The sequence below is a fragment of the Neorhizobium vignae genome, from assembly GCF_000732195.1.
In the GTDB taxonomy this organism is placed as follows: domain Bacteria; phylum Pseudomonadota; class Alphaproteobacteria; order Rhizobiales; family Rhizobiaceae; genus Neorhizobium; species Neorhizobium vignae.
Map to the genome: position 1 here is coordinate 57,672 of NZ_JNNU01000014.1, position 56,091 is coordinate 113,762.

Sequence of the window (56,091 nt, forward strand, 5' to 3'; positions counted from 1 at the left end):
TCTTCCTCGGAAATCTCTTCGGAAACGGGGGCGACAGGTTCCTCGTGCGCCGTCTCATGCTCGAGCTGAACCGGCTCTATCGCGTTCGGCTCGTTCTGTTCGATAACGGGTACCTCCGCTTCGGTCGGGGCCTCCGGCGTCTTTTCCTCGTTGCGACGACCGACGAAATTGTCGAGCTGGCGGGCGATTTCGCGGAAAGCCGCCTGTTCGACGGGGGTCAGCCCGTCGCGGCGATTGGATCGGCGCTCCTCGAGCTGGATGACCTTGTCGGAATGGCGGCGGCCGGCGTTTTCGACGATCCGCAGCGCCGGGCGTTCGCCGGCCGGCCAGTCGAGCAGCGAAGGGATCTGCCGCCCCGACTTTGATGGCTGCGGCGCATCCTCTGGCGCGGGCTCCGACAGCAGGTCTTCGGATGGCGCCGCATCGGCGGATATGTCTTCGGCGGCAGCCGGCTGCTCGGCGTCTTCAGCGACTTCCGGCTCTTCGGTCACTGAAGCCTCGGCAGCCGGTTCGTCATATGTGGAACTTCCGGCGATGGCATCCTCGGCCGAGCCGGTCTCGGCGGCGGGCTCTTCGCTCTCGACGATTGTGGTGGGCTCATCCTCGGCTTCGCCCTGCCCAACGGACAGACCGTCTTCTGCTGCCAATTCCGGTGCATCGGCGGGCATCTCGTAGGTTCCGGAAACAGTCTCAGCTTCCGGCTCGGCCACATCCTCCGGCACCGCCCGGGTCAGGGTCAGGCCGACGGCATTCGGATCCTCGGCTGCGTCGCCGATGCGCACGATGCCGAAGCCGCGAAAACCGTCGAACTCGCGGGTGCGGGTATAGGTCGGCAGCGCGGCGAGATCGACCGGCACCATCAGCGACGTGCCCTCGATCGGCCACCAGATCGTCTTGCCGGACCAGGTATCGCGCTTTTGGAGCAGTTCGGTGATCTTGCCCTCCGGGTCGAGATGGAAGAGGGCGGCGAGATCTGTAAAGGCCATGCCGTTGATATCGGCGGCGTGTGGGCCGACGGCATCGGCAAATTCGCTCGAAACTTCCCTGAACCGGCCTTCCGCATCGATCTTCCAGACAAAGCGGGTCGCGCGCCCGTCGCCGCGAAAGACGAAACCAGCCGGCTCCGGTGCGGCAGTTTCTGCGGCTGCGGGCTCGATCGAAGGCGCCGCCTCCAGGGTCTCCAGCTGGGCAGCCGATGGTTCTTCTATCGCGGTCTGGGAAACCAGCTCGTCGGTCGTCTCGATCGCGTCATCGGAGGAAAGGGTCTCGACGTCCGCGGCCGGCACGGCCTTTTCAGACGCGACCTCTTCCGCCGGTTCCTCGAGAGCAGCCGACTGAACCGGCGCGACATCCTCGCCGGCTTCAAGCGAAATTTCTTCTTCCGGTTCTTCCGTATCCTCGATTTCGGAGACGGCGGCGATCACCTCGGCAAAATCGTCGACCGGCTCGGCCATTACCGTGAAATCCCCCGTGTCGTCGCTCTCAGCGGATTCCGTAATTTCCTCGCCGATCTCGGCACTCGCCGGATCGTCTTCGGCGAGCGTCGGGGCCTCATAGTCGTTAGCTACGGTGGCGCGGCCCTGTTCCGTCTCGACCGTGAACAGGAGATGCAGGGACGGCTCATTGGAGAGCTTGCCGATCGCGGCCGGCAGGTAGCCCTTGGAGGTCGGGATCGGCCGTTTGACGAGGCGGCTCGGATCGGCGCCCGCCATGGTCGCCATCATCTTGGCCGTCTGCGCGGAAATGCCGAGCCCCGCGAACTCGGCCGAAGCGGCAAGCACCTCACCGTTTTCGTCGATCACCGCCATATGCGTATCGGGGTCGTCGAAGCCTTCGATCATCCGGGCTGCGGAGGCGGACGGCGAGAGCCTGCCCCGTTCCACCGGCGCACTGAACAGCACGGCCGCTGCGCCCTGAACCTGGACAAGCTCGCAGACTGCCTGCACGGGAACGCGCTGGAAACCGGAGGCGACGCGGATCGTCAGGTTTCGGATGTCGCCGACGGCGCCAAGCTGGCGCGCGGTCGCTTCGATCTGGCGGAAGACGATATCGACGCGATTGGGACCCTGGTCGAGGAAATCATAGATTGAGCCGAAACCGAAAAGATCGGCACCACGCCCGTTCGCCCAGAGCGGGTTTTTCATGTCCGGAGAAAACAGCACGATCGCTTCGCCCGCCGCAAAACGATCGCGGACGCGCTCGTGCACGGCAATGTCGATGAACGGGTATTGGACTGCGGACATAGGCAAAACCTACAGGGCGTTTGTGACCGGATTTCTACGTAGTTTAACGGATTGTTAATAACCTTCCCCTGGCTTCGGGTCGAGAGCGGCGCTGTCCAAACCTCCGATAGGGTTAATTCCAGAATTCATTTTTATTGTGCACCGCACAATGATGTTGCAATGCACAACGACATGGTCTATATAAGAGGCATGACATCTTCGGTTCTGCCGAAGAAATCGCCAACGAGGACCCAAAACGATGGCTTATAAGAACGACGATATCTTTTCCTTCTCCGCTTTCGATCCGTCCAAGATGACCGAAGGCTTCCGCGACTTCGCCGAAAAGGGTGCCACCCAGTCTCGCGAAGCCTATGCTAAGATGAAAGCTGCTACCGAGGAAGCCACCAAAACGGTGGAATCCACAATGCAATCGGCTCAGTCCGGCTCTGTCGAGCTCGGCCTCAAGGCGATCGACGCTCTGCGCACCAATGCAGAGATCTCGCTGGCCCACATGGAAAAGCTGCTCGGCGTGAAGTCCTTTGCCGAACTGATCGAACTGCAGACCGGCTTCATCCGTAAGCAGGCTGAAATCACGGTTGAGCAGGCCAAGTCCATGCAGGACACCGCCCGCAAGATCGTCGAAGACGTGACGAAGCCCGGCAAGGAAGCCGCTGAAAAGGCCATGACGACCTTCAAGGCTGCCTAATTCCTAAGCTTGATTTGAAGGAGAAGGCCGGAGCATGCTCCGGCCTCTTCTATTTGCGGGAAAGGACTTGCAAAAAAAGTCCGATCGCCGTATGTGACCCCCCAACGGCGCCCAAGGGCGCTTGTGCGGTTGTAGCTCAGTTGGTTAGAGCGCAGGTTTGTGGCACCTGAGGTCGGAGGTTCGAGACCCCCCAACCGTACCATTTCTTCTAAATCAAGAGTTTTGTCGGGACGAATGGCACTGCGAGTGTTTAGCCACTCGTGTCTCGTGGATCCGACCATCTCTGCCGCTGAATTCCGCACCTTGGAGTGCCGCGCACGGATCGGTTGCCCGATAAAATTATCGAGCTGAGGCATCGTCCCGCTGACTCACCAGCGCAGCAGCCGGGGTCCCAGAAGCGAGCCGAGAATACCTACCAGCAGGATGCCGAGCGAATACCAGATGAGCACGAAAGGCATGCCGTTTTCGGTGCAGAACCAGGAATAGACCCAGGCGCCGGCAGCACCTGCCGCGATGCCGGCGATGAAGCCGGTAAGCCTCAGCGCCGTCGGCGCCCCGCTGCGAAGCACCCAGACGTTTCCCGCAAATACCGGCAGTGCGAAGAGGAAGATCAAGAGCGGGCAATGCAGCGCCGACGATCCGATGATCAGCTTGCGATAGGTTTCAACCGGCGACACCATCAGCTGGATCATCGCGATCACAGCCATCGTCGCAACGATCGCCGCCGCGACCTGGAAGAACCGCCCTCTGGAACCGTCGGGGCGCGCCAGATGATAGGCGGTGAGGAGGGCGGCAATCGCCAGCAGGGCATTGTAGGCGGACTTGATCCAGAACACCGGCAGCATCAGCGCTTCGGCCATGTCGATGCGCGGGCCGAGGACGGCGAGCATCAGCACCAGCGACACGGCGAGCGCCGGCAGGATGCCGATCGCGAACCGCTTCCCCAGCGCATGCCGCGGTACCGGCTTCAGATCGCCCACCAGGCTGTCGATGATGTCGTCCGTCTTTCTCACTTTCCGCCTCGCAATTTCTCCGCCAGTGCTTTGAGCCCTCTATGAATGCCGACCTTGACGGCCGATTCCGATTGGCCGGTCCGGCTTGCCGTGTCCGCCACGGATTGGCCCTCGAGCTTTACCTGGCGGATCAATTCCCGCTGTTTCGCCGGCAGGCCTTCCAGAAGCCGCTCGACATCCATCCGCGCCGTCAGGCCTTCCTCATTGAAGTCGCTCTCGAAATCCTCGCCGAGCTCCGTTTCCGCCATCATCCTGCTGCCCCGGCCGCGATGGTGGTCGATCAGCTTGTAGCGGGCGATCGAGAAGAACCATGCCGTGAACGGCCGCTCGCGATCATAGGTTTCCCGGCGCGAATGCAGCGCCAGCAATGTCTCCTGGACGAGGTCCTCCATGTCCGCTTTCGTGGCAGCAGCCATTCGGCGGCTGTAATATCCGACAAGCAGGACGCGCACCGCATTGAGTAAACGCCGATAGGCTGCCTCGTCCCCATCAAGGGACAGAAGCATCAGGGCCTTCAAGGCTTCTTCCGAATGGGCGCTTGTCATGCTGTTTCAATGTTCATTCGGAAAAGCACGTAAACGGTTACAGGCGGAATGGAAAATATTCCGAACGCTTCGGGCCTATCACATAACCGTGAAGCTGTAACGACTTTCTGCGCGGGTCGAATTGATGGTTGTGAGCCCTCGGCAGGCAGCCGGCGGACACATCGATTGATCCCAGGAGGACAACCCATGACCAAGCTTCTTTCCAGCCTCGCAGCCTGCACCTTCGTTGTCGGCCTCTCGCTTGCCGGGGGGGCGAACGCCCAGAGCAGCATGAACTCTGACGCGATGAAGAAGGACTCCATGAAGACCGACGCCATGAAACCGGATGCTATGAAGAAGGACCAGATGGCGACCGGCAGCACCAAGACCGACTGCATGCACATGGCCGGCATGGAAAAGGACGCGATGAAGAAGTCCGACATGATGAAGGCCTGCGACGCGATGAAATGATCTGACCGCGACCGCTGAAACTTTCTGTCCGGCGGTCGCGTCTATCTGCTGGAGCCCGCTTCCCGCATTCGGAGGAAACACCATGGCCACGATCGATGCCGGTGCTGCGACCGGCCGGACGGTCATCTACCGCCACAGCTTGCTGGTGCGTCTGTCGCATTGGGTGAACGTGCTCTGCATGACCGTGCTGCTGTTCAGCGGCCTGCAGATATTCAATGCGCACCCGTCTCTCTATTGGGGCCAGTACGGTGCCGATAACGATCCCTCCTTCATTTCCATGGAGGCGGTTCAAGATGGCGATAAGGCCAAGGGCCTCACTCGTGTCGGTTCGCTGACCTTCAACACGACCGGGTTTCTCGGCCTCTCCGAAGTGGACGGCGAGGCGGCCGCACGAGGGTTCCCCGACTGGCTGACGATCCCGAGCTATCAGGACCTCGCAAGCGGCCGGCGATGGCATTTCTTCTTTGCGTGGCTGTTCGTCATCAACGGGTTCATCTATCTCGCCTATGGATTGTTGAGCCGCCATTTCCGCCGCGATCTTCTGCCGGCCCGGAATGAGCTGACGCCCGCCCATATCCGCCATGAGATCGTCAATCATGCCCGGCTGCGGTTTCCGAAAGGGCCGGAGGCGCGGCACTACAACACGCTGCAGAAGCTCACTTACGTCGCGGTCATCTTCCTGCTCCTGCCGCTGATGGTCCTGACGGGGCTCACCATGTCGCCTGGCTTCAATGCCGTGGCACCCTGGCTGCTCGATGTTTTCGGCGGCCGGCAATCCGCCCGCACCATCCATTTCCTGACGGCATTTTCCCTCACGGCCTTCGTCGTGGTCCACGTCGCGATGGTGATCCTGTCAGGCGTCTTCAACAATCTGCGTTCGATGATCACCGGCTACTACGCCATCGAACAGGAGGACAAAAAATGAGCCGCATCCTCACCCGCCGCCGCTTCCTGATCGGCGCGACCATGACGGCCTCGGCGCTCGGTTTGAGCGGTTGCGACGCACTCGTCGAAAGCGACCGCACGAAATCGGTCCTCAAGATCGCCGAGGGGCTTTCGATGAAAACCCAGCGCTTCCTGCTCGGCGACAACGCGCTGGCGCGCGAGTTCACCGAGGCGGATCTCTCCCCGGTCTTTCGCGCCAACGGCACCAGCATGCCGGACAATCCTCAATATCTCGACTGGATGAACCGGCAGTTCTCGACGTGGAAGCTCGAAATCGGCGGCCTGGTCGAAAGGCCGATGCAGCTGTCGCTCGCCGACCTGAAAGCGCTGCCGGCCCGTACACAGATCACCCGGCACGACTGCGTCGAAGGCTGGAGCGCCATCGGCAAATGGACCGGCGTGCCGCTCGGCGCTCTGCTCAAGACGGTCGGCCTGAAACCGGAAGCTCGCTACATCGTTTTCCATTGTGCCGACGAATACGAGAAGTCGCTCGACGGCAGCGGCTGGTATTACGAGAGTATCGACCTGGTGGATGCCTTCCATCCGCAGACCATTCTCGCCCACACGATGAACGGCCGGGACCTCGAAGTCGCGCATGGCGCTCCACTGCGGCTGCGTGTCGAGCGCCAGCTCGGCTACAAGCAGGCGAAATATCTGACCCGCATCGAGGCGGTGGCCGATCTCGGCCGCCTTTATGGCGGCAACGGCGGTTTCTGGGAGGATCGCGGTTACGAATGGTATGCCGGGATCTGAAGAGATTTAGGTTCCCGGCTGTGCCGGAGCAATTCTCGGAATCCGGATGATGAAGCGGGTCCCGCGGGCCTCGCCCACGGGCGGGCTCTCGACGGCGATCGATCCGCCGAGAACTTCGGTGACGATCTGGTGGACGATATGCAGCCCGAGGCCGGTGCCGCCACTGTGACGGGCCGTGGAAAAGAAGGGTTCGAATATCTTCTGGATGTCCGTCTCGTTTATCCCGCGACCATCGTCGGTGAATTCGATCACGACCTGATCTGCCAGTCTGCGGACATCGATGCCGATCATGCCGGGTTTGCCTGCATCGAAGGCATGCAGCAGCGAATTGTTGAGGAGGTTCGACAAGACCTGGGCAAACGGTCCCGGATAGGTGGTGATCACCAGATCATCAGGCACGTCCAGCGTCAGGCTGATGCCGGCGCTGGCGTCCCATTTGCGCAGGCGCGGATCGGCATCGGGAATGAATGCGGCGAGATCGATATCCCGTCGCTCCAGCGTCGCGCGGTCGACCGCAACCTGTTTGAAACGTTGAACCAGCGCAGTGCACCGGTGGATGGCGTCGCGCATCAGATCGAGGGCGGTATCGCTGTCTGCAATATAGAGGTCGAGATCCGAGCGGCGCAGCCCGGTTGCAATCCGTTCCTTGAAAAGCCTGAGGTCCTTGGCGGCCTTGCTGAGCACGAGTGCAGCACTTCCAAGCGGGGTATTCATCTCGTGGGCGACGCCGGCAACCATCAGGCCCAGCGACGACAACCGTTCGGCCCGCGCAAGTTCCCGCTGCGTCACGTTCAGTTTTTCATTGGTCTCGCGCAGCGTCTTGTTCGTGTCCCCCATCTGCCGCGCCCATTCCGCCTCGGCCTCCATGCCATTGGCCAAGCGGCCGGTTACCGCAAATGCCACCATGGCGAGGATTGCGGCGACCGCGCCGAGAATGAGTTTCCCCCTCGTTTCCTGGTCGTTGATCGCGCCCGCAGAGTCACGGGCCAGCAGATAGAGGTCGGCATCCGCGGCGCGTCTTTCCACCACTTCGCCCGTTGCAAGCAAGCCCGCACCGGGTTGGAAGCGGCGGTAGTTCCAATCTCCGTCCCTGCTGCTGAAAAGCCCTCGGTCTCCCTTGTTTATCGCCCGCAACATCTCCGCCTCAGCCGCGCCGGGCGTCGAGGTCCCGAGCTGCCAGCCCCAGTTCGCGGCCGCATTTGGACCTTGGACCCAGTATCCAGCCTGGTTCATCAGATGGAGATCCACACTCCTGTCGAGGCGCTTCAGGCGTTCGAGCAATCGCGTGGCGCGATAGTTGATGACGATGATGCCCTGCTTGATCCCGTTGCGGAAGACAGGGCTTGCAACGCGCAATGTCGGCAGATGGGGGACTTCGACCACGCCGTTTTCGATATTCAGATCGAGGGCAGAGAAATATAGGCCGTTCAGCGGCAGCTGAACCGTATCGCGAAAATAGGGCCGGTCCGCCTTGTTCTGCAACTGCTCCCTGCTGACGACCACCGGTTCTGCGCCGCCGCGGCGGTTGACGCGCAGCCGCTCATTGCCGTCATTATCCAGCCATCGGACCTGATCGTAGTCCGGCGAACTGGCGGCGAAACTCTGGAAGATTTCGGCGCTCAACGGAGCAAACCGAGTCGTCGTTTCGCCGAAGCGCGATTGCAGGTCGGCGAGAAACAGGGCATCGCGGCCAAGCCGGTCTAGAGACCGACTAAGAATGTCGTAGCCTTGCGACAGGGTCTCCTCCCTGTTGCGGATCTGCGGTTCCCGCGCGTTCGCGCCGATTTGATACCACAGCAATGGAACGCCGAGGCCAAGTCCCACGACCCAGGGTACCACGAAGATGGCAAGCCGCCTGCGATGGCGATAAATGGCCCGAAGAGACGGAAATATGCGGGTTGCAGACGCATGGATCATCGGCCGCTACACCGTCTTGACCGACGAGTTTCGCAACCGCGCCAGGAATTGTTCGAAGGGCTCCGGGCGAGCGTAGAGATAACCCTGAGCCAGGGTGCATTTCCTCGACCGCAGCCATTCCGCCTGCTGCTCGGTCTCGACACCCTCGGCGAGAACTCGCATGTTCATGCGCTCGCCAAGCTGAATGATCATCTCGACGATCATGTCACTCTGGCTGGACTCTCCGAGATCGGCGATGAACGACGGGTCGATCTTGAGTGTGGCGGCCTCGAACGACCGTAGCTTTGTCAGCGAAGAATAGCCTGTGCCGAAATCGTCGATGGCGATCGCGAAACCTTCGCTTCTGAGAATGGAGAGCATGTTATTGGCGTGTTGGTGCTCTTCCATCGCGACTGTCTCGGTAATTTCCAGTTCGAGCCGATCCGGCGACAGGCCATAACGGCGCGTGGTGGCGATCACTTCGTCTATGAATTCCTTTCGTCCAAGCTGTATCGGCGAGACGTTGACGGCGATGGTGACGCTTGCGAATCCCGCTTCGCTCAGGGACCGGAGTGCGCTGCATGCCTGTTCCAGGATCTGTTGACCCAGGGGCACGATCAGCCCGTTCGCCTCTGCGAGCGGAATGAAATCTGCCGGAAACACGACCGAGCCGTCCGTACGCGTCCAGCGCGCTAGGATTTCGGCGCCGACAATCCGATTGTCGGTCAGGTCGATCTGCGGCTGGAATACGACGCTGATTTCCCGGTTGAGCAGCGCCTTGTAAAGCTGCTGCGAAAGAGCGAACCGGCGGCGCGTCTCGTCTTCGACATTGGGGTCGTATTCGATCAGTTGCCCGCTCGTCCCCTTCAATCCCGCTTTCTTCAGGAGCAGAAGCCCGGTCGCGATGACGGTTTGAGCCGACGTGAAGTGGTTGAGATCGAGGGAGGCCGCCTCTGCGCCGAAGAACAGGGCTTCCGGCGAGTGCGCACCTGCTTCGAGACGGTTTACGTATTCGATCCGCACGAGATATTCGGGTCCGAGCACGGCAAATACGTCTTCGTGCAGACGCGCGATCATGCAGGGCGGTGGAAACGCCGCTGCCAGACGCTTCACGAAAGCGCGCAGCAGATGATCGCCCTGTGCGACGCCGAGCGAGATGCAGCTTCTCGCATACTGGTTCAGTTCGATGAACAGGACCTTCCGTCTGCGGGGCGGGGGAACCTCGAGCACCGCTTGGATGCCGCGCTTCAACGCGTTGCCGTTCGCGATCTCGAGCAGGCCGTCTTCATAGGCGATGCGGTCGAGCTGGCTGGTCAGCGCCACATTGATCAGGCCGGTGCCGATATTGGTCGCGAAGACCCGCAGCAATTCCCGCTCCGTGTCGTCGATTCGCCTGTTTGTCGCGATGTAGGCTGCCGCCGGCGGCGCGACCGCCTGGCCCTGGAAAAACAGGACCTGCGCTTTTGCGGTTTCGATACTCGCCTGCTCGTCCAACGAGCGCTGGATCAGGTCGCGAATGGATTCGTCATCGATGGTATCGAGGGTCTGGTTGAGGACCGAAGCGAACCGCCCCGCCGACCCGATGATCTTCGGCGGCTGTTCCTGGTCACGCCCGCGAACGCAAACGATGCCGTCCTCGCTGACGCCGAGAAGTGCCGCCAGTTCGTGGATCATCCGTCGGGAGAAGTCTTCAAATCCCGATGACCTCGCCAGGCTGTTGCTCGCCTCCACAATGCTCTGGAGACCCCGGCGCGCGCGGTTCAGCACATCGATCTGCTCGAAGGTCCTGAGATTTGCGGTGAGAATGCTGTGAAGCCGCTCATTGGTCAGGTCGGTCTTCAGCCAATAATCGGCGATATCATAGGTTTCTAGCGACGATTGCATCGGCGCGATGCCCGGTTGCCCCGTGAGGAGCACGATGCGCAGCTGCGAGTTGCCGAGGACCTCGCGGATCGTGCGAACCAGCCTGAGCCCCGCATCGTCGGTCTCCATCACGACGTCGAGCAGCAGGACCGCGATCGAAGGCGTTTCGAGCAGAAGCTTGGCCGCCTCGTTGGCAGAAGCGGCCATCAGTATCCGCGGCGCGACGCCGCGATAGGTGAAGCCAGAAAGCGAGAGTCTGAGGGAGCTCTGGAACATCTCGTCGTCATCGACGCTCAAGATGGTGAAATCCATCATCTCCGCTTGGAGTTGATCGGGCGACGCCCCTGTCTGGGCGGCAGGCTCCGGATGAAATTCGAAGAGATCCTGAGATTTCTTTTCCTGTTCGATATCGCCCACGAACACATCCCCCGATTGTCACGCAAGGGCTGCCCCTGCATTTCCGCGAATCCATTAATTCACTCAAAACCAAGCATGTCTCGCAAAAAGATGCAGCGAGGTCGAGATTTTGGTCTTAATTGCCGATCGTCGCCGGTCGCTGTGTGGGAATGCCACCGAAAGTCGCAACCTCTCAAGCCGCGCTTGAATTAGGACCGTGCGAAAGGCCGGGCGCCGAAAACTTTTCTCCTTTCGGGCCCGTCGCTGCTTGAGGAAGCCCGCCGCTTCGGCGAAAAGGTATTGCCGCGTCTCGATGTCTCACGCGAGATGTCGGCATCGAGGCATTCACCTGGTAGACGCTATTCGATCGTGATCCTTCCACGGTCAGGACCGCCTGATTTTTCGGCAAAGGTAACAGCCCGTGGCAGCCAGCCCATCCGAATTTCTAGAGCAGACAGCTGTTCGGGGCGATAGCCTTGTGGCGCGGGTGCTGAAGAGCGTCGAGACCGTGCTCGGCACCATCGCAGCGCTCATCCTCGCCGTTCTGCTGGTGGTCGTGCTGGTCAGCGTCTGCCTGCGCTATTTCTTCAATACCGGCTTCATCGGCGCCGAAGACGTCGGGATATGGCTGCATGTCGCCCTGATCTCGATCGGTGCCCCGCTCAGCCTCAACAGTGCGCTGGCCATGCGGCTCGATGTTTTCGTGCGTTTGGCTCCCGCCCGGCTGCTGCCGGCGACCCAGGTTCTGGCGGACGTGTTCACCGTACTGGCCGCCATGATCCTGCTCTTCGGCGGTTCCGAAATCATGTCCATGCTCGGCGGCATTTCTCCGACGCTCGGAGTTCCGGAATGGATCCGCTTCGGTTTCCTGGGCGCCGGCGGCGTGCTGATCCTCGTTGTGCTCCTTCTGCAAAGGCTTGCCGAGGGCAGGGCGCTACCGGTGCTGATATCCCTCGCCCTCGGCGCCGCGCTCTATTTCGGGGTTCCCGAAATCTTTATCGATAATGAACTGCCGCCGAGCCTGTTCCTGGCGCTGGTGGCCGCGCTCGGTGTCGTCCTGGCCGCCCCCCTGGCGCATGCTTTCCTCGCGGCAGCCTATGTGGCGATCGCCTTCGGCAGCAGCCTGCCGGAACCGGCGATCGTCTCTTCGACGGTGGCCGGCATGTCGAAATTCCTGCTGCTCGCCATTCCGTTCTTCCTGCTGGCCGGCGGGCTGCTGACCTCTTCCGGCGTCGCCAACCAGCTCGTCCGGTTCGCCGCATCCATGGTCGGCCATCGCCGGGCGGGACTGGCGCAGACGACGCTTCTGACCAGCGTGCTGTTTTCCGGCGCCTCGGGTTCGTCCGTCGCGAATGCCGCCTTCGGCGCCTCGACCTTCCAGCCGGAACTGGTCAGGCACGGTTATCCGCCTGCACAGGCAGGTGCGATCATCGCCGCCACCTCGGTGCTCGACAACGTCATCCCTCCGTCGATCGCTTTCCTGATCCTTGCGACGGCCACCAATCTGTCGGTCGGCTCGCTGCTGGTCGGCGGCTTTTTCGCCGGCGGCCTGATGGCGGTCTGCCTCGCCGTGGCCATCCATCTGTCTGTCAGGGAGCAGGTTGCCTTGCCGCGCGCGTCGGGGCGCGAGCGCCGGCGGGCGGCCATCTCCGCCATTCCCGCCTTCGGTCTCGGCGTCATCGTCGTGGTCGGCATCCGCATCGGCATCGTCACCACCACCGAGGCGGCGGCTCTCGCGGCGCTCTATACGATAATTCTCGCGGTCTGGGGCAAGGTCGGAGCAGGCTCGCTGCTTACCTCGTTCCGACAGGCGGCGACGGAGTCCGCTGCGATCGGTTTGCTGATCGGCACGGCCGGGCCATTTGCCTTCCTGCTCGCCGTCGACAACGTTTCCGGCCTCGTCTCGGAGTTCGTGACGATGCTCGGCGGCAGCCCGCTCGCAGTCCTCATCCTCTCCAACGTCATCCTTCTGGTCGTCGGACTGGTGCTCGATATCGGTGCTGCGATCCTGTTGTTCGGCCCGATCCTGCTGCCGGCCGCCGTCGCGGCGGGCATCGACCCGATCCATTTCGGCGTCATCATTGTCGTCAATCTGATGATCCACGGCCTGACCCCGCCGCTCGGCATGCTGATCTTCGTGGTCAGCGGCGTCACCCGCATTCCCGCGACCGCGCTGTTCAAGGCGGTCGTGCCCTATCTGCTTGCACTTCTGGTTTCCCTGGCGATCCTTTGTGCCTGGGCGATCATCTTCTGATTCTTCCATAATTTCCGGGGACCTTAGACATGGACAACATCAACCGCCGAACCCTTCTGAAGACTGCCGCCGCAACCGGCGCGGCGCTCGCCGCTCCGGTTTTCGTGCGCAGCGCCGCCGCCCGCACGACGACGATCACCACCGCCTCGCTGCTCGGCGACGACAAGCCGGAATCGAAGATCTGGGTGAAGATCGGCGAGGTGGTGGAAGCCAAGCTGCCGGGCCAGTTCAAGTTCAACGTCGTCAAGAACGGCGCGCTCGGCGGTGAGAAGGAAGTGGCGGAAGGCGCCCGCCTCGGTTCCGTGCAGGCAAGCCTTTCGACCGTCTCGTCCCTGTCGGGCTGGGTGCCGGAACTGCAGGTCCTGGATCTGCCCTTCCTCTTCCGCGACGCGGCCCATGTTCGCAAGACGGTGGACGGCAGCGTCGGCACGGAGCTGAAGCAGAAGCTCGCCGCCCAGAATTTCGTGATCGGCGATTTCATCAACTACGGCGCCCGCCATCTCTTGAGCAAGGAACCGGTCACCCGCCCGGAACAGCTGAAGGGCAAGAAGATCCGCGTCATCCAGAGCCCGCTGCACACCAAGCTGTGGAGCGCCTTCGGTACCGCGCCGGTCGGCATTCCGATCACCGAGACCTATAATGCGCTGGCGACCGGCGTCGCGGACGCCATGGACCTCACCAAATCCGCCTATGCCGGCTTCAAGCTTTATGAAGTCGTGCCCTATATGACCGAGACCGGCCATATCTGGGCGTCCGGCGTGATCTATTATTCCGCAAGCTTCTGGAACCAGTTGAACGCCGAGCAGAAGGCGGTATTCCAGGAAGCGTCGAAGCAAGGAGCGGCCTATTTCAACCAGCTCATCGTCGACGACGAGGCGGCATCGGTTGCCGTATCGCTCAAGAATGGCGGCAAGCTCTTGAAGCCGGAAGTCTTCGAAGAATGGCAGAAGGGCGCGCAGGGAGTGTGGCAGGATTTCGCCACAATCTTCGGTGGCATGGACCGGATCAAGGCAATCCAGTCGGCCTGATATCATTGCTCGAAAGTTAAGAAAATTTAATGCGGCACTGCAAAAACAGTGCCGCTTTTGTTTTTTCAGACTAAATTCGGCCGGAATACCTGGATTTTGGCCCTTTCGAAGGCTTTAGCGATTTTAGCGCTGCCTTCTTCCGACCCGAAAGTGAACACATTTTTGTGCACTGCACTAATCGCCCTTGTCACGGTCGTTAGCATGCCTATGTTTGCGGCAGCCGGTGCCTAATTTTTTAGACTCCTGCGTCTCGGGCGTTCGTCCCCCTTCACCTGACCGGTTTTCGGCAGGCCATTCTAGAAGGAGCATACAATGACAATTTCGATCAATAATTTCGCATCCGCCAATGGAGCGAAGTTTTCTCCTCAGCATATTGCCTCAGCCGTCGCCGAAACGCGCCGTTCTGTCGGCTACAGCATCGAAGAGCTTGCCATCACGACCGGCCTCGTCAATGACGAGATCGTTCGCATCGAAAACGGCACCGATGCCGACCCGGCCAAGCTGAAGCGCATCGCTGCGGCACTCAAGGTTCCGGTTACGACCTTCCTGCCTTCCTGATACAAGGTTTTCCGGCCGCTCCGGCGGCCGGACCCTGTTTTCGGCCTTCTTCTCTTTCCCCTTGAAGGCCGTCCTATCCGTCACACAAAGATGTGGTTTTCCCCGTCGACCAGTTCCTTCAGGAATTCCACCACCGTCCTCAGTCGCATCAGGTCGCGTGTCGTTTCATGATAGGTGGTCCAGTAGGACCTCCGGATGACGGTCTCGGGCAGCACGCGCACCAGTTCCGGATATTGCCGCGCCACATAATCGTGCAGGATGCCGATGCCGGCCCCGGAACGCACTGCCTCGGTTTGGCCGATGGCGCTTGAAATCTCGAAGCTCGCATCCCAGTCCCGCATCACCTCGCCTGTGAAGTTCAAGGAAGGCGAGAAGATCAGGTCTTCGACGTAACCAATGCGCGGATGGCTTTTCAGCGCCTCGACCGTTCGCGGCGTTCCTGCCTGATCGAGATAGGTCTTCGAGGCATAGAGACCCAGCGTATAATCGGTCAGTTTCGAAGAGACGAGCCGGCCCTGTTCCGGCCGTTCGATGGTGATGGCGATATCCGCCTCTCGCTGGGAGAGCGAAAAGGATCGCGGCACCGGCACCAGCTGGAGCTTGAGTTCCGGATGCCGGCGCGTCAGCCGCCCGAGCCGCGAGGCAAGGAAGGAGACGCCAAAACCGTCGGGCGCACCGATCCGGACCGTGCCGGCGATCGCCGCGTCGATCCGCCCGGTGCTCGCCTGGGCCGCCAGCATCTCCGTTTCCATCCGCTCGGCCGCCCGGAAGAACACCTCGCCCTCGGCGGTCAGTTCGCAGCCATTGGTCCGGCGGATGAGGAGGCGGGTGCGTAAATCCTCTTCAAGCGCCGTCACCCTTCGTCCGAGCGTCGCATGGTTGACACCGAGCCGCCGCGAGGCAGCCAGGATCTGTCCGGCGCGGGCGACTGCCAGAAACATGCGGACATCATCCCAGTTCATTATTGGTCGTCCTGTTGCTTACTTTGCCCGCATCATGACCGGATCGGCGTCGATCAGCCTGAGAGACTTGACCATGTCCGCCGTGCATTTCTTGTATTTCAGGAAATGCGGCGTCCGGAGGTGGGTTTCGTAAGCCTCCTGGTCCGCATAGACCTCCAGGATGCGGAGTTGCTCAGGCCGTTCCTTTTCAGAGACCGCATGCAACATCAGCACGCCCGGCTCATTCTCCACCGACGCGTTGATTTCCTCGGCAAGCAAGGCCCGATAGGTGTCGATTTGTGCGGGATCGATTTCCAGTTCCGCAATCCTGACGATCTTGCCGGACATCATAACCTCCCTCTTGCTTCAATTTCTGCACAACGGATGCTTATTCCACTCCATTGCTTTGTGCAAATCGAAGTGTAGACTCCCACCACTTACCAAAATGGAGGAGCATACCCATGCGTGAGATCGGGCATTTCATCGGCGGCAAGCATGTCGCCGGCACCAGCGGCCGCGCGGCTGACGTCTTCAATCCGGCAACCGGCGAAGTCCAGGCGAAGGTTTCGCTCGCCAGTGTTTCGGAAATCCGCGCTGCCGTCGAAAACGCCAAGCAGGCCCAGCCGAAATGGGCTGCCACCAACCCGCAGCGCCGCGCCCGCGTGTTCATGAAGTTCGTCGACCTACTCAACCAGAACATGGACGAGCTCGCCGAAATGCTGTCGAAGGAACATGGCAAGACGGTCGAGGATTCCAAGGGCGACGTCATCCGCGGCCTGGAAGTCTGCGAATTCGTGATCGGCATCCCGCACCTGTCGAAGGGCGAGTTTACCGAAGGCGCCGGTCCGCAGATCGACATGTATTCCATGCGCCAGCCTGTCGGCATCGGGGCCGGCATCACCCCGTTCAACTTCCCGGGCATGATCCCGATGTGGATGTTCGCGCCGGCGATCGCCTGCGGCAATGCCTTCATCCTGAAGCCGTCCGAGCGTGACCCGTCCCTGCCGATGCGCCTCGCCGAACTGATGATCGAAGCGGGCCTGCCGGCCGGCATCCTCAACGTCGTCAACGGCGACAAGGCGGCCGTCGATGCGATCCTCACCGATCCCGATATCGGCGCCGTCTCCTTCGTCGGCTCGACCCCGATCGCCCGTTACGTCTATGGAACGGCGGCGATGAACGGCAAGCGCGCCCAGTGCTTCGGCGGCGCCAAGAACCACATGATCATCATGCCGGATGCCGACCTCGATCAGGCCGTCAACGCGCTGATGGGCGCCGGATACGGCTCGGCCGGCGAACGCTGCATGGCGGTTTCGGTCGCCGTTCCGGTCGGTGAGGAAACCGCCAACCGTCTCGTCGAAAAGCTGATCCCGAAGATCGAGTCCCTGCGTATCGGTCCCTACACGGACGACAAGGCGGACATGGGCCCGGTCGTCACCAAGGAAGCGCATGCCCGTATCAACGGCCTGATCGACCGTGGCGTCGAGGAAGGCGCCAAGCTCATGGTCGACGGCCGCGGCTTCAAGCTGCAGGGTTACGAGAACGGCTATTTCGTCGGCGGCACGCTGTTCGACCACGTCACGCCCGAGATGGATATCTACAAGCAGGAAATCTTCGGCCCGGTCCTCTCGGTCGTTCGCGCCCATAACTATGAGGAAGCGCTGTCGCTGCCGATGAAGCACGAATACGGCAACGGCGTTGCAATCTTCACCCGCGACGGCGATGCCGCCCGTGACTTTGCCAGCCGCATCAATATCGGCATGATCGGCATCAACGTGCCTATCCCGGTTCCGCTCGCCTATCACTCGTTCGGCGGCTGGAAGGCTTCAAGCTTCGGCGATCTCAACCAGCACGGCACGGATTCGATCAAGTTCTGGACCAAGACCAAGACGATCACCGCCCGCTGGCCGTCCGGCATCAAGGACGGTGCCGAATTCGTCATGCCGACGATGAAGTAAATCCGCAATCAGCACAGAGCATCCGGCGGGCCTCTTCGGAGGCCCGTTTTGTTTTCGGCGACCGAAAACCTGATTACGTGTCGCGCGAACAATTGAAATGACATATCCAGGCCTTACAATCATGTGGGGAATCGGGCAGGCAGCCGTCTCGGCGGCGGCAAGGGGATATGACATCATGGCAATGGCAGAGACGGCGCCTCGGGCGGCGGAAGCACAGTCTTTTGAACGGGCATCCTTCACCGGCAGCGCCAGCGAATATTTCGGCATCTGGATCGTCAACGTTCTGCTGACCATCGTCACCCTCGGCATCTATTCGGCCTGGGCGAAGGTGCGGCGCATGCGATATTTCTACGGCAACACGGTCATTCTCGATCGCGCCTTCGAGTATCACGCGACCGGAAAGCAGATCTTCATCGGCCGGCTGATCGTCATCGCGTTCCTGATCGTGCTCAACATCGGCACGGCGATCTTTCCGCCGATCGGCATCGTAACCCCGATCGTGATTCTGATCGCCCTTCCGTGGCTCACCAAGCGCAGCCTGCGCTTCAACGCCCGGGTGACGAGCTATCGCAACGTGCGTTTCGATTTCGTCGGCACGGCAGGCGGCGCCTTCGTCGCTATTATGCTAGGCAGCTTGGTAGCCTTCATTTCCTTCGGCATCCTGGCGCCGCTTGCGAGCCGCTGGACCTGGCGATACCTCTTCAACAACCTGCGTTACGGCGACCGGCCGTTTTCCAGCGACCCGCAGCTTGGCCGGCTTTATGGCGTCTGGGTCCTGCCGGCATTGATCGTATTCCTGGGCAGCATCGTCTTCGGTGTCATTGCCTTCGTCGTGATCATCGGTGCTGCGGCCGTCATGCGCGACAGCGCCGAATTGACGAGCGCGCAGATGACCGTGCTGAGCATCGCCGGGCTCTATGCCGGGATCTTCATCTATTTCATCCTCTACGGTATTGCCGGTCTCTTCTATCGGGCGGGTGTGCGCAACGTCGCCTGGTCGGCGGCGGAGCTTGACGGTCGCCATCAGCTGGTCAGCGATATCTCCCGGCTGCGTTATGCCTGGATCGCGATCAGCAATGTGATCGTCACCGTGCTGACGCTCGGACTGATGCGCCCCTGGGCGGCGGTCCGGATGGCGCGGTATGTAAACGAACACACCGGCATCCGCATCAATGGCGATCCGGGCGAAATTCTCTCCTCGATCGAGGCGAGCGGTGCTGCGATCAGCGCGGAATACATGGATATGGAAGGGTTCGACTTTGGCTTCTGACGGAGCGGTCATCGCCAAAGGCGAATGGCATCCGGCCAATTCCAGCCGCGCGATCGGGGCCGTCCTGCGCGACGACGGCATCCTCCTCGTGGCAGCGGAAGAGGAGCGGGTCCTCGCTTCGGCCGTGCCGGAGCGGGCCGAGATCAGTCCGCGGGTCGGCTCGATCCCGCGGCGGGTGAGCTTTCCGGACGGATCCGTGTTCGAGACGCGCGACAACGATGGGATCGACACCTATCTGCGCGACAAGCGCGGCGCCCGCAGCGGCTGGATCCATCGGCTGGAGCAGTTCCACCCGCGGCTGATCCTGATGACGCTCGCCGTCATCCTCCTTGCCACCACGATCTACCGCTTCGCCGTCCCCGTTCTCGTAGAAGTCGCGGTCCTGGTGACGCCGCCCTTCGTGCCGGAACTGATCGGCTCCGGCACGCTTGCATCCCTCGATCGGACGATCCTGAAACCGTCCGAATTGCCGGAAGGCGAGCGGCAAGCGATCTCCGAGGGCTTCTCGAAACTCGCCGTCCATTCGAAGGGCGGGCAAAAGGCCTATCAGCTTTATTTTCGGGATGGCGGGGTGATCGGCCCTAACGCCTTCGCACTTCCGAACGGTAACCTGATTCTAACCGATGATCTGGTGAAGCTCGCCAATGGCGACCGGGAAATGGTCCTTGGCGTGCTCGGCCACGAGATCGCTCATGTCGAAGGCGAACACAGCCTGCGGCAGCTTTACCGCGCCGCGGGCGTCGCCGCGCTCGTCATGCTCATTGCCGGCGATGTCGGCTCGGGCGTCGAGGACATCCTCACGCAGGGCGGCGCACTGGTGGCGCTGTCCTATTCCCGCGCCGCGGAAGCGGAGGCGGACCGCCGGTCTGTCGAGCTGATGCGGGCGGCCGGCTATGACCCGGCAGCACTAGCCCGCTTCTTCGCGGTCCTCGAAGACAGGCTGGGAGATCATGAAGACGCAAGCATTCTCTCGAGCCATCCGGGCACCCCGCAACGTCAGCAGGACATCCGCAACTACGCCGCCGAGCTCGAAGGTCGGCCTCGGGCAAGGTAGCCGTGATCGATAGCCACCATTGACGTATCCGCAGACTATTCTAATTTAGCGCGCGGAGTAGGAGTGGGATGTATGTCCATGGTGTACGAGTGGGATGTGAAGCGTGCCCGCCGCGCGTATCTGGCGAAGATCGGCCTTAGCCTCCTGGCTGCAATGGTGATGGTTGCTGTCCCGACCTGGGTGGCGATCGCGATGACCAGTTGATCTGAGCCGAAACTTTTCCGGCGAGCCGCCGCGGATCGGAATGGCGATCTGAGGCTGCGGGAAATCGATCCATAATGCGCCGGCCCGTCCTCTCGGCGGGCTGCCAAAGCAAGGTCTTCCCTGGAGCGCCCGCCCAGGTGTCTGTCTATGCCCCCGATCCAGCTTGAACCTCGGCCTTCCGGGTCTCCGTTTGTGTGGACGAACAATTCGCCGCTTGAATTCCGCGCCGATGAAGGCAAGCTGGCGCAGCGCGAAACTTGATGACAATTTTCTTATTTTGGAATTGTTCAAAACTAGCGGAGCCTTTATATAGGGTGGGTACCAGTCTCGGGAGACCAGCATGCGCTTGACCAAACAGACGAATTACGCAGTACGGATGCTGATGTATTGTGCCGCCAACGAAGGCCACCTCAGCCGCATCCCCGAGATTGCAAGAGCATACGGCGTTTCCGAACTCTTTCTCTTCAAGATCCTTCAGCCGCTCAACAAGGCCGGTCTGGTGGAGACCGTGCGCGGTCGCAATGGTGGCGTAAGGCTTGGCCGCGCCGCTGACCGCATCACTCTTTTCGATGTCATCAAGGTGACTGAAGACAGCTTTGCCATGGCAGAGTGCTTCGAAGAGGGAGTCGCGGAATGCCCGCTTGTTGACAGCTGCGGCCTGAACGCCGCGCTTCGCAAGGCGCTCAACGCGTTCTTCGACGTGCTCGCGCAATACACGATCGACGACCTCGTCAAGGCGCGTCCGCAGATCAATTTCCTGTTGGGCATCGATATGCTGCATCTGCCGAAGACCCTCCCGAAGGTCATCGCGCCGGCCGCTTGATCCTGCCATTCACGCTTATCGAAGGCGCCGCCGTTGAGGCCGGCGCCTTTTTGCTATCCGCATATGCGGCAGAAGAGGTTGACCTCTCGCCCATTTGCAATAGAAGGGGACCAGGCGTTTTACTGGCTTTTGTCAGTTTTCCATCCTGTGGCGCCTTCAGGATTAAGCCATGCCCCTTTCGGAATTGCGCACCTTCGCGCTGACTGCGCTGATCGGCACTGCCGGTGCGCTGATCGCAATTCTCATAGCTTTTCCAGCTCCTTACCTCATCGGTCCGGCAATCGCGATCACCATTGCCGGGCTCGCCGGGCTGAACCTGGCGGTGCCGGCGCAGGTCCGCAACGCCTGTTTCATCATCGTCGGCGTGTCGATGGGGGCGACCGTGACGCCGGAGGTGATCGTGGCGGCGCGCACTTGGCCGCTGAGTTTCGTCATGGTGCTCGTGGCGGTGGTGATCCTGCTTTATGTGAGCTCCTGGGTGCTGCAGCGGTTCTTCCACTATGACCGGATCACCGCGCTGCTCGCCTCCTCCCCCGGCCACCTGAGCTATGTGCTGAGCCTCGCTGCCGAAACCCGCTGCGACCTGCGCGCCGTCAGTGTTGGCCAGAGCGTGCGCGTGCTGGCGCTGACCATCACAGTTCCCCTGATCGTCGAAATCTTCGATCTCGTCGGCACAGATCCCGTTCTGGTTCCGCTGGCGATGAACACGCCCGTTCTGGTCGCCATGCTCGTGGTCTCGGCGCTGTTCGGCCTGCTGTTCATGCGTTGGAATTTTCCGGCAGCACTGCTGCTCGGCGGTGTCGTGGTGTCGATCGCCACGCACGTGACAGGGTTCATCAGCGGCGGCGTTCCGAATTGGCTGCTCGTCCCAACCTACGTCATCCTCGGCTCGGTCATCGGCACGCGCTTCTGTGGCGTATCGATCAGCGAATTGCGCACCGCCTTCGTGGCCGGCGGTGTGGTGACGGTGGTCGTCATCGTGCTTGCAGCGGCGATTGCCGGCGGCGTTTCCTATCTGACCGGCGTGCCGCTCGATGCGGCACTGATCGCTTTTGCGCCGGGTGGGCTGGAAACCATGTCGGCGATGGCGGTCATGCTGCATGCCGACCCCGCCTATGTCGGCGCCCACCACGTGTTGCGGCTGATGTTCCTGTCGGTACTGATGCCAATCGTGCTCGGCAAGGACGCCCGGCAGCGGTAATCGTCAGTTGACGAGGCGCACCGAGGTGATCTCGGAACCGGTTCCACCGGCAGCTCCCGTATAGGGTTCGATCTTCCAGTTGGACGAGTTCATGATCATGGTATTGACCACCAGCGTGATGAGGTTCGTCTGGTTCGTCGTCGAATTGTAGGTGACGTCGCGGTTTGGAAGATGGATCACTCCCTTGAGAGTTTCCCCATTGGAACCGTTGAAGATGTATTGCTGCTTGCGGGCATTGTTGGCGGCATCGCTGGTCTTTTCAAACATTAGGATGCCCTTGTAGGTGCCGCTGGTCGGCGCCGATGCGGTGAAGCTCAAGCTGCCATTGGCGCGGATTTCGCTGTCGGTGTCGGGAAAATAGAAGGTCACGCCCTCCGCGACGACCGTCGAACCGGAGTTGATGATCATCCGGCCCTTGATGATATGGAGGCCGGGTTTGAACGTGATCTTCGGCGATCCGTTGAAGGTGGTGCCGCAATGGACGCCGGGAGCCATTTCCTGCACGGCTCCGTCCTTTGTGCCGCTGGTAGTGCAGGTGGAGGAGACGGCCGGCTCGGCAATGCTGCCGGCATAGGGATCTCCGGAAACCTTGCATCCCGGCTTCAGGTTGCTGAGCGTTCCGCCGTTCTTGATATACTGGGTGCCGGCAACGCAGAAGCTGGTCGTATCGATCGTCGCCCCGCTGTTCATGATGAAGGCCGGGTTCTGGGTCGAACTGACTTCCACGCCGCATTTCTCCGACTGCACATTGGCGCCCGAATTGATCAGAACCGCCTGCGATGCATTGCCGAGCACATAGATGCATGCGCCTGAAGGCTTCGGATTCCTGTTCGCGATGGCGGTGGACCGGACCTTGACGTCGATGGTGTGGATACCGATCAGGCCGAGGAAATTGGTGGGGACAGCTTGGGCATAGGTACCCGTCAGGCTACCGTCGGTATTCGCGGCGACGATAAGCGCGCTGTCGAGGTCGGTGTCTTCGGGAACCGTATCGGTGAGAAAGCGTAGTGCTTCCCGGCGCTGACTGGCGATATCAGGTTTTGCCACGGCGCTGAGCACGGCCGCATCGAGCGCACCCTGCAGCCGGCCGCGTTCGAACGTGGCCTGGGCGAAATCGATCGCGCCACCGGCGGTGGTCACGAGGACCGGCAACGCCAGAGCAGTCGCTATCGCAAAATTGCCGCCCGTATCGCGCAGGATATGATAAACGCGAAGCGCGATAATATTGATGAGTCGCCGCATGATCGTTGATCTCATTGGATTGGAGAACGGAATTCGCTTGAAGATGAGTCTTTATCGCATTTCCTCTAAGGTTCTCGTAAGAAAATTGGAAAATCCGCGGTTAACCCGAGTTTCCCAATTCGCCCCTGTCGCCTGCTGAACGCGTTATCAATGGAAGTCAGTTATGCCCGCAATCGAAATCACGCTCCCTCTCGCAGTCGTCGTCATGGGTGTCAGCGGATCGGGGAAGACATCGGTGGGCGAGCACCTCGCCGCGCGTCTCGGCTGTGCGTTCGTGGAGGGCGACCGTCTGCATCCGGAGGCGAACGTCGCCAAGATGGCGAAAGGGATTCCGCTGACCGACGACGACCGTTGGCCATGGCTCGATCTGATTGGCAACGAACTGGCCAGGGCGAGGGGGCGGGGCGAAAGCGTGGTGGTATCGTGCTCGGCCCTGAAACAGACCTATCGGGACCGGCTACGGCGCGAGAGCGGCGGCACGCTCTATTTTGTCTTCCTCACCGGCGACCCCAAGGTACTTGAGCAACGGATGGGCGCGCGTACCGGCCATTTCATGCCGGCGTCACTGCTTCAGAGCCAGCTTGCAACCCTGGAAAGCCCGGAGCATGAGGCCGGCGTGGTAACGGTCGACATCGACGCAAGTGTCGATACCATTGTCGGCAAGGCTTTCGATGGTATTGCCACGCTCGCCGGAGCATAGATAATAGGATTTAAGCTCCAGTTTTCTCCGATGTTCTGTCTTGTGCATCGGCGTGGAAAGTATTCTAAAAATTACCGGCCTTCGTGATCCGATGCTCTTCGGGCGTCGTATAAACAAACAGTTTGTGTTCAAGCAATTCTGCTCTCGGCCACCGGAAAATTCACCGGCAACGAAGGGCAGCGGTTGGCAGGTGTTTGAGGAGACGGTTTGCGGATGCCAGATTCGACGCAAGTACCGGGGCGGGGATCGCTTCGCCGGGTGCCGAAACAGGAGCGGAGCCGCGAGCGCATCGATGAGATCCTGAAAGTATCCATGGACCTGATCGGCCAGAAGGGCATCGACGCGGTGACCATGAAGGAGATAGCCGCCCTGTCCGGCGGGCCTATCGCATCGGTCTATCAGTATTTCCCGAACAAGTCCGCGATCATCGCCACGCTCTACGAGAGTTACGCCGAAGAGGTTCGTACCCTGGTGACGGAGCAGATCGGAAAGATCACCACGGCAGAAGAAGCTTTGCAGGCACCGGCCGAACTTTTCGATCTGTACTACTACAATATGCGGGAAAGGCCCGCGACCCAGGATCTGCTGAATGCCATCCAGGCCGACAAGGCGCTTGCGGACCTCGATATCGCCGAGACCCGCTTCCAGGCCGACGTATTTTACAAGGCGACCGAACCTTTCGTGGAACAGCCTCTGCGGGAAAGTTATGCGCAGACGCTCCTGGTGATGTTTCACATGGCCGGCGCCACCCTGCGGTTGGCTCTCATGGTTCCGGAAGACGAAGCCGCCGGAATCGTGACGCAGTTCAAGTCCATTGTTCGGGCGCAGGCGACCTACTACCTTACAGGCAGTTTCCCGGCGTCGCTCTGATCTCCGGGTCAGACACCAAGCCGGTCGCGCAACCCATACCACCATGCGCCGAGCACCGTCAGCGGTACCCGGAAGGTGCGGCCGCCGGGGAAGGGCAGGTTGGGGAGCGACGACCAGATGTCGAAGCGTTCCGCATGGCCGGCGACCGCCTCGCCGAGGATTTTGCCGAGCAGATGAGTGGTGGTCACCCCGTGCCCGCTGTCGCCATGCGAGAAATAGACCTTGTCCGATAGTTTTCCCATATGCGGGATACGCGTCAGGGTAAGCGCGAAATTGCCGCTCCAGGCATAATCGATCTTCGCGTCCTTCAATTGCGGAAACGTCTTCAGCATGTTGGGGCGGATGACCCCTGTAAGGTCGCTCGGATCATGGCCGCCGTAACCGATGCCGCCGCCATAGAGCAGCCGGTTGTCCGCGGTGCGCCTGTAGTAGTCGAGGATGTAATTGGCGTCCTCGACGCAATGATTGGCCGGCAGCAGGCTTTCGATTAGCGCGGCGTCGAGCGGTTCCGTCGCCATCACCTGGCTGGAAACCGGCATCATCCGGCCGCTGATCTCCGGAAACTGCGGAGAGAGATAGGCATTGCCGCAGACCAGCACGTAGGAGGTCTTCACCGAACCCCTTTCGGTCCGCACCACCGGTCTTTCGCCCATGTCGAGGCCGGTCACGCGCGAGGCTTCGAAGATGCGTCCGCCAAGGCTTTCGAACGCAGCGGCTTCCCCAAGCACCAGATTGAGCGGGTGGATATGGCCGCCGAGCCTGTCGATCATGCCGCCGGCATAGCGGTCGGTCTTCACGTACCGTCCGACCTCGGCCTTCGAGACCATCTCCAGCCCGCCGTGGCCGTATCGTTCCCAATCGGCCTTGTGATACTCCATTTCGCGGATCTGCTTGTTCGTGAAGGCCGCGAAGAAGCCGCCATGCACCAGATCGCAGTCGATCCCGTATTTCGCGACGCGGCTGCGGATGATCTCGCCGCCTTCGAGCGACATCGCCCCGAGCTTCACCGCCTTGTCGCGGCCATAACGGCCGGCGATGGTTTCGAGGTCGCGGCTGTAGCCGTTGACGATCTGACCGCCATTGCGGCCCGAGGCGCCGAAGCCGATGCGCTCCGCCTCCAGCACCACGACCGAATAACCGCGTTCGGCAAGTTCGAGCGCCGCGGAAATGCCGGTGAACCCGGCGCCGACGACGCAGACATCCGCTTCTATCGCACCTTCGAGGGCAGGGCGGGCACGCTTGTCCTTGGCGGAGGCCGCGTACCACGAATTCGTGTGGCGAGGATTGTCGCTCGTCTTGAAGGCCATCTCACACCGTCCGAATATAGGCCCGTCGGTCACGCCCGACAGCCCTTGCCGCCTGCTGGCCAGCCCATTCCTTATGTAAGCTAGGCGTTGAAACGCTCCGGGCGATAGGCCGAGATATCGATCAAAGGCTTCTGCCCCGTGATGGCTTCGGCGATGACCTGCCCGGTGACCGGTCCAAGCGTCAGGCCGTGATGCGCGTGGCCGAAGGCAAACCACAGGCCGTCATGCCGAGGCGCCTTGCCGATCACGGGCATCATGTCCGGCGTGCAGGGGCGGGCGCCCATCCATGGCTCGCTGTCGAGCCGCTCCGCCAGCGGGAAGATGCTGCGCGCCACTGCTTCGGCACGATCCAGCTGAACAGGCGTCTTCGGCGCGTCGCGACGGGCGAATTCAGCCCCTGTGGTCAGGCGAATGCCCTGGTTCATCGGCGCAAGGAAATAGCCGCGCTCCGCATCCATGGTCCAACCGTTGAGCTTGGCATTGCCCTTGGCCGCATAGTGCATGTGGTAGCCGCGCTTGACGCCGACCAGGAAATTGTAACCGAGCGGTTTCGTCACCGTATCGGACCAGGGGCCGAGCGCCACCACCACGTCCTTGGCTTCCACCGTGCCATCGCCGGCGACGATCCGCCAGCCGGTCTTGGTTTGCGACAGGCTCTTGGCATCGCCCTTCAGCACGCGGCCGCCGAGCTTTTCGAACAGCGCCACATAGGCGCGCGTCAGCGCCAGCGGGTCCTTGACCGACCATGGGTCTTCCCAGCGCAGGCCGCCGACGAAATCGGTGGAAAGATTGGGCTCCTGTTCGGCGATATCGGCAGGCGAAAGCTCCTTGAAGGCGACGCCGTATTCCTTGCGGAGCCGTTCGGCCTCGCCGATCTCGCCGTCATGCTTGGCGCGGGTGCGGAACACCTCCGTCCAGCCGTTTTTGGCGATCAGATCCTGGGCCCCGGCTTCCTCGATCAGCTCGTTGTGGGTCGCGATCGAGTGCTCGATCAGCGGTGCGTAGGCGCGCGCGATCAGCTGGTGGCGGGTCAGGTTCGAATGCCACCAGTATTTCGCCAGAAACGACGTGACCGATGGGATCGCCCGCCAGTGGAAATGCGCATCGATACGGTTGTTCATGGCATAACGCAGGATCAGGCCGAACTGCTGGGGAAAGCCGTAGGGGACGACGCCCTCGCGCTGGATCAGCCCGGCATTGCCGTAGGATGTCTCCATGCCGGGTTCTTTCCGGTCGACGAGAACCACCGATTTGCCGCGCCGGGCAAGCTGCAATGCCGTCGAAACGCCGACAATGCCGGCTCCCAGCACGATCGCATCTGCTGTCATGATCTGAATTCCATTTCCCAAGTCTTTTATAGTTCGAGGATTTCAAACATGCCGCCCGGAATGCTGCGGCGCAAATGAAAAATCGCGATTGTTTATATGGAATCCCTATTTCTTCGCATGGCCCCTCCAATCGAAAGCCTATGGGGCCGTCGCTACCTTCCGGATCGTGCATCGGTTTAGATGCCGGCTCCGCGCGAACAATGCCGCGGGCCAATCCCAACAAGGAGTGACTGAAATGTTTGGTCGTTTGGGGAACGTTTACTCCCTGCATCTTGCTGAAGCCAAGGCCCAGCAATGCCGGCTGTCGCAGCCAGATCGCCCGGTCGATGCGAATGTCGGGGTCTTCCTGAGGCTCCTCGGCGTCATCGGTCTCGGCCTCTGCGCCGCCGGCCTCGTTTCCATGATGGTGGCTTGAGGAGAAACACGATGAGCAAGGCAATGTTGAAAAGCAAATCTCCCTCGCGTGGCGTGCGTTTCACGGTCGGCCGCGATGCCGGCGGCCGCTGGATCGTCTCCGACCGGGAAGGTCTCATCGGCGGCCTCTTCACCGACCGGGCGTCGGCGGTGCATTTCGCGATGTTCGAAAGCGATCATGAGCCCGGCGCCGTCTGCTGCGTCCCGGAAGATGTGACCTTGAGCCTCGGATCGATTTTCGAGACCCCGGTCAGTCGCTCTCCGGCGAAAAGCTCCCACATGAAGATCGCGGGACGGGCGTGAGGAGAATGCCGATGTCCAGGGCCATCTACTATATGCGTGGGAATGTCTATCCGCGCTCCCGCCCTTTCGGGAAGTCAGACCGTCTGCGCGCTTCGAACATCATCCTCGGCATGCTCGCAGTCATGCTGGTGATGCTCGTCACCGCCTACGTGATAACCTTTGCGGCCGCTTCCTGAGAATAGCCGCCGCCGGAGCGAGCGAAATTCCTATAGGATTTTTATTTCTTTCCTCTGCGCTCCGTCTCGAACCCCTATGCGGTCGCGCCGCATATTAGCGTCAGAGAGATCGCAAAAGATCATCTCCAAGCCGGAAAGCAACAAGGTGCCGTCTTTCATGGATGGCACCCTTTGTCTTGTCCGGCCTCGCCTTAACAACAGGAGTCCAGATCAATGTTGGACGTCATTCTACTCGGCACCGCCGTCGTCTTTTTCGGCCTCTGCTTTGCCTATACCCGCGCCTGCGACAGGCTTTGAAGGGAGAAGTTCCGATGATCCTCGATTATGTCCTGAGCGGTGCCGTGACCGTGTTCCTCACCGTCTACCTCACATACGCTCTCATTCGTCCCGAACGCTTCTGAAAAGAACGCTTTTGAAGAGAACCGGCGCCTTTCGTCAGCTGCCGGGTATTGAAAGTTAACCCCAAATGACCCTCAACGGATGGCTTCAGATCCTGCTTTATTGCGGGATCATCATCGCGCTCGTCAAACCGCTCGGCGGTTACATGACGCGTGTCTTTTCAGGCGAGCGCACCTTTCTGTCACCTGTCCTCGTTCCGATCGAACGGGGACTTTATGCCGTGGCCGGCACCAGCGAGCGCGAAGACCAGCATTGGACCGCCTATGCATTCTCGCTGCTGATGTTCAACCTGTTCGGCGTCATCGTGCTCTATGCGATGATGCGCCTGCAGGCCGGCCTGCCCTATAATCCGGCCGGCATGGCCGCCGTTCCGCCGGAGCTTTCCTTCAACACCGCCGTCAGCTTCGTCAGCAATACCAACTGGCAGAACTACGGTGGCGAAAGCACCATGTCCTATCTCACCCAGATGATGGGCCTTAACGTGCAGAACTTCGTGTCTGCCGCGACCGGCATGGCGATCGCCGTCGGCCTGATCCGCGCCTTCTCGCGCGCGTCCGGCAAGGCGATCGGCAATTTCTGGGTCGATATGACTCGCGCCACGCTCTACATCCTGCTGCCGATCTGCATCGTGCTGACGCTGGTCTACGTCTATCTCGGCGTGCCGCAGACGCTTGGGCCTTATGTCGAGGCGACGACGCTGGAAGGCGCCAAGCAGACCATCGCGCTCGGCCCGGTCGCCTCGCAGCTTGCCATCAAGATGCTCGGCACCAATGGCGGCGGCTTCTTCAACGCCAACTCCGCCCATCCGTTCGAAAATCCGAATGCGATATCCAACCTCATCCAGATGCTGTCGATCTTCGCGATCGGTGCGGGTTTCACCAACGTCTTCGGCCGCATGGTCGGCAACCAGCGCCAGGGCTGGGCGATCCTCGCCTCGATGGGCGTCCTGTTCGTCGTCGGTGTCGGCATCACCTACTGGGCGGAAGCTTCCGGCAATCCTCTCATGCACCAGCTCGGTCTTGCCGGCGGCAACATGGAAGGCAAGGAAGTCCGCTTCGGCGTCGCCATGTCCTCGCTGTTTGCGGTGATCACCACGGCGGCCTCCTGCGGCGCGGTCAATGCCATGCATGGTTCGTTCACCGCGCTCGGCGGCCTGATCCCGCTGATCAACATGCAGCTCGGCGAAGTCATCGTCGGCGGCGTCGGCGCGGGCTTCTACGGCATCATCCTCTTCATTATCGTCGCAGTTTTCGTGGCCGGGCTTATGGTCGGTCGGACGCCAGAATATCTCGGCAAGAAGATCGAGGCGAAGGAGATGAAGATGGCCGTGCTTGCCATCCTCTGCCTGCCGCTTGCCATGCTGGTCTTCACGGCCATCGCCGCGGTCCTGCCGTCCGCCGTCGCCTCGATCGGCACCGCCGGCCCGCACGGCTTCTCCGAAATCCTTTATGCCTATACGTCGGCCGCGGCCAACAACGGCTCGGCTTTCGGCGGACTGACCGGCAACACGCCCTGGTACAACGTGACGCTCGGGATCGGCATGCTGATGGGCCGGTTCCTGGTCATCATCCCGGCACTTGCAATTGCAGGCTCGCTGGTCGCCAAGAAGACGGTTCCGGCGTCGGCCGGCACCTTCCCGACCGACGGCCCTCTCTTCGTCGGCCTGCTGGTCGGCACGATCCTGATCGTCGGCGGCCTCACCTTCATGCCCGCTCTGGCGCTCGGCCCGGTCGTCGAACACCTGGTCATGATCGCCGGCCAGACCTTCTGAGGTAGTGAGGGAGCTATGCCATGAGCATCCGCAAAGCCCTCCGCAGACAGTCCACCCTTGCCTCGCAGAAACGAGGCAAGGGTGAGCAGAGCCCCTACGGCTCCTATGCAATTTTTATCATGACGGCGGTCATTCTTGCCGTTGTCCTCGTGATCGAAGTCTTGCGCGGCTGATCGAACCGTCGTCGCCTCGTTTGACAAGGCAACTCATTTTCAAAGCTGGAGTCTCTTATGAGCCAGGCAAAATCCGCGAGTATCATGGATAGTCGCATCCTCATTCCGGCCGTGGGAGCCGCTTTCAAGAAGCTCAACCCGCGGACGCTCTCCAAGAACCCCGTCATGTTCGTCGTGGCCACGGTCTCGGTCCTCACAACCGTGCTTTTCCTGCGCGATCTCGCGGCCGGCAACGGCAATCTCGGCTTCTCCTTCCAGATCAACGTCTGGCTGTGGTTCACCGTGCTGTTCGCCAACTTCGCCGAAGCGGTCGCCGAAGGCCGCGGCAAGGCGCAGGCGGATTCGCTGCGCAAGGCCCGCACCGAAACCCAAGCCAAGCTGCTCTCGGGCAGCGACCGCACCCAGTACAAGATGGTCGCCGGCACCAGCCTCAAGGTCGGCGACGTCGTGCTCGTCGAACCCGGCGACATCATTCCCTCCGATGGCGAAGTCATCGAGGGTGTCGCCTCGGTCAACGAAGCCGCGATCACCGGTGAATCCGCCCCGGTCATCCGCGAATCCGGCGGCGACCGCTCGGCCGTGACCGGCGGCACGCAGGTGCTATCCGACTGGATCCGTGTCCGCATCACGGCCGCTGCCGGCTCGACCTTCCTTGACCGGATGATCTCGCTCGTTGAAGGCGCCGAGCGCCAGAAGACGCCGAACGAGATTGCGCTCAACATCCTGCTCGCCGGCATGACGCTGATCTTCGTGCTCGCCACCGCAACGATCCCGAGCTTTGCGATCTATGCCGGCGGCTCGATCCCGATCATCATCCTCGTCGCCCTGTTCGTGACGCTGATCCCGACCACGATCGGCGCGCTGCTCTCGGCAATCGGCATCGCCGGCATGGACCGTCTCGTCCGCTTCAACGTGCTCGCCATGTCCGGCCGCGCGGTGGAAGCTGCCGGCGACGTCGATACGCTCCTCCTCGACAAGACCGGCACGATCACGCTCGGCAACCGCCAGGCCACCTCGTTCCGCCCGGTTCGCGGCGTCTCCGAACAGGATCTCGCCGATGCGGCCCAGCTCGCCTCGCTGGCCGACGAAACGCCGGAAGGCCGTTCCATCGTCGTGCTCGCCAAGGAGAAATACGCCATCCGCGGCCGCGACATGGCGAGCCTCAAGGCGACCTTCGTCCCCTTCACCGCCCAGACCCGCATGAGCGGCGTCGATCTTGAAGGCTCCCAGATCCGCAAGGGCGCGGTCGATGCAGTCCTCGCCTATGTCGGCTCGGGCACGATGCCGGTCTCCGGCAATGCGGCAATCGCCGTCAGCCCGCAATCCGATATCGTGCGCGAGCTCCAGGCGATCGCCGACGAAATCGCCAAGGCCGGCGGCACGCCACTCGCCGTTGCCCGTGACGGCAAGCTGCTCGGCGTCGTCCAGCTGAAGGACATCGTCAAGGGCGGCATCCGCGAGCGGTTCTCGGAACTGCGCCGCATGGGCATCCGCACCGTGATGATCACCGGCGACAACCCAATGACCGCGGCGGCGATTGCCGCCGAAGCCGGCGTCGACGACTTCCTCGCCCAGGCGACCCCAGAGAACAAGCTGACGCTGATCCGCGAGGAACAGGCCAAAGGCAAGCTCGTCGCCATGTGCGGCGACGGCACCAACGACGCCCCGGCGCTTGCCCAGGCCGATGTCGGCGTCGCCATGAACACCGGTACGGTCGCTGCCCGTGAGGCCGGCAACATGGTCGACCTCGACTCGGACCCGACCAAGCTCATCGAGATCGTCGAGATCGGCAAGCAGCTCCTCATGACCCGCGGCGCGCTGACCACCTTCTCGATCGCCAACGACATAGCCAAATATTTCGCCATCATCCCGGCGATGTTCCTGACCTTCTATCCGCAGCTCGGCGTGCTCAACATCATGGGGCTGGCCACGCCGCAAAGCGCCATCCTGTCGGCGATCATCTTCAACGCGCTGATCATCGTCGTGCTGATCCCGCTGTCGCTGAAGGGCGTCAAATACCGCGCCATCGGTGCTGGCGCGCTGCTGTCCCGCAACCTGCTCGTCTATGGTCTCGGCGGTATCATCGTCCCCTTCATCGGCATCAAGGCGATCGACATGATCATCACCGCGATCGGTCTCGCTTAATCTTTTCGCGTTTCTTCACGCGAACCGGCATCCACTTCGCTTGAAAACGCTTTTCGGAGAAATGACAATGTTCAAGCAACTTCGTCCCGCGATCGTCATGATCGTCGCCACTACGGCCATTACCGGCCTGATCTACCCCTTCGCCATGACCGGCATCGCGCAAGCCGTCTTCCCCACCCAGGCGAACGGCAGTCTGATCGAGAAGGAGGGAACCGTTGTCGGCTCGGCCCTGATCGGCCAGGCCTTTACCGGCGACCAGTATTTCCACGGCCGCCCGTCTGCCGCCGGCGACGGTTACAATGCCGCCTCGTCCTCCGGCTCCAACCTCGGCCCGACCAGCGCCAAGCTGATAGACCGGGTCAAGGCGGACTACGAGGCCGCCAAGGCCACCAACCCGAGCGCGGACGTGCCGATCGACCTCGTCACCGCATCCGGCAGCGGCCTCGACCCGCATGTCTCGCCGGAAGCTGCCCTCTTCCAGGTGCCGCGCGTCGCCAAGGCTCGGCAAATGGACGAGGCCGCGGTCCGCGCGCTCGTCGAGGCCCATGTCGAAGGTCCCGAACTCGGTTTCCTCGGCGAACCTGTGGTCAATGTTCTGGCGCTCAACATGGCGCTTGACGGCGCCCGTTCTTAAATTGAAATGGCGGCGGCTGTCAGCATCGACGGCCGCCGCTTCCCGCATGGGAGACAGGTAGCCAATGCCCGACGACAGTCGCGAGAGTGAAAACAGGCCTTCGCCGGATGCGCTTCTGGAGCATGCCGAGCGAGAATCGCGCGGGCGGCTGAAGATCTTCCTGGGCGCCGCCCCCGGTGTCGGCAAGACTTACGAGATGCTGATGTCCGGCCGCGCCCGGAAAGTCGACGGCCTCGACGTGGTGATCGGCGTCGTCGAGACCCATGGCCGCAAGGAAACCGAGGCGCTGGTCGAGGGTTTCGAGATCGTGCCCCGAAAGGCGATCGACTATCGCGGCCAGCAGCTCGATGAAATGGACCTCGACGCCATTCTGGCGCGTCGTCCCGCCCTGGTCCTGGTCGACGAACTTGCCCATACCAACGCCGCCGGCAGCCGCCATCCGAAGCGTTACATGGATGTGCAGGAAATCCTCTCGCAGGGCATCGACGTCTATTCGACGCTCAACATCCAGCATGTCGAGAGCTTGAACGACGTGGTGGCACAGATCACTCGTGTCCGGGTGCGTGAGACCGTGCCGGACAGCATCATCGACAGGGCCGACGACGTCGAGATCATCGACATCACCCCCGACGATCTCATCAAGCGGCTGAACGACGGCAAGGTCTATGTCCCGCAGACGGCGCGGCGTGCTATCGAGAACTACTTTTCCCCCGGCAATCTGACGGCACTGCGCGAACTGGCGCTCCGCCGCACCGCCCAGCGGGTTGACGAGCAGCTTTTGAACCATATGCAGGCGCATGCGATTTCCGGCCCCTGGGCGGCCGGCGATCGGGTGCTGGTGTGCTTCGACCACGGCAGGAACGGCGCGAGCCTGGTGCGGTACGCGCGCCGCCAGGCCGATCGCCTGCGGGCGCCATGGGCTGCATTGCATCTCGAAACGCCGCAATCAGTCAATCTGCCGGAACAGGACAAGGACCGGCTGGCGGCCAACATGCGGCTGGCCGAACAGCTCGGCGCCGAGACCGTGACGCTGCCGGCGCTGCAGCCGTCGCGCGAGATCATCGCCTATGCCAATGCCAACAACTTCACCCATATCGTCGTCGGGCGCCCGGCCAGACCGCGTTGGCGGCAGGTCTTGCAGGGGTCTGTCACCTATGACCTGATCCGTTATGCGGGCGATATCAGCGTCCATGTCATCTCCGGCGACTCCAAGGAAGGCGAACCGAAACGCGGCCTGAAGGCGGCGCAGCTGCCCAAGGCCTTCCGTTTCAAGCCCTATGTCAAAAGTACGATCTTTGTGGCTCTCGCGATCATAGCCGGTGCTGCGCTCGACCAGACGCTCGACGTTCGCAACCTTGCCCTGGTTTTCCTGATGGCGGTGCTGGCGGCGGCGGTGCGCGGCGGGCTGGGACCGGGCCTGTTCGCCTCCGTGGCTGGCGCTCTCTCCTTCAATTTCTTTTTTCTCGAGCCGCGCTACACGTTTACGGTCCGGGACCCGGAAAGCCTGGTGGCGCTGTTCTTTTATCTTGGCGTCGCGGTCGTCGCTTCCAACCTGACGGCGGCCGTCCAGCGCCAGGCCGCTGCCGCCCGTCGGAGAGCCCGCACCACCGAAGACCTTTACCTCTTCTCGAAAAAACTCGCTGGCACGGGCACGCTGGACGACGTACTCTGGGCGACCGCCTTCCAGATCGCCTCGATGTTGAAGGTCCGGGTGGTCATCCTGCTGCCGGAGAATGGTTCGATCGCCGTCAAGGCCGGTTACCCGCCGGACGACACGCTGGTGGATGCCGATATCGCCGCCGCCAAATGGGCCTGGGAGCACAATCGCCCGGCCGGCCGCGCCGCCGATACGCTGCCGGGCGCAAAACGCCTCTACCTGCCAATGCGCACCGGCCGCGAGGCGGTCGGCGTCATCGGCCTCGACAACGACAAGCAGGGACCGCTGTTGACGCCCGAACAGCAGCGGCTGTTCGATGCGCTGGCAGATCAGGCCGCACTTGCGATTGAGCGCATCCAGCTCGTCTCGGATGTCGACAAGGCCAAGCTCGCCGCCGAGACCGATCGCCTGCGCACCGCGCTGCTCACCTCGATCTCGCACGACCTGAAGACGCCGCTTGCCGCGATCATGGGCTCCGCCGGCACGCTCAAGGACTTTGGCGCCGATATTCCGGAAGAGGCGCGCGCCGAACTGCTGACCAGCGTGGTCGACGAGTCCGAGCGGCTGAACCGCTTCATCTCCAACCTGCTCGATATGACGCGCATCGGTTCCGGCGCCATGGAGCCGAACTATGCCTTCCACTTTGCGGGCGATATCGTCGGCACCGCCTTGAGCCGGGCCGCGAAGATCACCTCCGGGCACAAGCTCAACGTCAGCATTCCGGCGGACATGCCGATGCTGAAGGTCGATCCGGTCCTGTTCGAACAGGTCCTGTTCAACCTCATCGACAATGCCGCCAAATATGCGCCCGACGAGACGGTGATCGACATTCGAGGCTGGCAGGACGGCGATTCGGTTCTTATCTCGGTGACGGATGAAGGACCGGGCATCCCGCGCGACGATCTGGAGCGCATCTTCGACAGTTTCTACCGCGTTCGGAAGGGTGACCACGTGCGGGCCGGCACCGGGCTTGGCCTTTCTATATGCCGCGGCTTCATCGAGGCCATGGGCGGCACGATCAGGGCTGCCAACCGCTCCGATCGTGCCGGTGCGATCTTTACGATCCGCATGCCGGTGCCGACCGAAATGCCCATTCTGGGAGAACAGGAATGACCAATACCGCGGTGCGCGTCCTGATCGTCGATGACGAGCCCCCGATCCGCAAGCTCTTGCGCGTCGGCCTCTCCACCCAGGATTATGCGGTCAGCGAGGCGATGAATGCCAAGGTCGCGATCGATCTCGTCAAGTCCGAGAAGCCGGACCTGATCATCCTCGATCTCGGCCTGCCGGATATGGCCGGCCATGATCTGCTCGCCAGATGGCGCGGCGAGGGGCTGGATCTGCCGATCGTCATCCTGTCGAGCCGTACAGATGAGGCCGGCATCGTCAAGGCGCTCGAACTCGGCGCCGACGACTATGTGACGAAACCATTCGGCATGAACGAACTCGTTGCCCGCATCCGCGTGGCGCTTCGCCACCGGCTCCAGACCCAGGGCGAAAAGCCGATCTTCCAGACCGGCGAGCTTTCGGTCGACCTCGTCAAGCGCATCGTCAAGGTGGCGGACAAGGAGGTCAAGCTGTCGCCCAAGGAATACGATATCCTGCGTATCCTGGTCCAGCATGCGGGCAAGGTCCTCACCCATCGTTTCCTTCTCGAACACGTCTGGGACGGTTTGACCGACGTGCAGTACCTGCGGGTCTACGTGCGGCAACTTCGCCAGAAGATCGAAAAGGCGCCGGACCAGCCGCAATACATCCTGACCGAGACCGGCGTCGGTTATCGGCTGCAGGAAGGCCAATAGGCGCTGCGATCCCAATCCATGGACATGACATATGAAACTCGGTGATTACCTCCCGCCGGAGAATATCGTGCTCGATCTCGCGCCACCCTCGAAGGCGATCCTGATCAAGCAGCTTTCGATTCTCGCCGCCGAAAGACTGGCGCTGGATGCGGGCGAAATCGTCCGGGTGCTGACCAACCGCGAAACCCTGGGTTCGACGGGGATCGGCGCCGGCATCGCCATTCCGCATGCGAATGTGAAGGGCCTCGATCGGCATTTCTGCCTTTTCGCGCGGCTGGCGAAGCCGGTCGATTTCGAGGCGGTGGACGACGAGCCGGTCGATCTCGTCTTCCTGCTCCTCAATCCGGAAAACCGCTCCGACCACCTGAACATCCTGTCCTGTATCGCGCGGCGCGTGCGTGAGGAGGAGGTGACTGCAGCCATTCGGCGAGCTACCGGCGCCCAGAACGTTCATTCCCAGCTTTGCCCCGCAAATCCATGATTAAAATAGAGGTAAGTTAAATTAGGCTAACGTAAACGTCTTCTTCCTAATGTCCTTGATCGGCGGATCGCGACTCCTGAGCCGCCCTTTTGCGTCGGTTTGGGAGAGAGAGATGACTGGTGCGATCAAATACCTGCCGGCCAGGACGTTCGTTGCCGTCGCATTCGCCGTTTTCGGCTTTGTGGGACTGATCGTCTGGGGGGAATATTCCAGCTGGAAATCCCAGGTCTCTCACGTCGAGGCCGAGCTGATCCAGACGGCCAAGGCGCTGGTGCAGCATGCCGACGATACGGTCGATATGGCGAAGTTTCCGCTGGCAGCCGTGATCACCCAGATCCAGCAGGAACGCGGTGCGCCGGACATGCCGGCAAAGATCACCCAGGTGATGAAGAGTCAGGTCGATACCACCCCTTGGCTCGACGCTCTCGCCGTTATCGACGCCGACGGAAGAATGATCGCAACATCGTCTTCGATCGACGCCAGCGGTCTCAATTTTTCAGATCGGGAATATTTCGTCTTCCACCAATCCTCCGAGACGCGGGAGCCCGTTTTGGGCAGGCCGTTGAAGAACAAGTTATCCAGCCAGTGGATATTGCCCGTCACCCAAAGGATCAGCAATCCGGACGGGAGTTTCGGCGGAGTTGCGCTTGCGGCCTTCATCCTCACGGAACTGACCAATTTCTTTCAAGGGTTCAGCCTCGGCAGTGAGGGATCCTTCCTGTTGGTCCGCCGCGACGGTGTCGTGTTGGCGCGCGCCCCATTCCTCCAGACACTGCTGGGATCGAGCGTCTCCACCTACGACCTCTTCACGACCCACCTTCGCCAAAGGGGTTCCGGCTCCTATCACTTCACGTCGCCGATAGACGAGACGCAGCGCATAGGTGGCTTTTATCGGAGCGAGCACAGCGGAATGGTCGGGCTTGCCGCGGCATCCGAGTCCGAAACGTTGGCGACCTGGATGAGGGGCGCGCGGATCCGCTGGATGTCTTGCTTCATCCTGGTGACGATCACCGGCTTCCTGGTCTGGCGCTGGCGACGCCAGATCATGTTGCGGCGGGCGAGCGAAGCGTTGCTGGTGGCGCGCGAAGCTGAATTCCGGCTACTGGCGGAAGGCTCCGGCGACCTCATCCAGCGCTTCAACGGCCATGGGATCAGGGAATATCTCTCCCCATCCGTCCGGGAGATATTCGGCGTCGATGCCGAGGCGATGCTCGGCACCCATATCCTCGAGAATCTGCATGAGGACGATCACGACGTCGTCAGCCAGGTCATGGATCGCCTGCGGGAAGGATCGACCAGGGAAAACATGGTCGTCCGTCGCAAACGGGCCGACGGCAAGCAGATCTGGCTCGAAACCACGCTGAACAGGCTGCCGGGCGGCACTGGCGGCACGGATATCCGCATCGTTGCCGTCACCCGCGACGTCACGCGCCAGAAGAACATCCAGGAGGAGCTGGACACGCTCGCCAATACTGACGAGCTCACCCAGCTTGCCAATCGCCGTTCCTTCAACATTCATTTCGAGGATATGGTGCTGCAGGCCGCACAGCAGCGCACGCCGCTTTCCATTCTGATGATCGACGCGGACCGTTTCAAGTTCTTCAACGATACCTATGGCCACGCCGCCGGCGATGACTGTCTGCGCGCGCTCGCGGATGTCGTGCGCGGTTCGATCCGCCGGTCGAAGGATTTCGTGGCCCGTTATGGCGGCGAGGAAATCGCCGTCCTCCTGCCGGATACGGATGGTGCCGGCGCGTCGAAGGCGGCGGAAAACATCCGCCAGCGCGTCGCCGGTCTTCGTTTGCCGCATGAGAAGAATCTTCCCTGGGGGTATGTGACGATCAGCATCGGCATGGCGACCTTCTATCCCGCAAGGGGCGAGAGGCTGACCACCGGCGAGCTGTTCGAGCGCGCCGACCATGCGCTCTACCGGGCAAAGAACAGCGGCCGCAATCAGGTCGCGGCTGCCGAGCAAGAGGCGTCAATGGCAACCGGCCGATCGGATATCAGGTCGGTCTGATCTGCCGGCCACGATCACGGGCGCGTTATTTCCTTGATAAATGCCAGGTTTCGTGCTTGACGCCCGCCCGCAGGGGGATACTAAGAAACATCCCTCACCGACGGCCGTTTGACCGCCGAACATCCATCCCTATCGCGTTCGCCGCGTGGCGTCCTCCAGGTGAATCCATGACCCATCCAAGCTCCAACCGGGCGCTCGTCATTGCGGCCGTCATGGCAAGCATGGCGATGATCGCAATCGAGGCGACCATCGTTTCGACGGCCATGCCGCAGATCGCCGCCCAGCTCGGACAGCTGAACCTCTACAGCTGGGTGTTCTCCTCCTTCCTGCTGGCGCAGACGGCAATGACCGTGGTGTTCGGCAAGCTCTCCGATATCTACGGCCGCAAGCCGATCATCCTGTTCGGCACGGCAATCTTCCTGATCGCTTCCATTCTTGCGGGCTTTGCCTGGTCGATGCCGTCGATGATCGCCTTCCGGCTGTTGCAGGGCATCGGTGCCGGCGCGATCCAGCCGGTCATCATGACCGTCGTCGGCGATCTGTATCCGGGGGCGGAACGTGGCAAGGTCCAGGGATATCTCGCCAGCGTCTGGGCGCTTTCTGCGGTCGTCGGGCCGCTGCTCGGCAGCCTCATCGTCCACAGCCTGCCCTGGGCCTGGGTATTCTGGATCAATGTTCCGATCGGCATCATGTCGGCGGTGGCCTTCATTCTTTTCCTGCGCGAAGAAAAACAAACCCGCACGGCATCGATAGACTTTCTTGGGGCGGGGCTCTTTGCCGTGGCCATTTCCGCCCTAATGATCGCGCTCACTGAAACCGAAGGCGCCACCGCCTACATGTTCGTTTCGCTGGCGATCTTCCTTGTCAGCTTCATGCTGTTCATCTGGCAGGAGCGGCGCGCCGAGGCCCCGATGGTTTCCCTCCAGCTCTGGCTGAAGCGGCCGATCGCATTCGCCAATACGGCGGTCTTTCTCGCCAGCATGGCGATCATGGGCCTGACGACCTTCCTGCCCATGTATGTGCAGACGGTGCTCAACCGCTCGCCGCTGGTGGCCGGTTTCACGCTGACGATGCTGCTGGTCGGCTGGCCGAGCGGCGGGACCTTCGCCTCGCGGATGTTCCCGCGCTTCGGACTGCGGCCGCTGATGATCGCCGGCAGCCTTTTCGTTCCGGTCGGGGCGTTTCTCCTGGTGCTGCTGACGCCGGAAAGCTCGCCCGTCCAGGCGGGTGCCGGCTCGCTGCTGATGGGCTTCGGGATGGGCCTGCTCAATATCTCCGGCCTGGTGATCATCCAGGACAATGTCGGCTGGTCCGAACGCGGCAGCGCGACAGCCTCCAACGTCTTTTCCCGCAATCTCGGCAGCACGCTCGGTGCAGCACTTCTCGGCGCCGTCCTGACCTACGGGCTTGCCAATTCCGTCGCGGGACCGATCACGTCCGATCAGTTGCGCGATCTGCTGCAGGGCGTCGGCAACGGACTTGCGGCCGGTTCGCCCATCCGGTTGGCGCTCCAGCACGCGCTGCACATGACCTTCATCGCGATGTTCCTGATCACCGCTCTCATCATCGTCGCCTGCCTCTGCGTGCCCGGTGTGACGAAGCGCACCGAGGCCGTGCAGGAAGGCTGAGGCTTTCGAGACGCCGCTATCGCCAGACGGGCGATAGCGGAATGGTACCCTTGGGTCTCAGTTGCCGATGCCGGCCTCTGCGACCAGGACCGGCTTGTCGCGGTAATCGCTCGGGAACAGCTTCTTGAGGTTCTCGATCTTCGGCAGGTCGTTATAGACGATATAGGGGTAGGTCGGGTTCTGGGTCAGGAAGTCCTGATGATAGGCTTCCGCCGGATAGAAGGCCTTGCCGGGCTCGATGGTCGTGGCAATCGGCGCGTGGAAGAGCTTGGCCTTGTCGAGCTGGTCGATATAGGCCTTGGCGACGCGGGCCTGTTCCGCGCTGGTCGGGAAGACCGTCGAGCGGTACTGCGTTCCCGTATCCGGCCCCTGGCGGTTGAGCTGGGTCGGGTCATGGGCGACCGAGAAATAGATCTGCAGCAGATGTCCGTAGGTGACCTTCTTCGGATCGAATGTCACGCGAACCGCCTCCGCATGGCCGGTCTTGCCGTAACCGACCGTCTCGTAGACAGCGGTCTCCTTGGCGCCGCCGGCATAACCGGAGACGGCGTTCTTGACGCCCTCGACATGCTGGAACACGCCCTGGACGCCCCAGAAGCAGCCGCCGGCGAAGATGGCGGTTTCGGTCGCAGCCGTGCTCGCGGCCTGGTCGATCGTGGGGGCGGGGATGGCAATTCCCTCCTGGGCCGTGGCGCGGCTGGCCGCGCCGAACGTCAGGCCCGCCAGAACCAGTGCCGTGCCGGCAAAGGCGGTGAGGCCATAGGGTGTTTTCGCTCTGTTTTTCATGGCGGTTTCCTCAACCGAAGTGAATGAAGGATAGGGAGGCGGATCAGGCCGATACGGCACGGAATTTCATGACCGCGCCGTTCATGCAGTAGCGCAGGCCGGTCGGCTTCGGTCCGTCGTCGAAGACATGGCCGAGATGGCCGCCGCAACGGGCGCAATGAACGGCGACGCGGACCATGCCGAGCGTGGTGTCGCTCACCGTGCCCACGGCGTCCTTGAGAGGCGCCCAGAAGCTCGGCCAGCCGGTGCCGCTTTCGAATTTCGTCTCCGACGAGAAAAGCGCCTGGTCACAGCCGACACAGGCGAACGTGCCCTTGCGATGCTCATTGAGGAGCGCGCTGCTGCCGGGATATTCGGTGCCCTCTTCGCGCAGGATATTGTACTGCTCCGGCGTCAAAAGCTTGCGCCATTCGTTCGCCGTATGGGTCACGGGGAAACTGTTTCCGGCCGCCGCGAACGTCGAGCGGATGCTCGCGGCAAGAGGGACTGCGGCGAGCGCCAGAGCGCTGCCGGCCAGGAATATGCGTCTGTTCATCATGGTGGAGCCTCCCGGTCCATAATCTGCTTTCCTGCATGATTACGGAAGAGGCAGGCGATTGGTTACACACATCGCCGCGAAACACCGAAACGTGATCTCGCCTCGACGCCCGTTTACTCACCGCGGTGAAGGCCCTGAACCGGAAGCCAGGGCCTTCATGGATGCGGCGTCAGCGTGCCGGCCATTTCCAGTCACGGATTTCCGGCATGTCCTGGCCATGTTCGCGGACATAGCGTGTATGTTCGCCAAGCTTGCCCTTGAGCATGTCGATCACACCAGCCGCCTTTTCCTTGAGGCCCGGCACCCGCTCGATTGCTTCGATGGCGAGGTGGAATCGGTCGAGTTCGTTCAGCACCGTCATGTCGAAGGGCGTCGTCGTCGTACCCTCCTCGATGAAGCCGCGCACATGGATGTTCTGGTGGTTGGTGCGTTTGTAGGTCAGCCGGTGGATGAGGTAGGGATAACCGTGATAGGCGAAGATCACCGGGCGGTCGGTGGTGAACAGCCGGTCGAATTGCTCGTCGGGCAGGCCGTGCGGATGCTGGTCCTGGGACTGCAGGGCGAGCAGGTCAACGACGTTAACGACGCGGATCCTCAACTCAGGTATCGCCTCGCGTAGCAGGGAAACCGCGGCAAGCGTCTCCAGCGTCGGCACGTCGCCGGCGCAGGCCATCACAACGTCGGGCTCGACCGCACCGTCCTCGTTGCTCGCCCAGTCCCAGATGCCGATTCCGGCCTCGCAATGCCTGACCGCCTCATCCATGGTCAGCCATTGCGGCTCCGGCTGTTTGCCGGCGACGATGACGTTGACGCGGTCCCAGGTCTTGAGGCAGTGGTCGCCGATCCATAAGAGTGTGTTGGCATCCGGCGGCAGATAGATGCGAACGATATCCGCTTTCTTGTTGGCGACGAGATCGAGGAAGCCCGGATCCTGATGGGAGAAGCCGTTATGGTCCTGCCGCCAGACATGCGAGGTGAGCAGGTAGTTGAGCGAGGAGACGGGCTTGCGCCACGGCAGTTCGCGCGAGACCTTCAGCCACTTGGCGTGCTGGTTGAACATCGAATCGATGATGTGGATGAAGGCCTCGTAGCACGAGAAGAGGCCGTGCCGGCCGGTCAGCAGATAACCTTCCAGCCAACCCTGGCAGAGGTGCTCGGAAAGCACCTCCATCACCCGGCCGTCGCGCGAAAGGTGCACATCGTAGGGCTCGATTCTTTCCATCCAGACGCGGTCGGTCACCTCGAAGACATTGCCGAGCCGGTTGGACTCGGTTTCGTCCGGGCCGAAGATGCGGAAGTTGGAATTGGCGTCGTTGAGCTTCATCACGTCGCGCAGATATTTGCCGAGGATTTCCGTCGTCTGGACCATGTCGGCACCTCGCGTCTTCACCGGCACCGCATAGGCGCGGATGTCGGGCACGATGAGTTCCTTGCGGATCAGGCCGCCATTGGCATGCGGGTTGGCACCCATGCGCCGTTCGCCGCCGGGCGAGAGCGCCCGCAACTCCGCCTTCAGCCGGCCGTTGTCGTCGAAAAGGTCGTCCGGATCGTAGCTCCGCAGCCAGTCCTCGAGGATCTTGCGGTGGCCGTCGTCCTCGCGGCAGCCGGAGACCGGTACCTGATGGGCGCGCCAGAAACCTTCGACCTTTTTGCCGTCCACTTCCTTCGGTCCGGTCCAGCCTTTCGGGCTGCGCAGCACGATCATCGGCCAGCGCGGGCAGGCTTCAGGCGCCTTGCCCTCGCGGGCTTGGCCCTGGATCGCCCGGATGCGATCGAAGACCGCGTCGAACGTCGTAGCCATCTGCCGGTGCATATCCGCCGGTTCGTGACCTTCCACGAAGAACGGCTCATAACCGTAACCCTCGAAGAGACGTTTCACGTCCTCGTCGCTGGCGCGGCCGAGAATGGTCGGGTTGGCGATCTTGTAGCCGTTGAGATGCAGGATCGGCAGCACGGCGCCGTCGCGGGCGGGGTTCAGGAACTTGTTCGAATGCCAGCTCGCGGCAAGCGGCCCGGTCTCGGCCTCGCCATCGCCGACGACGCAGGCGACGACCAGGTCGGGATTGTCGAAAGCCGCTCCATAGGCATGCACCAGCGCGTAGCCGAGTTCGCCGCCCTCATGGACGGAGCCCGGCGTTTCCGGCGCCGCATGGCTCGGAATGCCACCGGGGAAGGAGAACTGCCGGAATAGGTTTCGCATGCCGGCGGCATTCTCGGCGATCTCGGGGTAGATTTCGCTATAGGTGCCTTCCAGATAGGTGCTGGCGACCATGCCCGGCCCGCCATGGCCGGGGCCGCAGACATAGATCATGCTGAGATCGCGGTTGCGGATGATCCGGTTGAGATGCGCGTAGATGAAGTTGAGGCCGGGTGTGGTGCCCCAATGGCCGAGCAGCCGCGGCTTGATATGCTCGGGTTTCAGCGGCTCCTTGAGGAGCGGATTGTCGAGCAGATAGATCTGCCCCACCGAAAGATAGTTCGCCGCCCGCCAGTAGCGGTCGATGAGGGTCAGTTCGCCGGAGCTGATCTCCGGCATTGTGGGCGAGGTTGTGTTTGACTGCATCTTCTTGCTCCTTCGAGAGGGCGAGTTGATCGGAAACATCTGTCTTGAACTGAAGAGGGTATTCCCTGACGCAGGTTACGACGCGGCGGGGCGATCCTTCGCGTGAAGGACGGAAAGGCATTCTTCCGCGATCATCTGTTCTTCATCCGTGGGGATGACGTGGACGGCGATGCGGCTTGCGGTGGTGCTGATCGTGAGCGCGCTCTTTTCATTGGCAGTCGCATCCAGCTCTACGCCCAGCCACAGAAGTTGTTCCGTGATACTTTTGCGTATCTGCGGTTGGTTCTCTCCAATGCCGGCGGTGAAGACCAAAGCATCGAGGCCACCGAGCGTGGATGCGAGCCTGCCGACTTCGCCGGCGATCCTGAGCGTGAAGAGGTCGATCGCCTCCCGAGCTTGCTTGCCGCCATCCTCGACGAGTTCGCGGGTATCGCCGCTAAGGCCTGAAACACCTAAGAGGCCGGACTTGTGGTAGAGCATGTCCTCCACCTCCTCGACGGATTTGCCGAGCGGGCCGAGGAAATGCAGAAGCACGCCGGGATCAAGCCAGCCCGGCCTCGTCGCCATGGGGATGCCGTCAAGCGTCGAGAAACCCATGCTGGAATCGCGGCTGAGACCGTTTTCGATGGCGCAGAGGCTGGCGCCACTGCCGAGATGGGCGATGATGACTTTGCCATCCGCGATATCAGGCGCCTTGGCGGCCAGCGTGCCGGCCACATACCGGTAGGACAGTCCGTGGAAGCCGTACCGCTTGATACCCTGGTCGTGATAGGCGCGCGGAATGGCGAGACGCCGTACGAGATCGGACTGCGTCGCATGGAAGGTGGTATCGAAGGAGCCGGTTTGGAACAGCGCCGGGCACAGGTGCCGGACGGCCCTGATCATCCGCAGTGCCTGGGGCTGATGGAGCGGCGCCAGTTCCGTCAACGACCGGACCTTGGCGATCGTCTCGGTCGTAAGCTCCACCGGGCCGTCGAAGGCGTCGCCGCCATGGACGATCCGATGGCCGGCGGAGGTGACTGCATCCAGATCGAAATGCGTGCCGAGTTCCCGGAACACTTCATCCAGCAGCTCGGCGAGATCGTCGCCGGCCCCGCCCTTGAGCGGCAACTCGAACTGAGCTGGGCCTTCCTTCAGATGCAGCGTGAGCGGATAGGTCCCGAAGTCGACGACGGCCTTGCCGATCCGCTCCGGCCGGTTGTCGTCCACCTTGAATATGCCGATCTTCACCGTCGAAGAGCCGGCATTGAACGTCAGGAGAAGGTTGTCCGTCATAGAGGCATCCTTGCTTCAAGTCGTTTCGCAGCAGTCAGCCTCGCAAGAGCGGCGGATGCAGTACGAACCTTGGCCGGGTCTGCGCGGCTTGTCAGTATGATAGGAACGCGAGCGCCGAGAACCAGCCCGGCGGCGTCCGCACCGGCGAAATAAATAAGTTGCTTGGCCAGCATGTTGCCGGCTTCGAGATCGGGAACCAGCAGGATATCCGCCTGGCCGGCGACCGGAGAGGCGATGTATTTCGCCTGCGCGGCCTCGATGCTGATCGCATTGTCGAAGGCGAGCGGGCCATCGACGATCGCGCCTTCGATCTGCCCGCGCGCGGCCATCACGGTCAATGCGGCCGCATCCAGCGTCGAGGGCATCTTGCTGCTGACGGTCTCGACGGCGGCAAGCACCGCCACGAGCGGCTTTTCGACGCCGAGAAGATGCATCAGATCGACGGCGTTCTGGCAGATGTCGTGCTTCTGGTCGAGGTCCGGCTGGATGTTGATCGCGGCATCGGTGACGATCAGCAGCTTGTCATAGGCCGGAATGTCCATGACGTAGACGTGGCTCATGCGCCGGGCTGTCTTCAGTTTCGACGACGGCGCGACGACGGCAGACAGCAACTCGTCGCTATGCAGGCTGCCTTTCATCAGGGCCGCGACTTTGCCGTTTGAAGCAAGGTCGACGCTGCGGTCTGCCGCCGCATGGCTATGCTCGACGGGATCGATGTCGATGCCGGCAAGCGACAGTTCGGCGGCGTCCGCTATCGCCCTGATCTTGTGCTCCGGGCCGACCAGGACCGGGTCGAGAAGGCCCTGTTCCTTGAGTTCGACAGCGGAACGCAGGGTTTCCGTCGAGCAGGGATGGACCACTGCCGTGCGCATGGCCGGCAGCGAAGCGGCCTCGCGGATAATGGCCTCGTAGCGGCCGTGATGTCTGAGCGTCATCTCCACAGAATGCCTTTCCTCGTCGTGCCGGGTTGGCATTGCTTTTGGACCGCGGCCGTCGGCGTCGCCTTGACGCAGCGCAATGCCCCGCAAGCCGTCATCAAGGATTTGTCTTCGCAAGACAGGCTGGTGGAAACGGTCCAAGGAGACGAGCGATGTCGCAGACGGCGGAACAGCCCACAGGGAATGATAACGAACTGACCGACCTTTTCGGAGAATTGCTGGCCCTGCGGCGGGATATCGCCACCCAGGCGGAGCCGAGCCTTCGCGCCTTGACCGGCGGGGCCCTGCTGGCGGAAGAACATCGGACGGCGCTTGAAAATCTTTGCCACTACCTTTCGCTGAGGCGTCACGACCTGAGACCCCTGCAGCGCCGGCTGATGTGGCGGGGGCTGTCGTCGCTCGGGCGGCTCGAAAGCCGCGTCCTGCCGACGATCGATGCGGTGCTCGCTTCGCTTGCCGCCATTCAGGCAAACGCGCCGCCGTTCGCGCCGCCATCCGAGGAGGAATTTTTCCAGGGTGAGGGCCTGCTCACCACATCGACCGACGACCTGTTCGGATCGCCGCCGTCCCATCGGCGCGGCCGCATCATGGTGACCTTGCCGGGCGAGGCTGCGGACCAGCCGGATTTCATCCTCGATCTTGCCAGGCGCGGCATGGATATCGCCCGCATCAACTGCGCCCATGACGACGACAAGGCCTGGGCGGCGATGGCGGGACATGTACGGGCAGCCGGCGAGACCCTCGGACGGCGGCTGACGGTGCTGATGGATATTGCCGGGCCGAAGATCCGCACCGAGGCGGTCGCGGGGAACAAGAAAGCGAAATTGCAGACCGGCGATCGGCTGCGCCTCGTTGCCTCGGGTGAGCCCTATCTGACCGACGACGTGCCGTTCTGCTCCGCCGTTTCGTTGCCCGAGATCGTCACCCGCGTCGCCGTCGGCGATCGTATCCGTTACGACGACGGCAAGCTGGAAGGCGTGATCGAGAGCGTCGCCGAAGGCGAGGCGGTCGTGCGTGTCACCCACACCAAGACCGGTGGTGCCAAGCTGAAACCGGAAAAGGGCCTGAACCTTCCGATACCGTCCTCGGCCTTTCGCCGCTGACGGCCAAGGACCATTCCGACCTCTCGACGATCATCGCCAATGCCGACATGCTCGGTTATTCCTTCGTCAGCCGACCCGACGACATCGACCTTCTTGAAGAGGCGCTCGCCACTTTTCCGCCGCGCCGGCATCCGCTCGGCCTGATCGCCAAGATCGAGCAGCCGCAGGCCGTCACCAACCTGCCGGCCCTGATCGCGCGGGCTCGCTGCCGCAACCGGCCGTTCGGCGTGATGATCGCCCGCGGGGACCTCGCCGCCGAGATCGGTTTCGAACGCGTCGCGGAAATGCAGGAGGAGCTTCTGTGGATCTGTGAGGCAGCGGCAGTGCCGACGGTATGGGCGACGCAGGTTCTCGAAGACCTCGTCAAGGACGGATTGCCCTCGCGCGGCGAGATGACCGATGCGGCCATGGCGGCGCGGGCGGAATGCGTGATGCTGAACAAGGGGCCGGCGGTCGGTGAGGCCGTGACGCTGCTCGACAGCCTGCTCGCGCGGATGGACGGCCACATCTTCAAGAAGACGCCGACGCTGCGGGCGCTGAAATCCTGGCCGGGCACAGCTTAAGGCGCAACCGGCTTCGTGCTCGCCCGTTGACCGATATCAAGGTCCGGGAGATCGTTGAATGGCCTCCTGGTCGAAAGAGGCGGCCGAGCAGGGAGACGGGACATGGTGACTGAGGATCAAGGCGGCACGATCGCCTTCTTGGCGAGTCCGGCATCTTACGGGCTCGCCGGTCCGGTCGAACGGATGGAGACGCATATCTCCGTGATTTTCCTCGCCGGCAACCGGGTCTACAAGCTGAAGAAGGCGCTGAAGCTTCCCTATGTCGATTTCTCGACGGCCACGATTCGCGAGGATGCCTGCCGCAAGGAAGTCGCGCTGAACAGCGAGACCGCGCCCGGGCTTTATATCGGCGTGCGGCGTATCACCCGCTCGGACGCCGGCAATTTGGAGTTCGACGGCGCCGGACCGCTCGTCGATGCCGTCGTCGAGATGAGCCGTTTCGAACAGGAACAGCTCTTCGACCAGATGGCGGCCGCGGGCCGGCTGACGCCGGAGCTGATGACGCAGACCGCCCGGATGATCGCATTTTACCACAGCCGGGCGCCGGTGGTCTCCAGGGGCGGCGGGGCGGCCAATATCGAGGCTGTTCTCGACATCAACGATGCCGGATTTGCGACCAGCCATGTCTTCGGCGCGGCGGAGTCGGCCAAGCTCAGCGAGGCCTTCCGGTCCCGGCTCCTCCAACACGGCGAACTTCTCGACCGGCGGGCGCTGGCGGGCAAGGTCCGCCGTTGCCACGGTGATCTTCACCTGCGCAATATCTGCCTGCTGGACGGCAAGCCGTGCCTGTTCGACTGCATCGAATTCAATCTCGGGATCGCCACCGTCGATGTCCTCTACGACCTCGCCTTTCTACTGATGGATCTCTGGCATCGCGGTTTTCCCGACCTCGCCAATCTGGTGATGAACCGGTATCTCGATGAAACCGACGACGAGGACGGGTTCTGCGCTCTGCCGTTCCTCATGGCGATCAGGGCAGCGGTCCGCGCGCATGTGACGGCGACGCAGGCCGAAGAGCCAGATCAGGATGCCGCCAGGCTGGCGCAGGAGGCGAGGTCCTATTTCGACCTCGCCCATGCTCTCCTGGGGGTGGCGCGGACGCGCCTCATCGCGATCGGCGGCCTCAGCGGTTCCGGCAAGACGACGGTCGCGGATTATCTGGCAGCGAAGGTAGGCACGCCTCCGGGCGCCAGGATCGTCGAAAGCGACCGAATCCGCAAAGCCCTGCATGGTGTTTCGGCCGAGACGAGACTTCCGGTCTCCGCCTATAGACCCGATGTTTCGGAAAAGGTCTATCGCGAGATGGCGCGGCATGCGGAGCTGATCCTCGCCCAGGGCGGATCGGTGGTTGCCGATGCCGTTTTCGACGATCCGGTCAACCGGCGCCTTATCGAGGATGCTGCCGCGAGGACCGGGGCAGGCTTCCGCGGCATCTGGCTCGAGGCCGATCCGGAACTGCTCTGGCAGCGGGTTCGGGAGCGGGCGGGAGGCCCGTCTGATGCCACCACGGACGTGCTTTCCGGCCAACTGGCCCGCAAACCCACCGAGATAGCCTGGCGGAAGCTCGATGCATCGAATGGGCCCGAGACGATCTCCGCGGCAATCCTGCAGGGTTGAGATCCCGATGGTCTTCATTGATCCGGGGCAAGTGAAAGGTTCAGCCCGCGCCCGTTGACGCGCGTCAATGTCGGTGGCGGTGGACGACGCTAGAACGTCAGGTCTCAGGGAGCCGGTCCGACGTGACGCACGGGCCTTCTGGCGGAGAGAGGATATGGAGACGGATTACGACGTGGGCGTGCTGGATGCGGCGGATGTCTACCGCGCTTTCGCGGTTGCCCGGCTTGTGATGTCAAGCCTGGATCTGCAGACGTGGGAACGGCTGACCGCCTCCGCCTCGTTGCGTCGCAATTGGCTGGCGGTTACCGACGCACGGGGATATGTCCGCGGCCTTTGCCACGTCTTTGCCCGCGAGCATCCGGTCTACGGACGCCAGCTCGAAATACCGGTTTTTGCATCCATCGGCCTCGTCGATAACCAGGGTGTCGCGAAACGTCTTTTCGATTTCGCCAAGCTGCGCGCGAAACTGGACGGGTGCGAAAAGGTCCATTTCTGGTCCTCTGCATCGAAGGATTGTTATAGCCTCGATGCACTCCGGGAAACAGGCCCCTGGGACGATGGATTGATCTACGATCTGGGCACCGACCGCGCCACCGTTCACTGACGGGGGCTTGCGGTTATGGGGGACAAAGGGGGGCCGGATCAGCCGAGGTCTGCCGCCGTCAGCGTATAGGTGGTGCCCCGATTGGGACGATAGGCCTTCACTGCCGCATCCTGGATACTGGACCGGGCTGCATCGAAAGCCCTTAAGTAATCGGCCTCGGACATGCTCGTCGCCGTGCTATGGGCGAGTGCCTTGGCTTCCACGAAAAACCTGACCTCGAACATGCCGTCATAGCCCAGGAAACGAACGACCTTGCGCGCTTCGTCGAAACTGCGGCTTCTGTTCGGAAATATCAGGGTCATGATCGTTTCAGTTCGAGATGGAAGCATTTCCGTTGGAAACGGCATTCCGGGTTTCTGATGATTGCGTATTGCGGTGTCAGAACAGATCGCGAAGCAGGATGTAGAGAATGAATACAATGGATATTCCCGGCACGGCCATGCGGAACAGGCTGCCATAGCCTGCCCGGTGTAATTGCGGGCCTGTCTGGGAAGACGGTTGGATTCGCCTGATGGAAGACATGTCGTCCTCCTGGTTGGGGCCAGGGCTCGCGCCCTTGATCGCAGCGCCCGTTCTGAATCTGCTACCTTCGCACAATATGGGTCGAACGCGGACAAATACAAGAGGAGGTCTCTCCGCTCCTCAAGAGTTGAGAGATCCGGCGCAGCCGCATTTGATACGATCCGGCTGCCTGCTATTGGGGGCGTAGCGTTGTCGGCTACTTGTTCTTCAGAAGCCACATCTTGCCAGCCATGGTGATCCCATGCGCGGATTCTTCCGTCGGGACGTCCTCGTTGAGGATGCGCAGAAGGCCGTATTCCCGCAGTTCGTTCAAGGTCGTGGTGGTCAGGAACTTGATCTTCTGGGGGCGTTCCTTGAACCGGTCGTTCCGCGCATAAGTCACGACCGCATTCAGATGGGTCCATTTCTTCGCTTCCTGCGGAAACAGATCGCCGTCCTTGGCGAGCTTCAGGCCCCTGATCTGGGTCGGCGTCAGCTCAACGGTCAGCGCGTGCGCCGCAGGCGTCGGGGTGGCGGTCGTTTTGGTGTTCTCGGTCGTGTTCAATGTTTGGTCCTTGATCGGGTACGGAGGTAGTCTTTGTGCATTCGCTGCCCAGGCGGAGGTCCCGGCCTGGCAGATTGCATAGGTTAAGGTTTCTTTCTCGCCTTGGCGGCGTCGCGAAACGACAGGAGCCTTTTGCTCTTTTCGTCCCAGAGGACGAGTTTGACGCATTGGATGCTCTGCCAAAGCGTTATGCGGCCGATGCCGGCAAGTTCGGGATGATCGCGCAGCACCTCGGGCAGCCGGTAATAGGGGATCCGGCTCGACAGATGATGGACGTGGTGGATGCCGATATTGCCGGTCAGCCAGCGCAGCGCCAGCGGCAGATCGTAGTGGGACGCGCCGTGGAGAGCGGCCTCAGGAAACTGCCATTCCTCGGTCTTCGACCAATGGGTTTCCTCGAACTGATGCTGGACATAGAAGAGCCAGACGCCGGCGGCCCCTGCGATCAGCACGATCGGCAGATGGACCAGCAGGAAGGGTACGAGTCCGACCGCCCAAATCATCAGCGCCGCCAGAACGGCGACCGCGAGATTGGTCGCCATCGTCGAAATCCAGGGCAGGGAGCCCGATTTCATCATTCCGAACGGAAGGCGCTGCTTGAAGAGGAAAAGCCAGGCGGGCCCGATGCCGAACATCACCAGCGGGTGGCGATAAAGCCGGTAGCCAAGCCGGCGCGACCAGGGCAGGGCCTGATATTCGTCGATCGTCAGCGTGGTGATGTCCCCGACGCCGCGCTCATCGAGGTTGCCGGCGGAGGCGTGATGCGCGGCATGCGCCCGGCGCCAGTAATCGTAAGGCGTCAGGGTCAACACCCCGAGCACCCGCCCGGTCCAATTGTCGAGGCGCCGGCGCGCGAAGAACGAGCCGTGGCCGCAGTCGTGCTGGATCATGAACAGCCGCAGCAGAAAGGCGGCGGCTGGAAGGACGAGGATCAGCCCGATCGGGTAACCCAGGGAAACGGAAACATAAGCTGCGGCCGAAAAGGCTGCAAACGGCAGCACCGTGACGAGCAGCTCGAAGGTGCTGCGTCCGAAACGCGGCTGCCGGTATTTCGAAAGAATCTTGAGCCAGGCGCCAATATCGTCTTCGGCAACGGGCGCAATCGCATGGGCTGTGGCGTTCATGGACATCGATCCACCTTTTTGGCCTCGGCATGCGGCGCGCCCGAAGCGGGATGTGCCTGCACGTCCTCAGGCACATGCCTCAAATATCAGCCCTGACGGGCCTTGCGTGCAGCGTAACGACGATCGCGCTCCGCCTTGCGGGCGGCTTCATCGGCGATGACCCGGGCAACCCGGTCGTTGGTTTCTGCCTGCCGGGCCTCCGCCTCGGCTTTTTCATCGGCTTCCGCAGCAGCGGCCAATGCGGCCGCTTCCTGGAGCTGGCGCTCGTTCTCGGCAGTCTTCTGGGCCTCGCGCTCGGCGCGGCGGGCTTCCCTCGCGGCTGCAATGGCCTCGCGTTCGGCGCGGCGTTCCTGCATCGCGGGATCTGTCGGTTTAGGGGCGGTCGCAAACTTTGCCAAAAGCTCGCGCTTAGCATCCGCTGCGGTTTTGCGGCGCTCGGCAAAGCTGTTGTCGTTCGGGTGTCTCAATGTATCGTCCTTGTCAGATTTGAACTGGTCAGATTTGTAATCTTGCGGTCGAGACGAATATCGCGCCTACCGGGAGGCCATGAAGATATTCGCGTTAGCCAGATGCCTCAACGGAAAAAGGCCAGACATACGCCTGGCCTTCACATACCTTTTGCCACCATGCCAGTACGTCCGTGGTCATGGGAGGCTAAAGTTTTAGGCAGCCTGGAGCTGGCCTGCGGACATCTTGCCCGACTTGCGGTCACGCTCGAGTTCGAAGCCAAGCTTCTGGCCTTCGACGATCGAGCTCATGCCAGCGCGTTCGACGGCAGAGATATGAACGAAGACGTCGGCGCTGCCGTCGTCAGGCTGAATGAAGCCGAAGCCTTTGGTGGCATTGAACCATTTAACTGTGCCAGTGGCCATAACGAACCCTTTCATAGCAACATTGATAAACCGCCGGGCGACGCACGGCGGGTGTTTCGACTTTTGAGAGGGAAAGTTCGTCAAGAAGCGCAAAGCGCAGCAAAAACAAATATCGGCAAACAAAGTATCGATGTTCATTACCTATCGTATTGGGATTGAAGTGTCAACTTTTTGTTTTGAAAATCGCGAAATATGCAACCGAAGGTGGTTTTTGTGGCGAACGAACGGATATCAGCGGTACCCGCATCGAGGTCTCGCAGGTGGCGAGCCGGCAGCTTGAAGATCTAGGCGGAGGCCGGTATTTCTTCGGTCGTCACTTCGAAACATGACAGGACAGCCGGGCCGAAGGCGGTTGAAAGCGCCACGTCCGTGGCATCCCGCCCCGTCGCCATGAGAATGCGCCCGATGCGCGGTTTGTTATGGCGGGCATCGACCGTATTCCACCGGCCGCCGAGATAGACCTGGACCCAGGCGCTGAAGTCCATCGGATTGACATCCACCGGAACGCCGATATCGCCGAGATAACCGGTGCAGTAACGCGCCGGGATGTTCATGCAGCGGCAAAGCGCGATGGCGAGATGCGCGAAGTCGCGGCACACGCCCGTCCGATCGGTAAATCCTCCGAACGCTGTACGCAGCGGGTCCGCGTTCTGGTAGTTGAAGGTGATGTGGTTGTGGACGAAGTCGAGGATCGCCTGCACCCGCGGCCAGCCGAGAGGCGTCGCGGAAAATGTCTTCCAGGCGAAATCCGCCAGGCGGTCGGTGTCGCAGTAGCGGCTGCCGAGCAGGAAGACCAGCACGTCGTCCGGCAGATCCTTGATGTCGTGCTGGAAGGCATTCTGCGGCACGGGGTCGGGCATGCCGTCGTCGTAGATTTCGAATTCCGTCGAGATCGTCGTCAGCCCGGGCGGCGCGACGATCCGGCTGCACGCGTTTCCGAAGCTGTCGAGATAACCGCGGGCCTCGATGGGCCGGTCGAAACTCAGAACCTGGTCGGTCAATAGATCCGCGCGACGCGAGGGATGGATATTGAGGACCAGCAACATCGCCGTATCGTGCTGGCATTCATACCCTATACGAAACCCTGCGCGTATCTTCATGATCTTATCCCTATGGAAAAATTCTCGTTGGAATGGCCGTTCAGCGGCAACGCCCAGGCATGCCGGCTGTTCCGGTTACCCATGCAATTTCACGCTGTTGTCATCGGTCGTCACGTTAACCTGCACGGACATGCCGTCGAAATCGGTGTCGTCGCCATCGTAACTTCCCGATAGGGGGACCGCCTGCCGCGGATCGCGCGCGACACCCACGCGGATCAGGTCGCGATTGCCGACGATACCGTTGGTGGGATCGAACTCCACCCAGCCGGCGCCTGGAAGATAGACCTGGCACCAAGCGTGGGTCGATCCGCCGCCGAGCGTTATCGATCCGTCGCGGTCGGGCACATAGATGTAGCCGGTGACGAAACGTGCCGCCAATCCGAGCGCCCGCGCCGCCTCCATCATCAGCAGCGCGAAATCGCGGCAGGTGCCGCGGCGTAGCTTCAGGGTTTGGAGCGGCGGTTGCGTTCCGTGTTCCGAGCGCCTGGCGTAGGCGAAACCCTCGTGGAGCGCAAAACACATGGTCATCAGGAGGTGGCCGGTTTCGGTGGGGTGCCCGACCTTGATGAATTGCCGCGCCCATTTGCCAACCCGGTCCTCGGGATCGGGATAGTGGCGCCGGATCGTCTGCTCCAGATCAAAGGCTTCTTCGGGATCATATGCGAAAGGATAGGTCAGGGCTTCATCGTCGATCTGGAAATCGATCGCCGCTTGAGGCGTATGGTCGAGGCGTATGGTCGTTTCGAACCGCAGTTCGGAGGAGGCCTTGGATATCCCGACAAGCGCGACGCAATTACCGAAGACATCGTGGA

General features: G+C 61.8%; 53 protein-coding genes, 1 tRNA gene and 2 pseudogenes (2 of these 56 running past the window's edge). 33 read left to right on the forward strand and 23 right to left on the reverse strand.

What is annotated here, in order from left to right; genetic code table 11:
* Positions 1-2,243, reverse strand: the 5' portion of a protein-coding gene (locus GQ59_RS22445) for a PAS domain-containing sensor histidine kinase (RefSeq protein ID WP_037085288.1). It extends 1,669 nt beyond the left edge of the window; 2,243 of the gene's 3,912 nt are visible here — the first part of the coding sequence; its start codon is at positions 2,241-2,243; its stop codon lies off the left edge, out of view.
* A 238-nt stretch (positions 2,244-2,481) separates the two neighbouring features.
* Between GQ59_RS22445 and GQ59_RS22450 the strand changes: the two genes are divergently transcribed.
* Both GQ59_RS22450 and GQ59_RS22455 read left to right on the forward strand, forming a co-directional pair.
* Positions 2,482-2,928, forward strand: a complete 447-nt coding sequence (locus tag GQ59_RS22450) for a phasin (RefSeq protein ID WP_037085289.1) — start codon at positions 2,482-2,484, stop codon at positions 2,926-2,928.
* Positions 2,929-3,053: 125 nt separating this feature from the next.
* Positions 3,054-3,130 (forward strand) — tRNA-His (locus GQ59_RS22455).
* A 166-nt stretch (positions 3,131-3,296) separates the two neighbouring features.
* Here GQ59_RS22455 and GQ59_RS22460 read toward each other — a convergent pair.
* Complete coding sequence (locus GQ59_RS22460; RefSeq protein ID WP_037085292.1) at positions 3,297-3,941, reverse strand: NrsF family protein; 645 nt, start codon at positions 3,939-3,941, stop codon at positions 3,297-3,299.
* Complete coding sequence (locus tag GQ59_RS22465) at positions 3,938-4,486, reverse strand: sigma-70 family RNA polymerase sigma factor (protein ID WP_037085294.1); 549 nt, start codon at positions 4,484-4,486, stop codon at positions 3,938-3,940. The genes GQ59_RS22460 and GQ59_RS22465 overlap by 4 nt, the downstream gene beginning before the upstream one ends.
* A 186-nt stretch (positions 4,487-4,672) precedes the next feature.
* On the opposite strand from GQ59_RS22465, the gene GQ59_RS22470 reads away from it, so the two are divergent.
* The 3 genes from GQ59_RS22470 to GQ59_RS22480 all read left to right on the forward strand — a co-directional run bounded on the left by GQ59_RS22470 (position 4,673) and on the right by GQ59_RS22480 (position 6,634).
* The gene (locus tag GQ59_RS22470) at positions 4,673-4,936 is read left to right on the forward strand and encodes a pentapeptide MXKDX repeat protein (RefSeq protein ID WP_037085298.1); all 264 of its coding nucleotides are present in this window, start codon (positions 4,673-4,675) and stop codon (positions 4,934-4,936) included.
* 82 nt (positions 4,937-5,018) lie between these two features.
* Positions 5,019-5,861 (forward strand): cytochrome b/b6 domain-containing protein, encoded by an 843-nt coding sequence (locus GQ59_RS22475; RefSeq protein WP_037085300.1) that lies wholly within the window; start codon positions 5,019-5,021, stop codon positions 5,859-5,861.
* Positions 5,858-6,634 carry a molybdopterin-binding protein gene (locus GQ59_RS22480; RefSeq protein ID WP_037085303.1) on the forward strand — a complete coding sequence of 259 codons (777 nt, stop codon included), beginning with the start codon at positions 5,858-5,860 and terminating at the stop codon, positions 6,632-6,634. The genes GQ59_RS22475 and GQ59_RS22480 overlap by 4 nt, the downstream gene beginning before the upstream one ends.
* A 6-nt stretch (positions 6,635-6,640) precedes the next feature.
* Here GQ59_RS22480 and GQ59_RS30715 read toward each other — a convergent pair whose 3' ends face one another.
* Together GQ59_RS30715 and GQ59_RS22490 are read right to left on the reverse strand one after the other, a co-directional pair.
* Positions 6,641-8,473 carry a sensor histidine kinase gene (locus GQ59_RS30715; RefSeq protein ID WP_162183313.1) on the reverse strand — a complete coding sequence of 611 codons (1,833 nt, stop codon included), beginning with the start codon at positions 8,471-8,473 and terminating at the stop codon, positions 6,641-6,643.
* Between the two features lie 84 nt (positions 8,474-8,557).
* Positions 8,558-10,810 carry a putative bifunctional diguanylate cyclase/phosphodiesterase gene (locus GQ59_RS22490; protein WP_152564423.1) on the reverse strand — a complete coding sequence of 751 codons (2,253 nt, stop codon included), beginning with the start codon at positions 10,808-10,810 and terminating at the stop codon, positions 8,558-8,560.
* Between the two features lie 219 nt (positions 10,811-11,029).
* On the opposite strand from GQ59_RS22490, the pseudogene GQ59_RS33135 reads away from it, so the two are divergent.
* The 4 genes and pseudogenes from GQ59_RS33135 to GQ59_RS22505 form a co-directional block, all read left to right on the forward strand.
* Positions 11,030-11,145, forward strand: a pseudogene (locus tag GQ59_RS33135) (alkanesulfonate monooxygenase); the annotation flags it as partial.
* Positions 11,146-11,267: 122 nt separating this feature from the next.
* A complete protein-coding gene (locus GQ59_RS22495) occupies positions 11,268-13,043 on the forward strand; it encodes a TRAP transporter large permease (protein WP_244448029.1) in 1,776 nt (591 codons plus the stop codon).
* Between the two features lie 29 nt (positions 13,044-13,072).
* Positions 13,073-14,071, forward strand: a complete 999-nt coding sequence (locus tag GQ59_RS22500) for a TRAP transporter substrate-binding protein (RefSeq protein ID WP_037085308.1) — start codon at positions 13,073-13,075, stop codon at positions 14,069-14,071.
* A gap of 312 nt (positions 14,072-14,383) precedes the next feature.
* Positions 14,384-14,629 carry a helix-turn-helix domain-containing protein gene (locus tag GQ59_RS22505; protein WP_007769053.1) on the forward strand — a complete coding sequence of 82 codons (246 nt, stop codon included), beginning with the start codon at positions 14,384-14,386 and terminating at the stop codon, positions 14,627-14,629.
* Between the two features lie 80 nt (positions 14,630-14,709).
* Here GQ59_RS22505 and GQ59_RS22510 read toward each other — a convergent pair whose 3' ends face one another.
* On the reverse strand, positions 14,710-15,591 hold the full coding sequence (locus tag GQ59_RS22510; protein ID WP_037085310.1) for a LysR family transcriptional regulator: 882 nt from the start codon (positions 15,589-15,591) through the stop codon (positions 14,710-14,712).
* 18 nt (positions 15,592-15,609) lie between these two features.
* Positions 15,610-15,918 carry a putative quinol monooxygenase gene (locus GQ59_RS22515; protein WP_037085312.1) on the reverse strand — a complete coding sequence of 103 codons (309 nt, stop codon included), beginning with the start codon at positions 15,916-15,918 and terminating at the stop codon, positions 15,610-15,612.
* Between the two features lie 113 nt (positions 15,919-16,031).
* Here GQ59_RS22515 and GQ59_RS22520 point away from each other — a divergent pair, with 113 nt between their 5' ends.
* The 6 genes from GQ59_RS22520 (at position 16,032) to GQ59_RS22540 (ending at position 22,080) form a co-directional block, all read left to right on the forward strand.
* Positions 16,032-17,528: a CoA-acylating methylmalonate-semialdehyde dehydrogenase gene (locus GQ59_RS22520; protein WP_037085314.1), complete on the forward strand. Its 1,497-nt coding sequence runs from the start codon at positions 16,032-16,034 to the stop codon at positions 17,526-17,528.
* Between the two features lie 175 nt (positions 17,529-17,703).
* Positions 17,704-18,798, forward strand: coding sequence for a YjgN family protein (locus GQ59_RS22525; RefSeq protein ID WP_152564424.1), 1,095 nt, complete (start codon positions 17,704-17,706; stop codon positions 18,796-18,798).
* Positions 18,788-19,852 (forward strand): M48 family metallopeptidase, encoded by a 1,065-nt coding sequence (locus GQ59_RS22530; protein ID WP_037085316.1) that lies wholly within the window; start codon positions 18,788-18,790, stop codon positions 19,850-19,852. Before GQ59_RS22525 ends, GQ59_RS22530 begins: the two co-directional genes overlap by 11 nt.
* Positions 19,853-19,930: 78 nt before the next feature.
* On the forward strand, positions 19,931-20,056 hold the full coding sequence (locus GQ59_RS33345; protein WP_280114057.1) for a hypothetical protein: 126 nt from the start codon (positions 19,931-19,933) through the stop codon (positions 20,054-20,056).
* 340 nt (positions 20,057-20,396) lie between these two features.
* Positions 20,397-20,879: an iron-responsive transcriptional regulator RirA gene (gene rirA, locus GQ59_RS22535; protein WP_037085318.1), complete on the forward strand. Its 483-nt coding sequence runs from the start codon at positions 20,397-20,399 to the stop codon at positions 20,877-20,879.
* Positions 20,880-21,048: 169 nt separating this feature from the next.
* On the forward strand, positions 21,049-22,080 hold the full coding sequence (locus tag GQ59_RS22540) for an AbrB family transcriptional regulator (RefSeq protein WP_037085320.1): 1,032 nt from the start codon (positions 21,049-21,051) through the stop codon (positions 22,078-22,080).
* A 3-nt stretch (positions 22,081-22,083) separates the two neighbouring features.
* Here GQ59_RS22540 and GQ59_RS22545 read toward each other — a convergent pair whose 3' ends face one another.
* Complete coding sequence (locus GQ59_RS22545; RefSeq protein ID WP_037085323.1) at positions 22,084-23,322, reverse strand: TadE/TadG family type IV pilus assembly protein; 1,239 nt, start codon at positions 23,320-23,322, stop codon at positions 22,084-22,086.
* Positions 23,323-23,485: 163 nt separating this feature from the next.
* Between GQ59_RS22545 and GQ59_RS22550 the strand changes: the two genes are divergently transcribed.
* Both GQ59_RS22550 and GQ59_RS22555 read left to right on the forward strand, forming a co-directional pair.
* Positions 23,486-24,022, forward strand: coding sequence for a gluconokinase (locus GQ59_RS22550; RefSeq protein ID WP_037085326.1), 537 nt, complete (start codon positions 23,486-23,488; stop codon positions 24,020-24,022).
* 213 nt (positions 24,023-24,235) lie between these two features.
* Positions 24,236-24,892 (forward strand): TetR/AcrR family transcriptional regulator, encoded by a 657-nt coding sequence (locus GQ59_RS22555; protein ID WP_037085328.1) that lies wholly within the window; start codon positions 24,236-24,238, stop codon positions 24,890-24,892.
* A gap of 8 nt (positions 24,893-24,900) precedes the next feature.
* On the opposite strand, the gene GQ59_RS22560 is transcribed toward GQ59_RS22555, so the two are convergent.
* Both GQ59_RS22560 and GQ59_RS22565 read right to left on the reverse strand, forming a co-directional pair.
* A complete protein-coding gene (locus GQ59_RS22560; RefSeq protein ID WP_037085331.1) occupies positions 24,901-26,199 on the reverse strand; it encodes an NAD(P)/FAD-dependent oxidoreductase in 1,299 nt (432 codons plus the stop codon).
* Between the two features lie 80 nt (positions 26,200-26,279).
* Entirely contained in the window at positions 26,280-27,527 is a 1,248-nt protein-coding gene (locus tag GQ59_RS22565; protein ID WP_037085334.1) for an NAD(P)/FAD-dependent oxidoreductase, read from the reverse strand.
* A 235-nt stretch (positions 27,528-27,762) separates the two neighbouring features.
* Between GQ59_RS22565 and GQ59_RS22570 the strand changes: the two genes are divergently transcribed.
* From GQ59_RS22570 to GQ59_RS22620, 13 genes are all read left to right on the forward strand, one after another.
* Positions 27,763-27,942 carry a hypothetical protein gene (locus GQ59_RS22570; protein ID WP_037085337.1) on the forward strand — a complete coding sequence of 60 codons (180 nt, stop codon included), beginning with the start codon at positions 27,763-27,765 and terminating at the stop codon, positions 27,940-27,942.
* Between the two features lie 11 nt (positions 27,943-27,953).
* Positions 27,954-28,244, forward strand: coding sequence for a hypothetical protein (locus tag GQ59_RS22575; RefSeq protein WP_037085340.1), 291 nt, complete (start codon positions 27,954-27,956; stop codon positions 28,242-28,244).
* 11 nt (positions 28,245-28,255) lie between these two features.
* Entirely contained in the window at positions 28,256-28,420 is a 165-nt protein-coding gene (locus GQ59_RS32395; RefSeq protein ID WP_156376360.1) for a hypothetical protein, read from the forward strand.
* A gap of 311 nt (positions 28,421-28,731) precedes the next feature.
* Complete coding sequence (locus GQ59_RS22580; protein ID WP_007760774.1) at positions 28,732-28,821, forward strand: K(+)-transporting ATPase subunit F; 90 nt, start codon at positions 28,732-28,734, stop codon at positions 28,819-28,821.
* Between the two features lie 65 nt (positions 28,822-28,886).
* Positions 28,887-30,590 carry a potassium-transporting ATPase subunit KdpA gene (kdpA, locus tag GQ59_RS22585; RefSeq protein ID WP_037085343.1) on the forward strand — a complete coding sequence of 568 codons (1,704 nt, stop codon included), beginning with the start codon at positions 28,887-28,889 and terminating at the stop codon, positions 30,588-30,590.
* A gap of 20 nt (positions 30,591-30,610) precedes the next feature.
* Positions 30,611-30,763, forward strand: a complete 153-nt coding sequence (locus tag GQ59_RS32400; RefSeq protein WP_155414613.1) for a hypothetical protein — start codon at positions 30,611-30,613, stop codon at positions 30,761-30,763.
* Positions 30,764-30,820: 57 nt separating this feature from the next.
* Complete coding sequence (gene kdpB / locus GQ59_RS22590) at positions 30,821-32,908, forward strand: potassium-transporting ATPase subunit KdpB (RefSeq protein ID WP_037085346.1); 2,088 nt, start codon at positions 30,821-30,823, stop codon at positions 32,906-32,908.
* A 67-nt stretch (positions 32,909-32,975) separates the two neighbouring features.
* Entirely contained in the window at positions 32,976-33,542 is a 567-nt protein-coding gene (gene kdpC / locus GQ59_RS22595; protein WP_037085349.1) for a potassium-transporting ATPase subunit KdpC, read from the forward strand.
* 64 nt (positions 33,543-33,606) lie between these two features.
* Positions 33,607-36,312: a sensor histidine kinase gene (locus tag GQ59_RS22600; protein ID WP_037085352.1), complete on the forward strand. Its 2,706-nt coding sequence runs from the start codon at positions 33,607-33,609 to the stop codon at positions 36,310-36,312.
* A complete protein-coding gene (locus GQ59_RS22605) occupies positions 36,309-37,001 on the forward strand; it encodes a response regulator transcription factor (protein WP_037085355.1) in 693 nt (230 codons plus the stop codon). Before GQ59_RS22600 ends, GQ59_RS22605 begins: the two co-directional genes overlap by 4 nt.
* Before the next feature lie 31 nt (positions 37,002-37,032).
* Positions 37,033-37,482: a PTS sugar transporter subunit IIA gene (locus GQ59_RS22610; protein WP_037085358.1), complete on the forward strand. Its 450-nt coding sequence runs from the start codon at positions 37,033-37,035 to the stop codon at positions 37,480-37,482.
* 112 nt (positions 37,483-37,594) lie between these two features.
* Positions 37,595-39,502 carry a diguanylate cyclase gene (locus tag GQ59_RS22615; protein WP_037085361.1) on the forward strand — a complete coding sequence of 636 codons (1,908 nt, stop codon included), beginning with the start codon at positions 37,595-37,597 and terminating at the stop codon, positions 39,500-39,502.
* A gap of 167 nt (positions 39,503-39,669) precedes the next feature.
* Positions 39,670-41,130 carry an MFS transporter gene (locus tag GQ59_RS22620; RefSeq protein ID WP_037085364.1) on the forward strand — a complete coding sequence of 487 codons (1,461 nt, stop codon included), beginning with the start codon at positions 39,670-39,672 and terminating at the stop codon, positions 41,128-41,130.
* Between the two features lie 57 nt (positions 41,131-41,187).
* On the opposite strand, the gene msrA is transcribed toward GQ59_RS22620, so the two are convergent.
* The 5 genes from msrA to GQ59_RS22645 form a co-directional block, all read right to left on the reverse strand.
* Positions 41,188-41,916: a peptide-methionine (S)-S-oxide reductase MsrA gene (gene msrA / locus GQ59_RS22625; protein WP_037085367.1), complete on the reverse strand. Its 729-nt coding sequence runs from the start codon at positions 41,914-41,916 to the stop codon at positions 41,188-41,190.
* Between the two features lie 43 nt (positions 41,917-41,959).
* Positions 41,960-42,454: a peptide-methionine (R)-S-oxide reductase MsrB gene (msrB, locus tag GQ59_RS22630; protein WP_037085370.1), complete on the reverse strand. Its 495-nt coding sequence runs from the start codon at positions 42,452-42,454 to the stop codon at positions 41,960-41,962.
* Positions 42,455-42,623: 169 nt separating this feature from the next.
* On the reverse strand, positions 42,624-45,017 hold the full coding sequence (locus tag GQ59_RS22635) for a phosphoketolase family protein (protein ID WP_037085373.1): 2,394 nt from the start codon (positions 45,015-45,017) through the stop codon (positions 42,624-42,626).
* Positions 45,018-45,092: 75 nt separating this feature from the next.
* Entirely contained in the window at positions 45,093-46,292 is a 1,200-nt protein-coding gene (locus GQ59_RS22640) for an acetate/propionate family kinase (RefSeq protein ID WP_037085375.1), read from the reverse strand.
* On the reverse strand, positions 46,289-47,725 hold the full coding sequence (locus tag GQ59_RS22645; RefSeq protein ID WP_432762604.1) for a bifunctional enoyl-CoA hydratase/phosphate acetyltransferase: 1,437 nt from the start codon (positions 47,723-47,725) through the stop codon (positions 46,289-46,291). The genes GQ59_RS22640 and GQ59_RS22645 overlap by 4 nt, the downstream gene beginning before the upstream one ends.
* Positions 47,726-47,817: 92 nt before the next feature.
* Here GQ59_RS22645 and GQ59_RS22650 point away from each other — a divergent pair.
* The 3 genes and pseudogenes from GQ59_RS22650 to GQ59_RS30720 all read left to right on the forward strand — a co-directional run bounded on the left by GQ59_RS22650 (position 47,818) and on the right by GQ59_RS30720 (position 51,117).
* A pseudogene (locus GQ59_RS22650) lies at positions 47,818-48,896 on the forward strand (pyruvate kinase).
* 102 nt (positions 48,897-48,998) lie between these two features.
* The gene (locus tag GQ59_RS22655) at positions 48,999-50,513 is read left to right on the forward strand and encodes a bifunctional aminoglycoside phosphotransferase/ATP-binding protein (protein WP_037085381.1); all 1,515 of its coding nucleotides are present in this window, start codon (positions 48,999-49,001) and stop codon (positions 50,511-50,513) included.
* A gap of 154 nt (positions 50,514-50,667) precedes the next feature.
* Positions 50,668-51,117 (forward strand): hypothetical protein, encoded by a 450-nt coding sequence (locus GQ59_RS30720; protein ID WP_051904144.1) that lies wholly within the window; start codon positions 50,668-50,670, stop codon positions 51,115-51,117.
* Between the two features lie 38 nt (positions 51,118-51,155).
* Here GQ59_RS30720 and GQ59_RS22665 read toward each other — a convergent pair whose 3' ends face one another.
* The 8 genes from GQ59_RS22665 to GQ59_RS22695 form a co-directional block, all read right to left on the reverse strand.
* On the reverse strand, positions 51,156-51,419 hold the full coding sequence (locus GQ59_RS22665; protein ID WP_037085384.1) for a DUF1488 family protein: 264 nt from the start codon (positions 51,417-51,419) through the stop codon (positions 51,156-51,158).
* A gap of 76 nt (positions 51,420-51,495) precedes the next feature.
* A complete protein-coding gene (locus tag GQ59_RS32405; protein WP_156376361.1) occupies positions 51,496-51,639 on the reverse strand; it encodes a hypothetical protein in 144 nt (47 codons plus the stop codon).
* Positions 51,640-51,835: 196 nt separating this feature from the next.
* Positions 51,836-52,126 (reverse strand): hypothetical protein, encoded by a 291-nt coding sequence (locus tag GQ59_RS22670; RefSeq protein WP_037085548.1) that lies wholly within the window; start codon positions 52,124-52,126, stop codon positions 51,836-51,838.
* Positions 52,127-52,266: 140 nt separating this feature from the next.
* Positions 52,267-53,307, reverse strand: a complete 1,041-nt coding sequence (locus GQ59_RS22675) for a fatty acid desaturase (protein ID WP_037085387.1) — start codon at positions 53,305-53,307, stop codon at positions 52,267-52,269.
* Positions 53,308-53,393: 86 nt separating this feature from the next.
* Positions 53,394-53,774 (reverse strand): DUF6481 family protein, encoded by a 381-nt coding sequence (locus GQ59_RS22680; RefSeq protein ID WP_037085391.1) that lies wholly within the window; start codon positions 53,772-53,774, stop codon positions 53,394-53,396.
* Between the two features lie 195 nt (positions 53,775-53,969).
* Positions 53,970-54,179 (reverse strand): cold-shock protein, encoded by a 210-nt coding sequence (locus GQ59_RS22685; RefSeq protein WP_037085395.1) that lies wholly within the window; start codon positions 54,177-54,179, stop codon positions 53,970-53,972.
* Positions 54,180-54,463: 284 nt separating this feature from the next.
* Entirely contained in the window at positions 54,464-55,279 is an 816-nt protein-coding gene (locus GQ59_RS22690; RefSeq protein WP_037085398.1) for a transglutaminase-like domain-containing protein, read from the reverse strand.
* A gap of 75 nt (positions 55,280-55,354) precedes the next feature.
* Positions 55,355-56,091, reverse strand: partial view of a transglutaminase family protein gene (locus tag GQ59_RS22695; protein WP_037085401.1) — the 3' portion only. It continues 160 nt past the right edge of the window; the window shows 737 of its 897 coding nt (coding positions 161-897); its start codon lies beyond the right edge, outside the window; it ends in the stop codon at positions 55,355-55,357.

Bases quoted from the DNA above. Each gene is read 5' to 3' on its own strand.
- GQ59_RS22450 (WP_037085289.1), top strand. From the start codon at position 2,482: ATGGCTTATAAGAACGACGATATCTTTTCCTTCTCCGCTTTCGATCCG.
- GQ59_RS22465 (WP_037085294.1), bottom strand. From the start codon at position 4,486: ATGACAAGCGCCCATTCGGAAGAAGCCTTGAAGGCCCTGATGCTTCTG.
- GQ59_RS22470 (WP_037085298.1), top strand. From the start codon at position 4,673: ATGACCAAGCTTCTTTCCAGCCTCGCAGCCTGCACCTTCGTTGTCGGC.
- GQ59_RS22475 (WP_037085300.1), top strand. From the start codon at position 5,019: ATGGCCACGATCGATGCCGGTGCTGCGACCGGCCGGACGGTCATCTAC.
- GQ59_RS22480 (WP_037085303.1), top strand. From the start codon at position 5,858: ATGAGCCGCATCCTCACCCGCCGCCGCTTCCTGATCGGCGCGACCATG.
- GQ59_RS22500 (WP_037085308.1), top strand. From the start codon at position 13,073: ATGGACAACATCAACCGCCGAACCCTTCTGAAGACTGCCGCCGCAACC.
- GQ59_RS22505 (WP_007769053.1), top strand. From the start codon at position 14,384: ATGACAATTTCGATCAATAATTTCGCATCCGCCAATGGAGCGAAGTTT.
- GQ59_RS22510 (WP_037085310.1), bottom strand. From the start codon at position 15,591: ATGAACTGGGATGATGTCCGCATGTTTCTGGCAGTCGCCCGCGCCGGA.
- GQ59_RS22515 (WP_037085312.1), bottom strand. From the start codon at position 15,918: ATGTCCGGCAAGATCGTCAGGATTGCGGAACTGGAAATCGATCCCGCA.
- GQ59_RS22520 (WP_037085314.1), top strand. From the start codon at position 16,032: ATGCGTGAGATCGGGCATTTCATCGGCGGCAAGCATGTCGCCGGCACC.
- GQ59_RS22525 (WP_152564424.1), top strand. From the start codon at position 17,704: ATGGCAATGGCAGAGACGGCGCCTCGGGCGGCGGAAGCACAGTCTTTT.
- GQ59_RS33345 (WP_280114057.1), top strand. From the start codon at position 19,931: ATGGTGTACGAGTGGGATGTGAAGCGTGCCCGCCGCGCGTATCTGGCG.
- rirA (WP_037085318.1), top strand. From the start codon at position 20,397: ATGCGCTTGACCAAACAGACGAATTACGCAGTACGGATGCTGATGTAT.
- GQ59_RS22540 (WP_037085320.1), top strand. From the start codon at position 21,049: ATGCCCCTTTCGGAATTGCGCACCTTCGCGCTGACTGCGCTGATCGGC.
- GQ59_RS22545 (WP_037085323.1), bottom strand. From the start codon at position 23,322: ATGCGGCGACTCATCAATATTATCGCGCTTCGCGTTTATCATATCCTG.
- GQ59_RS22550 (WP_037085326.1), top strand. From the start codon at position 23,486: ATGCCCGCAATCGAAATCACGCTCCCTCTCGCAGTCGTCGTCATGGGT.
- GQ59_RS22555 (WP_037085328.1), top strand. From the start codon at position 24,236: ATGCCAGATTCGACGCAAGTACCGGGGCGGGGATCGCTTCGCCGGGTG.
- GQ59_RS22560 (WP_037085331.1), bottom strand. From the start codon at position 26,199: ATGGCCTTCAAGACGAGCGACAATCCTCGCCACACGAATTCGTGGTAC.
- GQ59_RS22565 (WP_037085334.1), bottom strand. From the start codon at position 27,527: ATGACAGCAGATGCGATCGTGCTGGGAGCCGGCATTGTCGGCGTTTCG.
- GQ59_RS22570 (WP_037085337.1), top strand. From the start codon at position 27,763: ATGTTTGGTCGTTTGGGGAACGTTTACTCCCTGCATCTTGCTGAAGCC.
- GQ59_RS22575 (WP_037085340.1), top strand. From the start codon at position 27,954: ATGAGCAAGGCAATGTTGAAAAGCAAATCTCCCTCGCGTGGCGTGCGT.
- GQ59_RS32395 (WP_156376360.1), top strand. From the start codon at position 28,256: ATGTCCAGGGCCATCTACTATATGCGTGGGAATGTCTATCCGCGCTCC.
- GQ59_RS22580 (WP_007760774.1), top strand. From the start codon at position 28,732: ATGATCCTCGATTATGTCCTGAGCGGTGCCGTGACCGTGTTCCTCACC.
- kdpA (WP_037085343.1), top strand. From the start codon at position 28,887: ATGACCCTCAACGGATGGCTTCAGATCCTGCTTTATTGCGGGATCATC.
- GQ59_RS32400 (WP_155414613.1), top strand. From the start codon at position 30,611: ATGAGCATCCGCAAAGCCCTCCGCAGACAGTCCACCCTTGCCTCGCAG.
- kdpB (WP_037085346.1), top strand. From the start codon at position 30,821: ATGAGCCAGGCAAAATCCGCGAGTATCATGGATAGTCGCATCCTCATT.
- kdpC (WP_037085349.1), top strand. From the start codon at position 32,976: ATGTTCAAGCAACTTCGTCCCGCGATCGTCATGATCGTCGCCACTACG.
- GQ59_RS22600 (WP_037085352.1), top strand. From the start codon at position 33,607: ATGCCCGACGACAGTCGCGAGAGTGAAAACAGGCCTTCGCCGGATGCG.
- GQ59_RS22605 (WP_037085355.1), top strand. From the start codon at position 36,309: ATGACCAATACCGCGGTGCGCGTCCTGATCGTCGATGACGAGCCCCCG.
- GQ59_RS22610 (WP_037085358.1), top strand. From the start codon at position 37,033: ATGAAACTCGGTGATTACCTCCCGCCGGAGAATATCGTGCTCGATCTC.
- GQ59_RS22615 (WP_037085361.1), top strand. From the start codon at position 37,595: ATGACTGGTGCGATCAAATACCTGCCGGCCAGGACGTTCGTTGCCGTC.
- GQ59_RS22620 (WP_037085364.1), top strand. From the start codon at position 39,670: ATGACCCATCCAAGCTCCAACCGGGCGCTCGTCATTGCGGCCGTCATG.
- msrA (WP_037085367.1), bottom strand. From the start codon at position 41,916: ATGAAAAACAGAGCGAAAACACCCTATGGCCTCACCGCCTTTGCCGGC.
- msrB (WP_037085370.1), bottom strand. From the start codon at position 42,454: ATGATGAACAGACGCATATTCCTGGCCGGCAGCGCTCTGGCGCTCGCC.
- GQ59_RS22635 (WP_037085373.1), bottom strand. From the start codon at position 45,017: ATGCAGTCAAACACAACCTCGCCCACAATGCCGGAGATCAGCTCCGGC.
- GQ59_RS22640 (WP_037085375.1), bottom strand. From the start codon at position 46,292: ATGACGGACAACCTTCTCCTGACGTTCAATGCCGGCTCTTCGACGGTG.
- GQ59_RS22645 (WP_432762604.1), bottom strand. From the start codon at position 47,725: ATGGCGGCGCGAACGGCGGCGCGTTTGCCTGAATGGCGGCAAGCGAAG.
- GQ59_RS22655 (WP_037085381.1), top strand. From the start codon at position 48,999: ATGGTGACTGAGGATCAAGGCGGCACGATCGCCTTCTTGGCGAGTCCG.
- GQ59_RS30720 (WP_051904144.1), top strand. From the start codon at position 50,668: ATGGAGACGGATTACGACGTGGGCGTGCTGGATGCGGCGGATGTCTAC.
- GQ59_RS22665 (WP_037085384.1), bottom strand. From the start codon at position 51,419: ATGACCCTGATATTTCCGAACAGAAGCCGCAGTTTCGACGAAGCGCGC.
- GQ59_RS32405 (WP_156376361.1), bottom strand. From the start codon at position 51,639: ATGTCTTCCATCAGGCGAATCCAACCGTCTTCCCAGACAGGCCCGCAA.
- GQ59_RS22675 (WP_037085387.1), bottom strand. From the start codon at position 53,307: ATGAACGCCACAGCCCATGCGATTGCGCCCGTTGCCGAAGACGATATT.
- GQ59_RS22685 (WP_037085395.1), bottom strand. From the start codon at position 54,179: ATGGCCACTGGCACAGTTAAATGGTTCAATGCCACCAAAGGCTTCGGC.
- GQ59_RS22690 (WP_037085398.1), bottom strand. From the start codon at position 55,279: ATGAAGATACGCGCAGGGTTTCGTATAGGGTATGAATGCCAGCACGAT.